The sequence below is a fragment of the Thermus brockianus genome, assembly GCF_001880325.1.
GTDB classification, from domain to species: Bacteria; Deinococcota; Deinococci; order Deinococcales; family Thermaceae; genus Thermus; species Thermus brockianus.
The window spans coordinates 1302831-1354523 of sequence record NZ_CP016312.1 but is presented as its reverse complement, the minus strand read 5'-3'; the positions used below and the strand labels follow the sequence as shown (position 1 = coordinate 1354523).

Here is a 51693-nt window from a genome sequence, read left to right as displayed (position 1 = left end):
CCGTCCAAGGCCCCTTCCAAAGCGGCCAGGACCAGGTAGTCCACGGGAAGGGCCAGGAGCTCCTTGGGGTCAAGGTTGTACTCGGGGAGCTCCCCCGTGGCCTCGTGGTGAGCCAGGAGCTCGGCCACGGGAAGCCCCTCCTCCCGGTAAAGGGCCCCCCGGCTCGTGGAAACCGCCACCACCCTCAGGCCCAAACGCTCGGCGTGGAGGGCGAAGCTCCCCCCCACCTGGCCGAAGCCCTGGACCGCCACCTTGGCCCCCTTTAGGGGTAAGCCCCGCCTCTTGGCGAGCTCCGCCAAGACCAGGGCCACCCCAAGCCCGGCGGCGTCGTCCCGCCCCTCGGTGCCCCCCAAGGCGTGGGGTTTCCCCGTCACCACCCCGGGCACGGTGGAGCCCACGGTCATGGAGTAGGTGTCCATGATCCAGGCCATCACCTGTTGGTCGGTGCCCACGTCGGGCCCCAGGATGTCCATGTCCGGGCCGATGAGGGTGACGAGCTCGGCGGTGTAGCGGCGCACCAGGCGCTCAAGCTCCCTCGGGGAGAGGAGCTTGGGGTCCACCGCCACCCCTCCCGCCGCCCCGCCAAAGGGCAGGTCGTAGACCGCCGCCTTCAGGGTCATCCAGGCGGCCAGGCCGGCGGTCTGGCCCAGGGTCACCTTGGGGTGGAGGCGCACCCCTCCTTTGGCGGGCCCCCGGGCGATGTCGTGCACCACCCGGTAGCCCTGGAACACCCGCACCTTGCCGTCATCCATTACCACAGGCAGGGAAACCGTGACGAGCCGCTTGGGGTGGGCCAGGTACTCCACCGTGGTGGGGTGGATGGCCGCCACCTTTAAGGTCTTTTCTAGCCGCTCCAAAAAAGCCTCCCAGAGGCCGGGGTCCTCGGGAGGGCGGTATGCGGGCAGGCTCATAGCATCACCTGGGGGGATTATACCCCGCCCCTTTAGGACTAAATGCCCCTTAGGAAAGCCGCTTGGCCTCCTTGAGGGCCAGGGCTTTCAGGGCCTCCTTGTAGGGGCTATCCGGCAAGGGAAGGAGGGCCCTGGCCGCCGCCTCGGCCCGCTGGCGAATCCTTTCTTCCACTTCCTTGGCCACCCCGCTCTCTTGGGCCAAGGCCCTGAGCCGCTCCAGGTCCCCCGCTTCGCGCCCCTTGCGCCTTAAGATCTCCCGCACCTCAGGGAAGCGCTCCATGAGGAGAAGGGTGATGAGGGTGGCCTTCCCCTCCCGCACGTCCCCCCCCACGGGCTTACCCAATGTCTCCGGGGTACCCATGAGGTCCAGGTAGTCGTCCCGCATCTGGAAAGCCTGGCCATAGAGGAGGCCGAAGCGGCGGAGGGCCTCCCGCACCTCCTCCGCCTCGCCCTTCAAAAGGGCCGGCCCCTCGGTGCAAAGGGCCATGAGGACGGCGGTCTTGGCGGTGATGATCCGCTCGTAGTTCTCCAGGGAGTAGTCCTCCAGGGCCGCCACCTGGAACTGGAGCACCTCCCCTTCGGACAACGTCTTGGCCACCTCGGCGAAGCGCTCCACCAGCTCCATGCGCCCCGTTTTGGCGATGACGAAGAGGAGCCTTGAAAGGAGGAAGTCCCCGGAAAGCACGGAGACGGCGTTGCCGTACTTGCGGAAGGCGGCCTCCTTGCCCCGGCGGGTCTCGGCGTCGTCAATGAGGTCGTCGTGGAGGAGGGTGGCGGAGTGGAGGAGCTCCACGGCCAGGGCGAGCTCCAGGTCATAAGGCGCCCCGCCCAAGGCCCCCGAGGCCAAAAAGACGAGCCGGGGGCGGATGCGCTTGCCCCCAGCGGTCACCAGGTCCTGGTGGATGAGGCGGATGAAGAGGACTTCGGACCGAACCAGCTCGGACAGGGCTTCCTCAAAGCGCAGGAGAGGGGCCTCGAGGGCCTCGTGGACCGTCACGCCCCCCAGTATAGCCCCAACCGCCCAACCCCTCCGTACTACCCCTTCAGTAGAGCTCTATCGGGGCCGGCAAGGGCACCACCTTGGACTGCCCGTTGGCGGAAACCGTGCGGTACTTTACCGCTTGCACCGGCAGAAGGGGAGTGGAAGCCTTTTTCTGGTAGGTGCGCACATAAGGACCGCAAGGATCCGCGCTGGAGGGCAGGCAAGCCTGGGGGATGAGGAAGGGGGCATCCAAGGGGTTATCCGAGGCGTCCAGGAGGATCACGCTCCCTACCCCGGAGCCCGGCGGCGCGTAGAGAAAGATATCGTAACGCTAGGTGTAGGTGGTCACCCCATCATCTCCTCTCGCCACTTAGGGTTTAGTATAGAGAAGGTCAGCCGGGAAAGCCCCGCTAGGAAGTCCACGTTCTCCACCGCCACCTCCTTGGGCACCTCGAGGACAGCGGGGGCAAAGTTGAGGATGCCCTTGATGCCGGCCGCCACCAGGCGGTCGGCCGCCTCCTGGGCCGCCTCCCGGGGCACGGTGAGGAGGGCGATCTCTATGCGCCCAGGCACCCGCTCGGGGAGCCGGTCTATGTGCTCCACCACCCCCTTGCCCACAGGCCGCCCCACCTTCTCGGGGTCCACGTCAAAAAAGCCCCTAAGCTCAAAGCTCTCCCCGAAGCCCGGATAGTCGGCGAGAGCGCTTCCCAAGCGGCCCATGCCCACGATGCAAAGCCCCCAGCGGCGGTTCAAGCCCAGGATGTGCCGCAGTTCCCGCTTGAGCACCGGAACCGTATACCCCACGCCCCGGGTGCCGTAGGAGCCGAAATAGGAGAGGTCCTTGCGCACCTGGAAGGCCGTCACCTGGGCGAGTTCGGCCAGTTGCTCCGAGCTCGTGCGGTGAACCCCCTTGGCCTCCAGCTCCTCCAGGATGCGCAGGTACGTGACCAAGCGGATTATGGCGGCGCTCGGAACCTTCATCGCACCTCCAAGGCCATCAGGCCCAAGGCCTCCACCTTCGCCTTCAAGGCCTCCTTCTCCCCTTCCGCCACCGGGCCCACCCGCACCCGGTACATCCCGTCCTTCACCAGGACCACCGGTAGCCCCATCTCCTTAAGCTTGCCCGCCAGGGCCAAGGCGTTTTCCTCCTTTTGGAAGGCCCCCACCTGGAGGTAAACCTGGCCTTCAGCGGGGGGAAGCGCCCCCTGGCCCCGGTAGACCCGCGCCCCGTAGGCGGCCAAGGCCTGGGCCACCCGGGAAGCCTCTCCCTCCGTGGCGTAGGGCCCCACCACCACCCGGGTAAGGCTCCCCGCGGCCTCGAGGCGGGCCGGGTACCCCCTGGCCTCCAGCTCCCGCTTGAGCCTTAGGGCGTTCTCCGGGTTGGCAAAGGCCCCCACCACCACCCGGTAAACCCCCGTGGGGCTAGGCGCCGGCGAAGCCGCCCTAGCCCTTTCTTCCCCGCTCAGTCTCTCTTCGGTAGCTCTTTCCTCTGCCGGAGCCTCGGGCGCCTTGGGGAGGGGGATCACGGTGACCACGGGCTCAGGAGAGGCAGAGGAAGGCGGGGGGGAAGAAGGCGGGGCGGGGGTAGGCGCCACCGCAGGCGCCGGGGCGGGAGGTGCGGCCACCCCTGGGGAAGCGGGGCGGGCAAAGGGGTTAATGCCCGTAAGGTAAAGGACAATCCCCGCCGCCACCAGGGCGATGAGGAGAAAGATGAAAAGGTCTAGCCAGTTTTCCCTAAGCCAGCGCATCCTACCTCCGCAGAAGGGCCTGGGCCTCCTTCGACCCAAGGCTTGCCGCCTGGCGCAAGGCCCTCTCCGCCTCGCCCTCCCGCCCCAGGCCCTTCAGGGCAAGGCCCAGGTTGTACCAGGCGGCAGCCTGCCTGGGGGCGCGTTGGAGCACCTCCCTAAGGAGGAGCTCCGCCTCCCCCAGGCGGCCCAAGGCGATGAGCCCCGCCGCCAGGTTCACCCCCACCTCCGGGTTGCGCGAGGCCTCGTAAAGGGGCCGGAGGAGGGCCACCGCCTCCTCGGCCCGGCCCGCCTCCAAAAGGAGCGCCCCCCTAAGGGTCTGGGCCTCTGGGGAGGCCAGCCCCTCCAAAAGCCCTAAGGCCTCCGCCTTCCGCCCCAAGGCCACCGCCGCCTGGGCCTTGAGGAAAGCCCCGGGAGGGCCCGCTTCCTCGGCGTAGCGGTAGGCGTTCTGCGCATTCCCCAAACGCAGGTGGGCCGCAGCCAGGGCCAGGGCCACCTCGGGCTCGGGGCTTACCCGGTAGGCCGCCTGGAGAAAGCCCAAAGCCCCCCGGGCATCCCCCGCCTCCAGGCGCCTTTGCCCAAGAAGGTACGCCGCCTGCCAGAGGCCAGGGTCCAACGCGTAGGCTTCCCGCAAAAGGGGCTCGGGGTTTGGGGAAAGAAGGGCTTGGCGCAGGAGGAGTTTGGCCCGATCCTTGCCCGAAACCGCCTTAAGGGCCCGGTCCAGCTCCCTTAGGGCCCTTTCCTTAAGCCCTTCCTCCGCCAGGATGCGGGCGAGGAGGTCCCAGGCTTCAGCCAGGCCAGGCTCCCGGTTCACGAGCCCATAGAGCACGGGCACCGCCTCCGCCCTGGCCCCGGCGGCGTAGAGGGCCTGGGCCAGGGCCAGGCGGTAAGCGGACGAGCGCTCGGGGGTGAGGCCCCGCCTGAGGGCCTCCGCCGCCTCCCTGGCCTGTCCCGCCTGGCTCAGGGCTCCGGCGAGGCCCAGATACGCCTCCTCCGTGGGGTTGAGCTCCACCGCCTTGGAAAAGGCCTCCGCCGCCTCCTTGGGCTTGCCCAGGCGCAGGTAGACCTGGCCCAGGTTGAAGTGCCCTTCGTAGCGGTCGGGGAAAACCTGGGTCATCTGGGAAAAGGCGAAGCGGGCCTCCTCCAGCCGCCCCGCCTTGGCGAGGGCCACGCCTAAGCCCAGGTGGGCCTCGAGGCGGCCATAGTCCTGGGCCAGGATCTCCTCGTAGGCCAAAACCGCCCGGGCGTAATCCCCCGCTTTCAAAAGGCTCTCCGCCTCCTCCAAGGAAGGCCCTGCCCACGCCAGGCCCAACCCCAGGAGGAGGGACAGGACTTTGGGAATGTGTCTCTTCATAGGGGCCTCCAAACCCGTCTTTGCCCTTAGCATAGCACACGCCCAAGCAAAGGGGCGCAAGGCTTTGCTATCCTTAGGGCGTGGACGCCCCCACCTCGAGGCCCTTGGACCTGGATGCCCCCAAGGTCCTGGTGCTCAACGCCGCCTACGAGGTCTTGGGCCTGGCCAGCATCAAGCGGAGCGTGCTCCTCGTCCTCTCCGGGGGAGCGGAGATGGTTTCGGAAAGCGGGCGCTACCTCCACACCCCCTCCACCCGCATCCCCGTACCCAGCGTGATCCGCCTGAAGCGCATGGTGCGCCGGGGCCATGGCCGCACCCCGCTAAACCGCCGCAACATCCTCAGGCGGGACCGCTACACCTGCCAGTACTGCGGCCGCCAGGGGAGCGACCTCACCGTGGACCACGTGGTGCCCAAAAGCCGGGGGGGGCAACGCACCTGGGAAAACCTGGTGGCCGCCTGCCGGAGCTGCAACCTCAAGAAAGGGGACCGCACCCCGGAGGAGGCGGGCATGCGCCTCCTGAAACCCCCCCGGGCGCCCAAGGCGCCCCTTTTTTTGGCCGAGATGCGCGAGATCCCCGAGGACTGGCAGCCCTACCTGGAGGCCTTCTTGAGGTAGCGGGCCCCTAACCCCGGCACCTCCGCCTGTCCCTGGAAGGTTTCCCCCGTGAGGAGGTCGCGCCAGGTCCCCTGGGGCAAGGGCAAGGAGGCGGAAGCGGCCTGGTTGTTGAAGGCGAGAAGCACCCTTTCCTCCCCCTCCCCCCGGAAGAAGGAAAGGAGGCCTCCTTCCGCCAGATAGGTGGCGAACAAGCTTCCCCTTAGGGCGGGCTCTTGCGCCTTGAGGCGGTAAAGCCCTTGGAGGTAGGCGCGAAAGCCCGCATCGCACGAGCCCCAGGGGATGGGGTGGCGCTGGAGGTCCAAAGGCTCCTTCTCCCCCAAAAGCCCGCACTCCTCCCCCTGCCACACCACCGGCACCCCGGGCAAGGCGAAGAGGAGGGCCCAGGCTAGGCGGGCCTTGGCGGCATTCCCTCCCAGGTCGGAAAGGAGGCGGGAGGTGTCGTGGGAGCTGATGAGGTTAAAGCCCATGGCGGCGGTCGCCTCCGGGTAAAGGGCGTAGGTTTCCGCCAGGAGGCTAAGCGCCCTAGGCCCGCCGAAAAGGGCCGGGTGAAGGCCTTGCGCATAGCGCAGGACGATGTCCCGGCCGATGGCGTAGTTCATCAGGCTGTCAAAGGCCTCCGCCCCTACCCAGTCCGGCGCTCGGCGCCAGATCTCCCCCACCAGGTAGGCCTCAGGGTTGATGGCCCGCAGGCGGCCTTTCAGGTCCCGGAAAAAGCCCTTGGCCTCGAGGAGGTCCTCGGGTACGTCCACCCGCACCCCGTCAAAGCCAAAGCGCACCCAGTGCTCCGCCACCCCAAGGAGGTAGGCCCGGACCTGGGGATTGCCGGTGTTCAGCTTGGGGAGGCTCCCCACACCCCACCAGGCCTCGTAGGCGGAGGCGTCCCCCGGGGCAAAGGGGTAGCGGCGCACGAAGTACCAGTTCCAGTAAGGGGAGGCGGGGCACCGCTTCACCACGTCCTGAAAGGCGAAGAACCCTAACCCCGTGTGGTTGGGCACGAAGTCAAAGAGGACCCGGATCCCCAGGGCGTGGGCCCGGTCCAAAACCTGGCGCAGCCAGGCCTCGTCCCCCAGGCGGGGGGCCACCTGGAAGTAGTCGTGGGTGTCGTACCCGTGGGCGCTCCCCGAGCGGAAAAGGGGGTTGAGGTAAAGAAGCCCCACCCCCAGGTCCGCCAGGTAGGGGAGCCGCTCCCAAAGGCCCTTTAGGTCCCCCCCGTAGTACTGGTGGCAGCAGTGCAGGGGGCTTGGTGGGTCCTGCCAGGCGGAAAGGTGGGGCAAGGGCCCACCCCTTTGGGACCAGACCTGGTTGTAGCGGTACTCGTCGTCCTCTAGGGCCAGGGCATTGTTGTTGGGGTCGCCATTTTGGAAGCGGTCGGGAAACACCTGGTAGCCTCCCCGCTCCCCCACCCAGGCCAGGGCGGCGAAGGGGCGCTGGGGCGGGCGGAAGGGGCCCAAGACCTTCTCCCCCGCCTTCCCCCGCACCCGGAGGGCATAGGGTGTGGCCTCCGGGACGAGCCCCCGCCAGACCTCCTTACCCCCATACACCAGTTGGCGCGCCATGGGGAAGGTCCGCTCCCCCTGGAGCACCCATGCCTCCCGCACCTCCTCCGCCGGGGCTTGGAAGCGGACGGAATACCCCTCGGGCAGGCGGGAAAACTGGGCGGGGTCTTGGGGATCGTGGGCCTGGGCCAGGGCCAGGCCCAGGAGGAGCGCCAAGGCTTGGAAACGCTTCATGGCGAAGAGTTTACCGCCGCACCGTGAGGAGGACCGCCCCAAGGACCAAAAGCGCCCCCAGGTAGCCCAATGGGGAAAGGACCTCACCAAAAAGGAGAAAGGCGAAAAGGTTCGCCACCACGGGCTCGAGGGTGGCCACCACGCTGGCCCGGGTGGCGGGGAGGCGCTTGAGCCCAGCGTAGTAGGCCAGGTAAGCCCCATAGGTGGAAAAGCTTCCCAAAAAGAGGAGGGCGAGAAGGGCCTTGGGGCTTAGGGAGACGAAGTCCACGAAGGGCAGAAGCCCCAAGGCCCCCACGGGCAGGGCGTACAGGAAAAGGGTGGGGGTGGCGTAGCGGGGTAGGTAGAGCTTGCCGAAGATGTAGTAAAGGGCGTAGGTGAAGCCGGAAAGGAGGCCGAAGAAAAGGGCTAAAGGCCCTGCCCGCACCTCGCTCCCCCCACCCAGGCCCATGAGCCCCACCCCGAGGAGGGTGAGGGCCACGGCGAAGCCCCCGGTCCGGTCCAGGGGCTCCCTGAGCACCCAGACGGAGAGCAGGGCTACCCAGGCGGGGGCGGTGTAGAGGAGGACGGAGGCCAGGGCCGCCCCCCCATACCCCACCGCAAGCTGGTAGGACCCATAGAAGAGGGAAACGCCCACCAGGCCAAAAAGGAGCAGAATAGGAAGGTCCCGCCTCGCCACCCCTACCTGCCCCAGAAGCCTGGCGTGGAGGGCGAAGAAGGCCCAGGCGATGACGGCGCGGTAGAAGGCCACCAGCAAAGGGGGAAGCCCCTCCTGGAAGGCCAGGCGGCTCACCGGGCCGATGAGGCCCCACAAGAAAGCGGCGAGGAGCAAAAAGAGGTAGCCCATGGCAAGGGAGTATAATCCCCCAGGTGCTTTATGGAGGTCTTATGAGCGCACGTACCCTCTTCGCCCTCCTTTTCCTCCTCCTCCTCGCCCTCTTCGCCTGGCTCAACTGGGGGGAGATCACCCGGACCGTCCCCTTGTCCTTAGGCCTCACCCGGGTGGAAGCCCCCTTGGGCCTCGTCTTGGTGGTGGCGTTGGGGGTAGTCTCCCTTCTCTACCTCCTCTTCACCATCGGCCTGGAAACCGCTGCGCTTTTGGAGGTGCGCCGCTATGCCCGGGAGCTCCTCCACTACAAGAAGCTCGCCGAAGACGCCGAGCAGAGCCGCTACACCGAGCTTCGGCGCTACCTCGAGGCGGAGTTCGCCCGCCTGGCGGAGGCGGAAAGGGAGGAAATACGGGCCCTCGAGGCCCGCATCGCCGAAACCCTGGAGAAGCACGGGAACACCCTGGCTGCTTACATAGGGGAGCTAGAGGATCAGCTTTTGCGGCTTCTCTCCGCCAAGGGGGAAGAGAAAGCTTAGGGGGCGCGGCCGCCCCCCATGGGCTCCTTCCCCTTACTCCACCAGCTCCACCAGGGCCAAGGGCGCCCCGTCCCCCCGGCGGCGCTCCGCCAGCTTCAGAACCCGGGTATACCCCCCGGGGCGGTTTTGGTACTTGGGGGCGATCTCGTCAAAGAGCTTACGCACCAGCTTCACGTCCTGCAGATCCCGAAGCACGAGCCTACGGGCGTGCAGGTCCCCCCGCTTGGCCAGGTGGATCAGGTGGTCCACGAAGCCGGTAATCTCCTTGGCCTTGGGCAGGGTGGTGGTGATGCGGCCATGGGTCAGGAGGCTTTTCGCCTGGTTGCGGTAAAGGGCCAGGCGGTGGGAAGAGTGGCGGTTTAGCTTCCTTCCAGACTTCAGGTGGCGCATGGTCTCACTCCTTCAAGGCGAAGCCCCGCTTGGCCAGGGCCTCGCGGATCTCCTCCAGGCTCCTCTCCCCAATGCCGGGGATATTGCGAAGGTCCTTGAGGTTGAGGGCCAAAAGGGCCCGCACGGACTCAATCCCCTCCTCCTTGAGGCTGTGCAAAACCCGGGTGGAAAGCCCAAGCTCCTCTAGGGGCAGGTCCAGGTCCTCCTCCCTCTCCACCCGCTCCGGGGCAGGCTCGGGGGTGGGCAAGGCGGTGGCCTGGGGGTTGGTGAAGTAGGAGAGGTGCTCTTTGAGGATCTCCACCGCCTGGTTCAAGGCCTCCAAGGGGGTCACGGAGCCGTCGGTCCAGATGCGCAGGGTGAGCTTGTCCAAATCCGTGCGCTGGCCCAAGCGGGTGTCCTCCACCTGGAAGGCCACGCGGCGCACGGGGGAAAAGATAGCGTCCACGGGAATGGCGTTGATGCGGTCCTTGATGCCGTGGCGCTCGGCGGGAACATACCCCACCCCGCGGTCCACCCGGACCTCCATGTAGAGCTTCCCGCCCGCCTCGAGGGTGGCGATGGGAAGGTCGGGGTTCAGGATCTCCACGTCGCTGGAGGGGGTGAAGTCCCGGGCGGTGACCACCTTGGGGCCCTCGGCCCTAAGGACGAGGGTGGTGGTCTGCATCTTGGGGTCCAGGAAGCGGACCACCAGCTCCTTCAGATTCAGGACAATCTCCACCACGTCCTCCTTAACCCCGGGGATGGTGGAGAACTCGTGCAGGACGTCCTCAATGTAGACGCTGGTGACCGCGGTCCCGGGAATGGAGGAAAGGAGGATGCGCCGCAAGGGGTTGCCCAAGGTGACGCCAAACCCCCGCTCCAGGGGCTCCAGGACGAACTCCCCGTACTCCCGCCCCTGGGTGCGCACCGTGAAGACCGGGGCTTTCAGCTTGCTCTCTAACATAGGCCTCCTCTAAAGGGGCAATGGGGGCCTGTACAGGACAGGCCCCGGTTTCTCACCTGGAGTAGAACTCAATCACCAGCTGCTCGTTCACGGGCAGGGCCAGGTCCTCCCGGTCGGGGAGCCTGAGGAACTTGCCCTTCATGTTCTCCACGTCCAGGGAGAGCCAGGGCCCCACCTTGCGGCCCTTCATGGCCTCGAGGTTCTCCCGGATGAAGGCCAGGTTCTTGCTCCCCTCGGCGATGGCGATCTCGTCCCCCGGCTTCACCCGGTAGGCAGGGAGGTCCACCCGGCGCCCGTTCACGGTGATGTGGCCGTGGCGCACCATCTGCCGGGCCTGGCGGCGGCTTGCGGCAAAGCCCAGACGGTAGACCACGTTGTCCAGCCGGGACTCCAGGAGCCCCAGGAAGACCGTACCCGTCACCCCCTTCTTGCGGCTCGCCTCCTCAAAGAGGTTGCGGAACTGGGTCTCGGAGATCCCGTAGATGCGGCGGAGCTTCTGCTTCTCCCTAAGGCGCACCGCGTAGTCGGAAGGGCGGCGGGCCCGCTTCTGCCCGTGCTGGCCCGGGGGGTAGGGCCGGCGCTCCATGGCGCACTTGGGGCTGTAGCACCGCTCCCCCTTGAGGTACAGCTTGACTCCTTCCCGGCGGCAAAGACGGCAAACTGGTCCAATGTAACGACCCATCTTCTCTCACTCCCTACGAGGCTTTACGGAACTTCTTCTTGGGCCGGCAGCCGTTGTGGGGCACGGGGGTGTCGTCCACGATGGACTTCACCTGAAGGCCAGAGGCCTGCAGGGCGCGGATGGCCTGCTCCCGGCCCGCCCCCGTACCCCGCACGATCACGTCCACGCTCTGCATGCCGTAAGCCATGGCCTTCTTGGCGGCGTCCATGGCCGCAAGCTGGGCCGCGTACGGGGTGCCTTTGCGGCTCCCCTTGTAGCCGATGACCCCGCCCGAGGACCAGGTGATGGGGTTGCCGTCCGGGTCGGTGATGGTGACGATGGTGTTGTTGTAGGAGGCGTGGATGTACGCCTTCCCACTGGCCACCTGCCGTTTGACCTTCTTCTTGGTGGTTTTCTTGGCCATACTCTCCCTCTATCGGAGTATCCTCTGGCCCTAGAAGCGCCTTAGGCTACTTCCTCGGAGCCTTCTTCTTGCCCGCCACGGTCTTGCGGGGACCTTTACGGGTGCGGGCGTTGGTACGGGTACGTTGGCCGCGCACGGGAAGGCCCCTACGGTGCCGAAGCCCCCGGTAGCACCCGATGTCCATGAGCCGCTTGATGTTGGCGGCCACCTCCGCCCGGAGCTCGCCTTCCAGCTTCCAGGTGTTCTCCACGTACTCGCGGAGGCGCACCACCTCGGCCTCGGTGAGGTCCTTGACCCGGGTGGCCGGGTTGATGCCCGTCTTCTCCAACGCCTCCTTGGCCCGGGCCGGCCCGATGCCGTAGATGTAGGTGAGGGCCACGTCCACCCGCTTGTTCCTGGGAATCTCTACGCCTGCAATCCTCGCCACGTTGCCTCCTTACCTAACCCTGCCGCTGCTTGTGCTTGGGGTTTTCGCAAATCACGTATACCCGCCCGTGCCGGCGCACCACCTTGCACTTTTCGCACATCCTCTTGACCGATGCCCGTACCTTCATCGCGCCTCCTACTTTCTGTAGACGATGCGGCCCCGCGTGGGGTCGTAGGGGGTAATCTCCACCACCACCCGGTCCCCCGGCAGGATGCGGATATAGTGCATGCGCATCTTGCCGGAGATATAGGCCAGGATCTCCGGTCCCGAGTCCAGCTTCACCCGAAAGGTGGCGTTGGGCAAAGCCTCGGTGATCACGCCTTCCGCCCGAATGGTGTCCTTCTCCTTCGCCATACCCCTCCTACCGCGCCCGCACCAGGGGTACCCCGGTGAGGAGCTCCGGGCCCTCCTCCGTCACCAAGACGGTGTTCTCGTAGTGGGCGGCGAGGTTGCCTTGACCGGCGCTCGCCGTCCAGCCATCTTCCAATATTACCACACGTGCCGGGCGCAAGGTGACCATGGGCTCTAGGGCCAAGGTCATGCCGGGGCGGATCTTGGGCCCCGTGCCCGGCTTGCCAAAGTTGGGAAGCTGGGGGTCCTCGTGGATCTCCCGGCCCACCCCGTGCCCCACGAACTCCCGCACCACCCCGTAGCCGCGGCTTTCCAAGAAGGTCTGCACGGCGTGGGCCACGTCCCCGATGCGGAAGCCCGGCTTGAGGTACTTCATCCCCTCCCAGAAGGCGGCCTCTGTGTCCTGGATGAGCCTTTCCGCCTCCGGGGAAACCCTGCCCACGGGGAAGGTGCGGGCCATGTCGGCGGCGAAGCCCCCGTAGATGAGGCCCACGTCCACGGAAAGGATATCCCCCTCCTTCAGGGGTTCCTCCGAGGGGATGCCGTGGACCACCACCTCGTTCACCGAGGTGCAAAGCGTGGCGGGGAAGCCGTAGAGCCCCAGGAAGGCCGGCTTGGCCTTGCGCTTAAGGATAGCCTCGTGGGCAATCCGGTCCAGCTCCTTGGTGGTGATCCCCGGCTCCACGTGGCGGGCCACCTCCTCCACCACCTCGGTGAGGAGGGCGCCCGCCTCCCGCATGCGCTCAATCTCCCAGGGGCTTTTGAGCTTAATGGCCATCAGATTCCCAAGGCGGCCCGGATGCGGGCGTAGACCTCATCGGGCGTGCCCAGGCCGTCCACCCGCTTCAGGGCACCCGTCTTCTCATAGTAGTGGATGAGGGGCTCGGTCTTCTCCCGGTAGACCTCGAGGCGGCGCCTTATGGTCTCCTCGTTGTCGTCGGAGCGGCCCTCCAGCTCGGCCCGCTTGAGCATGCGCCGGACCAGCTCCGCCTCGGGCACCTCCACCAGCACCACCCCAAGGAGCCGGGTCCCCGTCTCCTCCAGGAGGCGGCCCAGGGCCTCCGCCTGGGGCAAGGTGCGGGGAAAGCCGTCCAGGATCACCCGGTCGGCAAGCTCCTCGCGGATCAGGGCCAGGATGAGGTCATCGGGCACCAGGTCCCCCCGGTCCATGATGGGCTTCACCTGCTGGCCCAAGGGGGTGCCCCGGGCCACGTGGTCCCGCAGGATGTCCCCCGTGGAAAGCTTCTTAAAGCCCAGCTCCGCTGCAAGCCTCGCCGCCTGGGTGCCCTTCCCCGCCCCCGGCGGCCCCAAGAAGATCACCGCTTCCCCCATTCTCCCTCCTAGCGCGTGCGGCCGCGGATCCGGCCCTTGGACAAGAACCCCTCGTAGTTCCTGAGCATCAGCTGGCTTTCAATCTGCCTAAGGGTATCCAGGGCTACCCCCACCACGATCAAGAGGCCGATCCCCGAAAAGGCGATGCTCTTCACCCCGGTGAGGTTCTGGATGATCTGGGGCAAGGCCGCCACGAGGCCCAAGAAAAGCGCCCCCCAGAGGGTGAGGCGGGAGACGATGTGCTCCAGGAACTTCACCGTGGGCTCCCCGGGGCGGATGCCGGGGATGAACCCCCCGTACTCCCTGAGGCTTTCGGCGATGCGCTTGGGGTCAAACTGCACGGCGGTGTACACGTAGGTGAAGAGGACGATGAGGACCACCTCGAGGAGAAGCCCGGAAAGGTGGGTGGGGTTAAAGAAGTTGGCGATGGCCTGGAGTACGGGGTTATCCTGGAAGGGCGCGGCGAGGAAGATGGGGATTTGTAGGATGGCGGCGGCGAAGACGATGGGGATCACCCCAGCGGCGTTCAGCTTGATAGGGATGTAGGTGGCCTGGCCCCCGTAAACCCTGCGCCCCACCACCTTACGGGCGTACTGCACGGGGATGCGGCGCTCCGCCTGCTGCACCGCCACCATCCCAGCGAAGGCCAGGACGATGAAGGCCAGGAAGAAGAGGAAGGCCACCAGGTTCACCTCCCCCGTGCGGATCAGCCCGGCGGTGCGCACCAGCTGGGGCAACCATTCCACCACGATGCCGGCAAAGATGATCATGCTGGTGCCGTTCCCGATGCCGTACTCCGTGATGCGCTCCGCCATCCAGAGGAGGAGGGCGATGCCCGCCACCTGGGTGACCACCACCACCAGCCAGAAGAAGGGGCCCGGGGACCAGCCGGGAAGGAGGAACCTACCCCCCTCCGCCCCCAAAAAGGCCGTGGCCAAGAAGAAGCCCTGGAAGGCCCCCAGAGCGATGCCGCCGATGCGGGTGTACTGGTTGATGATGCGGCGGCCCTCCTCCCCCTCCTTGGAAAGCTTCTCCAGCGCCGGCACCACGTTGACGAGAAGCTGCATGATGATGGCGGCGGTGATGTAGGGCATGATGCCCAGGGCGAAGATGGAGAAACGCTCAAAGTTGCCGCCCGAGAAGAGGTTGATGATCCCGAAAACCCCTCCTTGGGTGGTGCGCAAAAACTCCTGGATCTTGTCCAGGTCCACCCCCGGGGTAGGGATGAAGGCCCCCAAGCGGTAGGCGGCCAGGACGAGGAGGGTGAAGAGAATGCGCTGGCGAAGCTCGGGAATCTGGAGGGCGCTCCGGAAGGCCTTCAGCATCTTAGGCCTCCAAGAGGACCGCTTCCCCGCCTGCGGCCCTCAGCTTTTCCAGGGCGCTTTTGGAGAAGGCGTGGGCCACTACCTTGAGGGGCTTGGCCTCCCCCTCCCCTAGCACCTTGAGCCGGTAGCCCTTCTTCAAGAGGCCCGCCTGCACCAGGAGTTCAGGGGTAACCTCCCCTTCAAAGCGGGCCAGGTCCTTGAGGTTCACCCCCTGGTACTTGGGGCGCTTGATCTCGCCCGGCACCTGGCCCTGCATGCCCCGCTTGGGCAGGCGCATCAGGGTGGTGGAGCGGCCGCCCTCAAAGCGGCGGGGGTCCTTGAGGCCGCCCGAGCGGGACTTCTGGCCCTTGTGGCCCCGGGTAGCGGTCTTGCCGTGGCCGGAGCCCGGCCCCCGCCCTACCCGCTTGCGCTTCTTGTTGGCCCCAGGATTGGGCTTTAGGTCGGTGAGCTTCATTCCAGCACCTCCACCCGGAGAAGGTGGGCCACCTTGGCCACGTTGCCCCGGATGGCCGGGATGTCCTCCAGCACCTTCTCCTTCTGCAACTTGGTGAGCCCCAAGGCCTTCAGGGCGGCCTTCTGGTCCTTGGGGTAGCCGATGGGGCTTTTCACCAGCTTAACCTTGAGCTTGCCCATCACTCCTCCCCGCCCTTCCGGAGACGCTTCACGTCCTCCCGGGTCTGGAGTTGCCGGAGGGCTTCCATGGTGGCGTAGGCAATGTTGATGGGGTTGCGGCTCCCGAGCTCCTTGGTGAGGATGTCGGTGATGCCCGCAAGTTCCAGAATGGCCCGGGGCACCGCCCCAGCGATTACCCCGGTCCCGGGAGCAGCGGGCTTCAAGAGGATCTTGGAAGCCCCGTACTCCACCTCAATCTCGTGGGGAATGGTGCCGTTTTGAATGGGCACCTCCACCATGTTGCGGCGGGCGTAGTACCCGGCCTTTTGCACCGCCAAGGGCACCTCCTTGGCCTTGCCCAGGCCCAGGCCCACCCGGCCCTGCCGGTCACCCACCACCACCAAGGCGCCGAAGCGGAAGCGGCGGCCGCCCTGGTAGGTCTTGGCGGTGCGCCGCACCAGGATCATCTTCTCCTCAAAGTCGGTCTCGGGCATGGTCCCTCCTCTAGAACTCCAAACCGCCCTCCCGGGCCCCCTCGGCCAGGGCCTTCACCCGGCCATGGTACTTGTAGGGGCCCCGGTCAAAGGCCACCTGCTTGATGCCCTTGGCCAAAGCCTTTTCCGCCAAGGCGCGCCCCACCTGCCGGGCCACCTCGGTCTTGTTGCCCTTGAGCTTCAGGGCCAGGCTGGATTCGGCCACCAGGGTTTCCCCTTTCTCGTCGTCAATGATCTGGGCGTAGATGTGGTTGAGGCTGCGGAAGACGGAAAGGCGTAGCCGGCCCGTGCGCTTGATGCGGTTGCGCACCCGGAATTTGCGGCGCTCGTATGCGGTAAGCCGTGCCATAATCCCCCCTACTTCTTGGCCCCGGCCTTGCCGGGCTTAAGGCGGACGGGCTCGCCCGCGTAGTAGATGCCCTTTTCGTGGTAGGCGCTGGGCTTCTTGATGGCCCGGATGTCGGCGGCCACCTGGCCCACCCGCTGCTTGTCAATGCCCACCACCCGGATCTTGGTTGGCTCGGGCACCTCGAGGGTGATCCCCTCCGGGGGCTCCACCACCACGGGGTGGCTGTAGCCCACGGAAAGCTCCACGGCCCGGCCCACAAGCCGTGCCCGGTAACCGATGCCCTTGATGAGGAGCTCCTTGGCGTACCCCTCGGACACCCCCTTCACCGCATTGGCGATGAGGGTGCGGGTGAGGCCGTGAAGGCTCCTGTGGCGGCGCTCGTCCGAAGGGCGCTCCACCCGGACCACACCCTCCTCCACCACCACCCGCATCTCGGGGGAGATGGCCACGGAAAGCTCGCCCTTGGGGCCCTTGACCTTGACCAGGCCCGGGGCCACCTCCACGCTGACCCCCTTGGGCAGGGGAATGGGAAGCCGGCCAATCCTAGACATCACCACACCTCGCAGATGAGCTCGCCGCCCACGCCCAGCTTGCGGGCCTCCCGGTCGGTGAGCACCCCTTTGGGCGTGGACAGGATGGCAATCCCCAGACCCCGGCGCACCCGGGGGATCTCCTTCACCCCCACGTAGACCCGCCGCCCCGGGCGGCTGATGCGCCGGATGTGCTTGATGACCTGTTCGGGACGGGGGTCAAGCCCGGGACGCCTGGGACCGTACTTCAGGTGGATGCGCAACACGGGCTTGCCGTCCACCTCCACCCGCTCGTACCCCTTGATGAAACCCTCCCGCGCCAAGATCTTGAGGATTTCCTCCTTAAAGCGGGAGGCGGGCACCTCGGTGCTCTCCTTGTAGACCCGGGTGGCGTTGCGTATCCGGGTCAGCATGTCGGCAATGGGGTCCGTCAGCATTTCCTCTCTCCTTTTACCTCACTCCCAAGCCATGCGGTCTCGAGGGAACCCCCCCGACCGGCCACGGCCTACCAGCTGGCCTTCTTCACCCCAGGAAGCTGCCCCTTGTGGGCCAGCTCCCGCAGGCAGAGCCGGCAAAGACCGAAGTAGCGGTAGACGCTCCTGGCCCTCCCGCACCGCACGCACCGGGTGTAGGCCCGCACCTTGAACTTAGGGGTCCGCTTGGCCTTCTCAATCAGCGCTTTTCTCGCCATGCTCGCCTCACTTGCGGAAGGGAAAACCCAAGAGCTCCAAAAGGGCCTTGGCCTCCTCGTCGGTCCTGGCGGTGGTGACCACCGCGATGTCCATCCCCCTAAGGGCGTCCACCATATCGTAGGTGACCTCGGGGAAGATGAGCTGCTCCTTGAGGCCCAGGTTGTAGTTGCCCCGGCCGTCAAAGCTTGCCGGGTTCACGCCCCGGAAGTCGCGGATGCGGGGCAGGGCCACGTTGAGGAGCTTTTCCAGGAAGATCCACATGCGGTCCCCCCGCAGCGTCACCCGAAGGCCGATGGGCATGCCCTTGCGGAGCTTGAAGTTGGAGATGGACTTCTTCGCCCGGGTCACCGCCGGCTTCTGGCCGGTGATAAGGGCGAGCTCCTTGGAGGCCTTCTCCAGGATGCGGGCGTCCTCCTTGGCCTCGCCCAGGCCCTGGTTAACCACCACCTTCACCAGCCTGGGAACCTCCCAGATGTTCTGGTAGCCGAAGCGGCGGATGAGCTCGGGCCGGACCTCCTCGTAGTACTTCTTCTTCAGGGCAACGTCCAGAGGCATGCTACTCCTCCACGTCCAAGGACCCGCCGCACTTGGCGCAGGCCCGGATCTTCCGCCCGTCTTCCAGGAGCTTCTTGCGCACCCGGGTGGGCTTGCCGCAGGCGGGGCAGATGGGGCGCACCTTGGAGGCGTGCAAGGGGGCCTCCTGCTCCACGAACCCGCCCTGGGGGTGCTGCGGGCTCACCCGCACCGCCTTCTTGACGATGTTCACCCCTTCCACGATCACCGCCTGGCGCTTGGGTAACACCGCCTTCACCTTGCCCACGCGGCCTTTGTACTTGCCGGAGGCCACCAGCACGGTGTCCCCCTTCTTCACGTGCACCTTGGTCTGCATCAGAGCACCTCCGGCGCCAGGGAAACGATCTTCATGAAGCCCTTCTCGCGGAGTTCCCTCGCCACGGGGCCGAAGACCCGGGTGCCGCGGGGCTCCAGCTGGTTGTTGATGATGACGGCGGCGTTGTCGTCAAAACGGATGGCCGAACCGTCGGGCCGCTTCACCTCCTTCTTGGTGCGCACCACCACCGCCTTCACCACATCCCCTTCCTTCACCGCCCCGCGGGGGATGGCCTCCTTGACGCTGGCCACGATGATGTCCCCCACGGTGGCGTACTTGGCGTTGGAGCCCTTGAGGACGCGGATGCACATGATCTTGCGGGCCCCGGTGTTGTCGGCCACCTCCAGATAGGTCTGGGGCTGGATCATGCCTTACCTCCCCGCTTGGAAAGGCTGGCGTAGTTTTGGCGGCGGACCTCGTACCTTTCCACCAGGTCAAGCCGCCCGCTTTCCAGAAGCCGCAGTACCTTAAAGCGCTTGCGCTTGGAGATGGGGCGGGCCTCCACGATCTCCACCACGTCCCCCACCTTGTACCGCTCCTCGGGGTCGTGGGCCAGGTACTTCTTGGAGCGCTTGATCACCTTGCCGTAGAGGGGGTGGGGGAACTGGCGCTCCACCAAGACCGTGACGGTCTTTTGCATCTTGTCGCTCACCACCACCCCGGTCAGCACCTTCTTAGGCATTGGCCCTCCTCTTCTCGTTCAGCACCGTGAGGAGCCGGGCAATGGACTTGCGGGTTTCCCGGATCCTATGGTTCTGGGAAAGCTGGCCGATGGAGGCTTGGAAGCGGAGCTCCATCAGCTCCTGCTTCTTCTTCCGGATGAGCTTCTCCAGCTCCGCCGGGGAGAGCTTGCGGGCCTCCTCCAGCTCCTTCTTCACCTCACTGAGCTTCATCGTAGGCGTCCCTCCGCACGATCTTGGTCTTGATGGGAAGCTTGTGGCCGGCGATGCGCAAGGCCTCCAGGGCCTGCTCCTCGTTCACCCCCGCCACCTCAAACATCACCCGGCCCGGCTTCACCACCGCCACGTACCCCTCCACGTTGCCCTTACCCTTACCCATCCGCACCTCCAAGGGCTTCTTGGTGTAGGGCTTGTCGGGGAAGATGCGGATGAAGATCTTCCCCCCGCGGCGGAAGTGGCGCACCATGGCCACACGGGCCGCCTCAATCTGCTGGGAGGTGATCCAGGCGGGCTCGAGGGCCACCAGGCCGTAGTCCCCGAAGGCCACGTAATCGCCCCCCTTCGTGGCCCCCTTCATGCGGCCCCGGTGTTGCTTCCGGTACTTCATGCGCCTGGGCATCAGCATGGCCTACTCCTCCTTTTTCACCCGCACGGCGGGGCGGCGGCGGCGGGGCTTCTCCTCGCCCTTGGGGCCTTCGGCCCGGGCCTTGGCCTTCTGGCCGCCGATCACCTCGCCCAAGAAGACGTACGCCTTGACCCCCAGCACCCCGTAGGTGGTGCGGGCCAAAGCGAAGCCGTAGTCTATGTTAGCACGCAGGGTGTGAAGGGGCACCCGGCCCTCGGCGGCCCACTCGGTGCGGGCCTGCTCCGCCCCCCCGATGCGCCCGGAGACGATGACCTTGGCCCCCTTGGCCCCGGATTCCATGACCCGCTGCACCGCCTGCTTGATGGCCCGGCGCACGGCGAAGCGGCGCTCAATCTGCTCCGCCACCCGCTGGGCCACCAGGGGAGCGGAGAGGTTGGGGTTGTGGATCTCCTGGACGTTCAAGGCCACGTTCTTCCCCGTCATCTTGGATAGGGTTTCCCGCAGGACCTTGATCTTCTCCCCGCCCCGGCCGATGACCACGCCGGGCTTGGCCACGTGCACGGTCACCGCCACGTTGTCCGCCGCCCGCTCAATGTCAATGCGGGCAAGCCCCGCCGGGTAGAGCTCCTTGGTGAGGACCTCGCGGATCTTCTGGTCCTCCCAGAGGAGGTGGCGGTACTGCTTCTTCCCCGCATACCAGCGGGACTCCCAGTCCCGGGTGATGCCGAGCCGGAACCCGATGGGGTGGATTTTATTTCCCATGCTTCTCCCCCAAGATCACCGTGATGTGGCTGGTCTTCTTCTTCATGATGTCCGCCCGGCCCCGGGCCCGGGGAAGCACCCGCTTCAAGGCGGGCCCCTCGTCCACGAAGGCCGCCTTCACGTAAAGCCGATCCTCCAGCATGTCGTGGTTGTTCACCGCGTTGGCGGCGGCGGACTCCAGCACCTTGGCCACGTGGTAGGCCCCCCGCTTGTGGGTGTAGCGCAGGATGGCGCGGGCCTCCTCGAGGCTCTTCCCCCGGATCAGGTCCACCACGAGCCGGACCTTCCTGGGGGCGATGCGCACGTAACGGGCAATGGCTTTCGCTTCCATGGCTACTTCTTCTTGGTGGCCTTGGCCTCTTTGCCGTGCCCCCGGTAGGTGCGGGTGGGTGCGAACTCACCCAGCTTGTGCCCCACCATGTTCTCGGTGATGTAGACGGGCACGTGCTGCTTGCCGTTGTAGACCGCGATGGTGTGCCCCACCATCTCGGGAACGATGGTGGAGCGGCGGCTCCAGGTTTTGATGAGCCGCTTCTCCCCCTTGGCGTTTAGCTCCAGGACCTTCTCCAGGAGGTGGTCGTCTACGAAAACGCCCTTCTTCAAGCTACGCGGCATGGCTCACCTCACTTCTTGCGCCGGGCCAGGATGAAACGGCTGGAAGGCTTGCGCCGGTTCCGGGTCTTAAGGCCCTTGGTCTGCCAACCCCAGGGGGAAGCGGGCGGACGGCCCCTGGGCGCCCGGCCCTCACCACCGCCGTGGGGGTGGTCCACGGGGTTCATGGCGGCGCCGCGCACGTGGGGCTTACGCCCAAGCCACCGGGTGCGCCCCGCCTTGCCCAGAACGATGTTCTTGTGGTCAGCGTTGCCCACGGCCCCGATGGTGGCGTAGCACTCGCCGTGCACCTTGCGCAGCTCCCCGGAAGGGAGGCGCAGGATCACGTAGTCCCCTTCCCGGCCCTGGATCTGGGTGCTGGTGCCGGCGGAGCGGGCCAGCTTGGCCCCCTTCTTGGGCTCCAGCTCCACGGCGTGGACCACGGTGCCCACGGGGATGAAGCGCAAGGGGAGGGCGTTGCCCACCTGGATGGGGGCATCGGGGCCCGCCACCACCTGCTGGCCCACCTGTAGGCCCTCGGGGGCGATGATGTAGCGCTTCTCCCCGTCGGCGTAGTGGAGGAGGGCGATGCGGGCGGAGCGGTTGGGGTCGTACTCAATGGCCGCCACCTTGGCGGGGATGCCCGCCTTGTCCCAGCGCTTGAAGTCCACGATGCGGTAAAGCCGCTTGTGGCCGCCGCCCCGGAAGCGCACGGTGATGCGCCCCTGGTTGTTGCGCCCCCCGGTCTTCTTCAGGGGCTTGACCAAGGACTTCTCCGGCTCGGTCTTGGTGATCTCGGAGAAGTCCGCCACCGTCATGAAACGGCGGCTCGGCGTGTAGGGTTTGAACTTCTTGACTGCCATTCTCTATCCTCCTTGCCGGATCGGGGCCGGGCACCCCACCCGGCCAGGTCTAGATGAGGCCCTCCAAGGCCTCAATCTTCTGCCCGGAAGCCACCTGGACGATGGCCTTTTTGCGGTCGGGGCGCTTGCCCAAATAACGGCCCAGGCGCTTCTTCTTGCCCCGCACCCGAAGGGTGTTGACCCCCACCACCTTCACCTTGAAGGCCTCCTCCACCGCGTTCTTGATCTCGGTCTTGGTGGCCTTAGGGTGAACCCAGAAGGTGTACTTGCCCTCGGCGAAGCCAGCGTAGGCCTTCTCCGAGAGGACGGGGGCGAGGATGATGTCGTAAGCGGTTTTCACGCCTCACCTCCCAAACGGGCCTGGAAGGCTTCCCAGGCCTTCAGGTCCATGACAAGCCGCTCGGTGCGCAGGATGTCGTACACGTTGAGCCCCTCAGGGGCCAGGGTGACCACCCAGGGCAGGTTGCGGGCGGCGCGGCGCACCGGTTCGCTTTCCGCCACCAAGAGCACGGTTTCCGAGCCGTCCAAGCCCGCCGCCTTAGCCCAGGCCAGGAACTCCTTGGTCTTGCCGTTGACCCCGGCGAAGTCCTCCACCAAAAGGAGCTTCCCCTCCCGGGCCCGGTCGGCCACGGCCATGGCTAGCCCCGCCTTCCTCACCTTCTTGGGCAGGGTGTAGCCGTAGTCGCGGGGCTTGGGCCCGAAGACAGTACCGCCGCCCACGAAGATGGGGGCACCGATGTCCCCGTGGCGGGCGCGGCCCGTGTGCTTCTGGGGGTAAATCTTGCGGCTGGAGTAGGCCACCTCGCCCCGGGTCTTGGTGCTGGCGGTGCCCCGGCGGCGGCTCGCCAGTTGCCAGCGCACCACCTCCCAGAGAAGGTGGGGGTTGACCTCGGCGGGGAGGTCGGCGGCAAGCTCCCGCTTGCCGGAAGAGGAGAGCACAGGGATCTGGTACACCATGTCCTCCTTACCTGCCTTCACTTGGCCACCTTCTTGGTCTCGCGCACCACCAGGAGACCGCCGTTGGGCCCTGGCACCGCGCCCTTGACCAAGAGGAGGTTCTCCTCGGGGATGACGTCCACCACCTCGAGGTTCATCACCGTGACCCGCTCGGCGCCGTAGTGGCCGGCCATGCGCTTGCCCTTGTACACCCGGCCCGGGGTCTTACGGTTACCGATGGAGCCCGGGTGGCGGTGGATCTTGTGGGCACCGTGGGAGTCCGGCCCACCGGCGAAGTTCCAGCGCTTCATCACGCCGGCGGTGCCCCGACCCTTGGAGGTGCCGGTGACGTCCACCCGCTCCCCCGGCTTGAAGATCTCCACCGTCACCACGTCGCCCTCGGGGTTAAAGCCCCGGATCTCCTTGAGGATCCGCACCGGGGCCACCCCTGCCTTGGCGAAGTGGCCCTTCATGGGCCGGTTCACCCGCTTGGGCTTCTGGGGCAGGAACCCCAGCTGCACCGCCAGGTACCCGTCCTTCTCCGGGGTACGCCGCTGCACCACGGGGCAGGGCCCGGCCAGGATCACGGTGACGGGAACGGCCCGGTCGTCCTTGTAGATCCGGGTCATGCCCACCTTCGTGCCCAGGATGCCCTTCACTTGCCACCTCCCACGGTCTTGATCTCAATCTCCACGCCGGTGGGCAGGTCCAGGTTCATGAGGCTCTCAATGGTCTTGCGGTTGGGGTTCAGGATGTCCACCAGGCGGTTGTGGGTGCGGAGCTCAAAGTGCTCCCGGGAGTCCTTGTGCTTGAAAGGACCCCGGATCACGGTGAAGCGCCGCACCCGGGTAGGCAAAGGTACGGGGCCCGAGACCTGCGCCCCCGAGCGCCGCGCGGCCTCCACGATCTTCTGGGCCGAGGCGTCCAGGGTCTTGTGGTCAAAGCCCCGAAGCTTGATGCGGATCTTGGGCATGCCTCACCTCACTCCAGGATTTTGGTGACCACGCCGGCGCCCACGGTCCGCCCACCCTCACGGATGGCAAACCGCAAACCCTCCTCCAACGCCACCGGCTTGATCAGCTCCACCGTAAACGTCACATTGTCCCCAGGCATCACCATCTCCACACCCGGGGGCAACTCCACCACTCCCGTCACATCCGTCGTCCGAAAGTAAAACTGCGGACGGTACCCCGTGAAAAAACCCGTGTGCCGCCCACCCTCCTCCTTCTTCAACACGTACACGGAGGCCTCAAACTTCGTGTGCGGCGTAATGCTCCCAGGCTTCGCCAACACCTGCCCCCGCTCCACCTCCTCCCGGCTTACACCCCGCAACAACAACCCCACATTGTCCCCAGCTATCCCCTCCTGCAGCGTCTTCCGGTGCATCTCCACCCCAGTCACCACCGTCCGACGCGTCTCCGGAGACAACCCCACAATCTCCACCTCGTCCCCAACCTTCACCTTACCCCGCTCAATTCGTCCCGTCGCTACCGTACCACGCCCAGTAATCGTAAACACATCCTCCACCGGCATCAAGAACGGCTTGTCCACGTCCCGCTCCGGCGTCGGAATGTACTCGTCAATCGCATCCAACAACGCCCAAATCCGATCCACCCACTCGTTCTCCCCTCGCTTCGTCTGAGGATTCCGGTGCATCTGCTCCAACGCCAACAACGCGCTCCCGCGAATCACCGGCACCTCATCCCCAGGAAACTCGTACTGGTTCAGCAGATCCCGAACCTCCATCTCCACCAAGTCCAACAGCTCGGGATCGTCCACCATGTCCACCTTGTTCATGAACACCACAATGTACGGAACCCCCACCTGACGCGCCAGCAAAATGTGCTCCCGCGTCTGCGGCATCGGCCCGTCCGCCGCCGATACCACCAAAATCGCCCCGTCCATCTGCGCCGCACCCGTGATCATGTTCTTGATGTAGTCCGCATGACCCGGGCAGTCCACGTGCGAATAGTGCCGCTTCGCCGTCTCGTACTCCACATGCGCCGTGTTGATCGTAATCCCCCGCGCACGCTCCTCCGGCGCCTTGTCAATCTCCCCGTAGTCCTTCACCTCTACATTCGGGTTCTCCGCCGCCGCCACATACGTCAACGCCGCCGTCAACGTCGTCTTCCCGTGGTCCACGTGCCCAATCGTCCCCACGTTCACGTGAGGCTTCGTCCGTACAAACTCGCCCTTGGCCATCTTCGTTCTCCTTTCGGCAAACACGGGTGGGCCCTAAGGCCCACCCCTAAAGCGTCCTTACTGCCCCTTGATGAGCTTCTCCTGCACCTGCTTGGGGACCTCCTGGTAGTGATCGAAGAACATGACGAAGGAGCCCCTGCCTTGGGTCTTGGACCTTAGATCGGTGGCGTAGCCGAACATCTCCGCCAGGGGCACGTAGGCCCGGATCACCTGGGCGTTGCCCCGGGGCTCCATCCCCAGGATCTGGCCCCGGCGGGAGTTCAGGTCGCCGATGACGTCCCCCATGTACTCCTCGGGCGTGGTGACCTCCACCCGCATGATGGGCTCGAGGATCACCGGGTCCCCCTTCTGCACCGCCTCCTTGATGGCCATGGAGCCGGCGATCTTGAAGGCCATTTCCGAGGAGTCCACCTCGTGGTAGGAGCCGTCGTAGAGGGTTACCTTGACGTCCACCACGGGGAAGCCGATGAGGGGACCCGACTGCATGGCCTCCTCAATGCCCTTCTGCACGGCGGGGATGTACTCCTTGGGGATCACGCCGCCCACGATGGCGTTGACGAACTCAAAGCCGGAACCCCGGGGCAGGGGCTCGGCCTTGATCTTCACGTGGCCGTACTGGCCACGGCCACCGGTCTGGCGGATGAACTTGCCCTCCACGTCCACGGGGCGGGTGATGGTCTCCCGGTAGGCCACCTGGGGCTTGCCCACGTTGGCGTCCACCTTAAACTCCCGCTTGAGCCGGTCCACGATGATCTCCAGGTGGAGCTCTCCCATCCCGGAGATGATGGTCTGGCCGGTCTCGGGGTGGGTGGACACGCGGAAGGTGGGGTCTTCCTCCGCCAGGCGGGCCAGGGCCTGGGAAAGCTTGTCCTGGTCCGCCTTGGTCTTGGGCTCAATGGCCACGTCTATGACCGGCTCCGGGACCTCAATGGACTCCAGGACCACCCGGGGGGCATCCTCGCCCACCAGGGTATCCCCGGTGATGGTTTCCTTCAGGCCCACCACCGCCCCCAGGTCCCCGGCCTTGAGCTCCTCCACCTCTTCCCGGTGGTTGGCGTGCATCCTAAGGAGCCGGGCCACCCGCTCCTTGCGCCCCTTGGTGGTGTTGTACACGTAGGAGCCCGAGGTGATGGTGCCGGAGTAGACGCGGATGAAGGTGAGGCGGCCCACGTAGGGGTCGGCCATGATCTTGAAGGCCAGGGCCGCCAGGGGGCCATCGGGGTCGGGGTGGATCTCCACCTCCTCCCCCTCCGGCGTGGTGCCCCGGATGGGGGGGATGTCCAAGGGGGAGGGCAGGTAATCCACCACGGCATCCAGGAGGAGCTGGACACCCTTGTTCTTCAGGGCCGAGCCCAGGAACACCGGGGTGATCTTGATGTCAATGGTGCCCTTGCGGATGGCCGCCACCAGCTCTTCCTCCGTGGGCTCTTCGCCCTCGAGGTACTTGAGCATGATGTTCTCGTCAAAGTCGGCGGCGACCTCAATGAGCTTCTCGTGGTACTCCCGGGCCTGGTCCTGGTACTCCTCGGGGATGGGGATCTCCCGGATGTCCGTGCCCAGGTCGTTGCCGTAGGTGTAGGCCTTCATCCGGAGCACGTCAATAATCCCCGAGAAGGTGTCCTCCCGGCCGATGGGAAGTTGCATCACCACCGGGCGCGCCCCCAGGCGCTCCTCCATGGTGCGGATCACCAGCCACAGGTCCGCCCCCGTCTTGTCCATCTTGTTGGCAAAGGCGATGCGGGGCACCTTGTACTTCTCCGCCTGGCGCCAGACGGTCTCCGACTGGGGCTCCACCCCTTGGCTGGAGTCAAAGACCACGATGGCCCCGTCCAGCACCCGCATGGAGCGCTCCACCTCAATGGTGAAGTCCACGTGCCCGGGGGTATCAATGATGTTGATGCGGTGGTCCTTCCAGAAGCAGGTAGTCACGGCGGCGGTGATGGTGATGCCCCGCTCCCGCTCCTGCTCCATGAAGTCCATGGTGGCCGCGCCCTCGTGCACCTCGCCGATCTTGTGGATCTTGCCGGTGTAGTAGAGGATGCGCTCGGTGGTGGTGGTCTTGCCGGCGTCAATGTGCGCGGCGATGCCGATGTTGCGGAGCCTTTTTAGGTCGTACGCTACCTTAACCGCCATGGCTTACCACCGGTAATGGGCGTAGGCGCGGTTGGCCTCGGCCATGCGCTCCACGTCCTCCTTTTTCTTGACCGCCCCGCCCTTGCCCTCGGCGGCGTCCATGAGCTCGTGGGCGATGCGCACCGCAGCGCCGCGCTCGGGGCGCTGGTTGGCCGCCTGCACCAGCCAGCGCAGGGCCAAGGACTGCTGCCTGCGGGGGGACACCTCCATGGGCACCTGGTAGTTGGCCCCACCCACACGGCGGGAACGCACCTCCATGCGGGGCTTTACGTTCTCCACCGCCTGCTTAAAGATCTTCAAAGGCTCCTGCCCGGTCTTTTCCTGGATGATGCGGCAAGCCTCGTAGAAGATGCGGGCGGCCAGGTTCTTCTTCCCGTCCCGCATGATCTTGTTGATGAAGGCCGACACCACCACATCCCCGTAGACCAGGTCGGGCTGGAGTTGGCGTACCTCTGCTCTTCTTCTCCGCGCCATAGCTCACCTACTTCTTCTTGGCCGGGGCCGCGCCCTTCGTCTCCTTGGGCCTCTTGGTCCCGTACTTGGAGCGGCTCTTCTTCCGGTCCTTCACGCCCTGGGTATCGTAGACCCCACGGACGATGTGGTAGCGCACACCCGGAAGGTCCTTCACACGGCCGCCCCGGATAAGGACCACGGAGTGCTCCTGGAGGTTGTGCCCCTCGCCGGGGATGTAGGCAGTGACCTCGTACCCCGAGGTGAGGCGCACCTTGGCCACCTTCCGCAAGGCGGAGTTGGGCTTCTTGGGGGTGACCGTGCGCACCACCGTGCACACCCCCCGGCGGAAGGGCGAGCCCTTCAAGGCCGGAACCTTGCTCTTCTTTTGGACCTTCTCGCGGCCCTTTCTGACCAGCTGGTTGATCGTCGGCAGTGCCACCACTCCCTTCTTCTTGGACTTGCCCCCATGTTCTCAAGATCCACCCGGGAAGATTCCCGGTTTAGCCCGCACAGGGCACCACCCTCAGGACCAGGGGCTGGCCCTGAGGGCCCTCAACTTGCCTAGTGTACACGGCTCTAGCCCTTTTGGCAAGCGCAAAAAACAGGGCTTTACCCAAAACTCCTTCCTCGCCCTCCCTTAGCCTGCTTCAAGAGTTCTTGGGTGACTTCATAGTTGAGCAGGCGAACCAGGCCCCTCAGGAGCAGGTACGGACCATCCCTCTCGCTGGGCAGCCCCAGCTTGCCCCCGAGCTGCAAAAGAAACCCCTTGAACGGATCCCCCAACCGCTCAACTTCCCAAAGGAACACCGCCAGCCCCAGCAAAACCGCCACCACCTTCCGGATCCGGGCAAGCCCCCGCACCTGGAAGGTCTCAAGCCCCAGCCCCGTCTTCAAAAGCCGGAAGAACCGCTCCACCTCCCACCGCCTGCGGTACGCCTCCACCACCTGCGCCGCCTCCTCCCTCCCCCTCACCGGCAAGCTGGTCAGTAGCCACCACTCCCCACGCCGCCCCAGGGCTGGCACCCGGCAGACCACCAGGTGGAGCCGCCTCCCCTCCACCTCCACCTCCCTCCATCCGAAGTGGAGCCGCACCCGCTGGTACCTGCCCCCTACCCTCAGCTCCACCTCCTCCCCACAGGGAAGGGCCAGGGAAGAAGCCACCTTCGCCAGAGAACCCCCCTCCCCAAGCTTCCGGTCCCGGTAGACCCGCACCACGAACTCCTCCCCCAGGGCCAGCACCTGCCCAAACACCTTCCGGTCGTCAAACCCCCGGTCCGCCACATACACCAGCCTCCTGCCCACGCCCCCCAATCGCTCCCGGGCCGCCTCAATGGCTCCCTCCACCTCCTTGGGCAGGCTGGCAAACCCCCTCTCCCCGTAGGCCACCAGGTGGGCGTACCCCAGGGCCAGCCGCCCCGCGGGGTCCAACCCCAGGGCGGTGAGGAGCTCGTACCCGGGCCGCCTATCCTTCCCCACCCGGGCTATCCCCTCCAGGGCCCGGGCATAGGGCTTGGCCACCGGGCTCAGGTCCAGGAGGACCAGAACCTCCTCACCCTCCAGGGCAGTCGCGCTCTCCTGATAGACCCGGTCAAGGAGGGCTTCTGCCTCCACCCGTGGGTTGGACAGGAAGCGGTAAAGGGCTTTGGCCTGGTGGAAGCGGTTCTGGAGGGGAGAAGGGAGCGAGGCCACCATCTCGCTCACCCGGGCTGAGCCTGCGGCCAAGGCGCCCCGCACCACCTCTTCAAACCGTCGGTGGAGGCGCTTATCGGGGGAAAACGCTCGCAAAACGGCCCGTGAACTCCTGGAGCCTGGCCTCGGCCACCTTGAGCATGTCCATGGATCACCCCCGGTACCAGATACGGGCTGCGCCCGCAAGGGGAGATTTACCACGAAACGGAGATGTGGGTAAAGTCCTCCAAAAAAGACCCCCGCCCGCAGGCGGGGGCTTTTGGAGCCGGTGGCCGGATTTGAACCGGCGGCCTACCGCTTACGAGGCGGTTGCTCTACCGCTGAGCTACACCGGCCCGCCCAGAAGAGTTTAGGATACAAGCCCCGCTTGCGCAACTACCGCAGGACCACCCCGGGTTGGACCCGGAGGGCACGGAAAAGGGGAAGGAGGGAGGAGAGGAAGGTGGCGAGAAGGCTTGCCCCACTCACCACCAAGAAGTCCGAAAGGCGCATCTCCACCGGCAAATGGGTGAGGAAGTAGAGCTCCCCCGGGAGGTCCAAAGGCCGAAGGGCCAGGTAGAGGCAAAGGAGGTAGCCGAGAAGGTTGCCCAGGAGAACGCCCCCCGCCCCCAAAAAGACCCCCTCGAGGGCGAACACCAAGCCCACGGTGGTCCTGGAGGCGCCCATGGCCCGGAGGAGGGCGATCTCTGGGGTCTTCTCCACCACCTTGAGCACCAGGAGGTTCGCCACCCCCAGGGCAGCCACGGCCACGATGAGGAAGACCAGGATGCCCAAGACCCGCTTTTGGAGGGAGAGTTGCTCCAAGAGGGTGCGCTGGGTGTCCTGCCAGGCCTGGGGGAAGAAGCGGGTACCCGCCAGGGCGAGCCCCACCTCCTTGGCCCGCCAGGGGTCCTTCAGCCGCACCTGGTAGCCCTGGGCTTTTAGGCCCGAAAGCTTTTCCACAGCCTTCAGGTCCACGAAGGCGTAACCGGCGTCCAGAAGGTAGTTCCCCGTGCGAAAGGACCCCAAGACCCGAAGCGCCACCCGCTCCTGGGTAGCGGAGAGGGCATAGATCCGGTCCCCCACCACCGCCCCCAAGGACTGCATCAGGGCCGAGCCCAGGTAGATGCCCCCGGGCTCCAGGCTCAGGCCGAGCTCGGGGTAGAGGGCCTCTCCCCCTTCCCCCAGGCCCACCAGGGTGGCAAAGTCCACCCCGGGCCCCCGGGCCCCTTCCGCCGGGCGGGTGAGGAGGGCCTTGGTGGCGGCGAAGGGCGCAGCGTGCTCCACCTCGGGGTGGAGGGGGAGGGGTGGAAGCTCCGCCCCAAGGCTAAAGAGGACCAGGTGGGGATAGGCCTTGAGCGTGGCCCGGACCAGGCCGCTCACGAAACCGTTGGTGAGGGAAAGGGCGGCGAGGAGCACCGCCACCCCCACCCCCACCCCTAAAAGGGCCAAGGCGGTCTGAAGCGGTCTTCGCTTTAGGTGGGCCCAGGCGAGGAAGAGGGCGAAGCGCACGACGCCAGGATACCTAGCGCCTAGGGTACTCCACCACCACCAGCTCCACCAAGCGGCGGCCAAAGCGCACCGCCGTGGCCCGGTCGGGGAGCCAGACGTCCACCTTTTCCCGCATCCTAGGGTGCATCACGTCCGCCACCACGAAGATGCGGCCTTGGAAGAGGTAGTCAAACTGGCCCTTTCCCCTCCCGTACACGCTCCCTAGGTCGCGAAGGCGCACCTTGGTCCCGTAGGGAAGCACCTTGAGGAGGTCCCGGCTCACCGCCAAAACCCCAAGCCGGGTGCGCATCCCCGTGGCGGTCACAAAAGGTGTGGCGTCGGTTTCCCGGACGCTGGAAGTGTAGGCCGTGGCCTGGAGAACCAGGACCCTTTTCGCCTCCTGGGCGAAGCCCCCCGCAATGGCGAGGGCCAAGAGGAGCGCCGTGGCTAAACCCCGCATAGCGCCCCCAAGTATGCGGACAAAGCCAGGAGGTCTCTGAGAACCATGAGGGCTTTCCCTCATGGAGTAGGGCGCTGAGCCTTTTAGATTCGTTTTAATATTTTAAAAATCCCGCCAGATAGGGACAACTTCTGGCGGGGGTTGATTAGAAAACACTAAGGACTCTTTAGCTTAGCCTCATCCTCCTCAAAGGGGCTACGGGCAGGGGGTGCCGGAGAGGGTGAGGGTGTACCGCCCGCTTCCCTCCTCGTTAAACCCCGCCCGCACCAAGCCCCGGTCCCGCACCTCCAAAAGCGTGGCCGGGGACACGGGGGCGCAGTTCGCCACCGGGTCCAGGACCCGGGGGTAGAGGTCCTCCCGGCTGTTATAGAGCAGGGCCACCAGGTCCAGGGGGCCCGTATAGGTGAAGCGCAAGTAGTCCGTGGCCGAGGCCGAGGCTACGTTGTAAAGGTCAAACTCGCCCACAAACTCTATGGCCCCCGTTTTCGTCCCCGAAAGGAAGGCCTCTCCTTGCCCTTCGGGGTTGGGGGTGAAGGCCTCGGCGTAGAGGGTCACCCGGTCCTCGCTTAGGGCGTAGTTCTCCACCCGGAGGTAGTAGACCTGCCCCCCCTCGCCCTTAAAGTTCAGGCGGTAGCCGGGGTCCAGGGTGATCTGGGGTCGGAGGGCCAGGGGGGTAAGCTCGGGGTAGGCGGCGAACCAGTTCCGGGCCACGCTCACCGCTTGGACCACGCCCCGGGCGTCCAAGAGGACGAGGCGGAGCCGGCCGCTCAGTTGCAAGGTGGCGGAAACCGCCGCTATCTGCACGGCCTGGGTGGCGGAAGGGGCGATGCGGTACACCTTCACCCCGGGCCTCAGCTGGCCCCCGCTTTCCTGGGCGGGGGGGAGGTCGGCGATGGCGAAGCCTCCCACCGGGAGGTCCCCGCTCACCGGGGGTGCGGCCTCGAGGCCACACCCGGCCAAAGCCAGCAACAAGAGAAGTCAAGTCCCAAACCTAGGCGCCCCATAAAACCCCCTTTCCCCTCAGGATAACCCTAGGGAAAGGGGGATGGCTTAGGGATTCCTTTAGCTACTCCAAGACCCCCAGGTAGGCGTAGAGGTCCGGCCCCCCCGGCAGGATCTCCACGGCAAGCTCGGGGAAGCGGCCCGCCACCTCCTCCGCCTTCTCCATGGGGGTGTTGGGGCCGAGGAAGAGGGTGAGGACCTCCTTCCCCTCCTTGGCCAGGCGCACAAGGCCCTCTAAAACCTCCTCCGGCGTTTCCCCCACCAGGACGAGCTTCCCGTCCAAAAGGCCGATGGGCTTGTCCTTCAGGACCTTAAGCCCATCCACCTCCGCATCCCGGCTGGCCCAGGTGACATCGAGGGTCACCGCCCCCTTGGCCGCCTCCTCCATCTCGGGAAGGAGCTCCTCCGGCTCCGCCTCGGGGAGGTAGCGCACCGCCGCCGCCAGGCCCTGGCCCAGGGTGCGGGTTTTTAGGACGTAGACCTCCTTGCCCGCCTCCCGGGCCAGCCTGGCCGCCTCCTCCGCCGCCAGGAAGACGTTGGGGTTGTTGGGCAGGAGGATGACCTTGGGGCTAGGCACGCTTCGGATGGCGGAAAGGAGGTCCTCCACGCTGGGGTTTTGCGTCTGCCCCCCCGCCACCACCCGCGCCCCCAGGCTGCGGAATACCCGGGCCACCCCGTGCCCCAGGGCCACGGCCACCAGGCCCGTGGGGGGCGGGGGTACCTCGGAAGCCCCGGCCATGGCCAGGATCTCCGTGTGCTGCTCGCGCATGTCCTCCACCTTGGTCCGCACCATGCGGCCAAAGCGGGCCACGGCGGCGAGAAGGCCATCGGGGTCGTCGGTGTGGATGTGCCCCTTCACGTAGCCTTCCGCCCCCACCACCAGGAGGGAATCCCCAAAGGGCGCCACCGCCTCCCGGATCCTCTCAATGGGCACCTCCACCCCTTCCATGAGGAACTCCGTGCAATAGCCGAACTCCTCGGTGGCGAAGGCGGTCTGGGCGTAGCGCTCCACCTTGGGGGGCTCGGGAAGGGGAAGCTTCAGGGCATAGCCTTGAATGCCCTCCAAAAAGCGCACGTACCCCGCCCCCCCGGCGTCCACCACCCCCGCCTGCTTGAGCACGGGAAGGAGCTCCGGGGTGCGGGCCAAGGCCTCCCGGGCCGCCTCCAGGGCGGAGGTGAGGACGGCCTCGAGGGTATCCCCCTTCGCCCCCTCCCCCGCCGCCCGGGCCACGGTGAGGATGGTGCCCTCCACGGGCTTCATCACCGCCTTGTAGCCCGTTTCCGCCCCCAGGCGCAGGGCTTCCACCAGGGTGGGGGGGTCCAGGGCCTCCTTTTTGCGAAGGGCCTCGGCGAAGCCCTTCAGGATCTGGGAAAGGATAACCCCGCTATTCCCCCGGGCCCCCAAGAGGCTCCCGTAGGCGATGGCCCGGGCCACCTCGGCCATCTTGGAGGTGTCGGCCAGGTCCAACTCCCGCCGGGCGGACTGCAGGGTGAGGTGCATGTTGGTGCCCGTATCCCCATCCGGCACCGGGTAAACGTTGAGGGCGTTGAGCTCTTCCACGTACACCCGGAACCAGTCCGTGGCGTAGCGGAAGGCCTCGGCCAGCTCGCCTGGGGCCCAGTTACGCACGCCCCACCCCCACCACGTGCACCCGCACCTGGGAAAGCTCCACCCCTGCCAGGTGCTTGGCGGCGAAGGCCACCCGCTCCGCCAAGGACTCCACCACCGTGGGGATGCGGGCCCCCAAGGCGACCACCACGTAGAAGTCGGCGGCGTACTTGCCCGGGTTCGTGGGGTCCGGGCGGACCACCACCCCCTCGCTCGCCTCCTGCCGCCCCAGGATGCGCACCACCTGTTCCTTAAGGCCCGCCGGGGCCATGCCCACCACCCCCGGCACCTCGTGGGCCGCCAAGGCCAACAAGGAAGCCAAGGCGGTTTCCGTCACCGTCACACGCCCTTGCACGCTACCTCCTTAAGGCCTCCTCGGGAGGCGTGTAGGGAAGGCCAAAGGCCTCCGCCACCCCTGGGTGGGTGAGGAGGCCCTTATGGGTGTTGAGCCCCTTCAAGAGGGCCCCGTCTTCCAAGAGGGCCTCCAAGCCCTTCTCCGCCAACTTGAGCACATAGGGCAGGGTTTGGTTGGTGAGGGCGAAGGTGGAGGTACGGGGCACCGCCCCCGGCATGTTGGCCACCCCGTAGTGCACCACCCCGTCCACCACATAGGTGGGCTCGGCGTGGGTGGTGGGGTGGATGGTCTCCACGCACCCCCCCTGGTCCACGGCCACGTCCACGATGACCGAGCCCTCCTTCATGAGGGGGAGCATGTCCCGGGTCACCAGCTTGGGCGCCTTGGCCCCCGGCACCAGGACGGCCCCGATGAGGAGGTCGGCGTGCTGGATGCTCTTCTTGATGTTGGCCTCGGTGGCGGTGAGGGTCACCACCCGGCCGCCAAACACGTCGTCCAGGTACTGGAGGCGCTTGTGGTTCACGTCCAGGATGGTCACCTGGGCCCCCATCCCCAAGGCGATCTTGGCGGCGTTGGTGCCCACGGTACCGCCCCCCAGGATGACCACGCTGGCCGGGGCCACCCCGGGCACCCCGCCCAAAAGCACCCCCCGCCCCCCGTGGGGCTTCTCCAGGAACTGCGCCCCCACCTGGGGCGCCATGCGCCCCGCCACCTCGCTCATGGGAACGAGAAGGGGCAAGGAGCCATCGGGAAGCTGCACCGTTTCATAGGCGATGCCCGTGACCCCGCTTCGGAGCATGGCCTCGGTGAGGGTGCGGTCCGCCGCCAGGTGCAGGTAGGTGAAGAGGATGAGCCCATCCCGCAAAAAGGGGTACTCCTCGGGCAGGGGTTCTTTCACCTTCACCACCATCTCCGCCTTCCAGGCTTCCTCCCGGCTTACCAGCTGGGCCCCGGCCCGCTCGTACTCGGCGTCGGATAGGCCCGAGCCTACCCCCGCCCCCCGCTCCACCCAAACGGTATGCCCCCGCTTCACCAAGCTCTCCACCCCGCCCGGGGTCAGGGCCACGCGGTTCTCCAGGGTCTTGATCTCCTTGGGTACGCCGATGATCATCTCACGCCTCCTTTACGAACACCCGTCGGATCTTCAGCTTGAAGCCGTCGCCCTCTGCGATGGCCAAAAGCCGCCTGCGGGAGTCTACCAGGGTCACGTAGCCCAGGGCGGGAATGGGAAGGGGCACCCCTTCCAAGACCCGCCTGGCCTCGGTGTGGGAAAGCTCCACCACGGGAAAGGGCAGGACATCCACCTCGGGGATGGCCTTTTCCGGGGAAAGCTCCGAAAGCCGCACCGCCCGCTCCAGGCCCACCTTGCCGATGCGGGTGCGCACGAGCCCCGAAAGGAAGGCCTTGGTCCTGAGCTTTTCCCCTAGGTCCCGGGCGAAGGCCCGCACGTAGGTGCCCGGGCCCACCACCAGGCGGATGACCGCGGTGGGGTAGTCCCCGAGGGGCTTGGGGAGCTCCACCTTGCGCCCGCCCTTTTCCGCAAGCCGCCACCCCTTGGCCGAAGGGGCGATGGGGTGGGGAATGGGCTTTGGGTCAAAGGCGAGGAGCTCCAGCTCCACGTAGCGCACCGGCCTTGGGCCGAGCTCCAGGGGTTTCCCCTCCCGGGCCGCCTCGTAGGCCCGCTTGCCCCCCACCTTGATGGCGGAGTAGAGGGGCGGCACCTGCTCCCTCAGGGCCAAGAAGGAGGGGAGGACGCTTTCCAGGTCCTTGCGGTCAAACCGCACCGGGGCCTCCTCGCTCACGGGGCCTTCCGCATCCAAGGTGGGCGTGGTGGCCCCAAAGGACACCCAGGCGATGTACTCCTTGTCCTCCCCGGAGAGGAAGGGCACCAGTTTGGTGCTCTCCTCGGAAACGAGGAGCAAAAGCCCCGTGGCCAAGGGGTCCAGGGTGCCGGTGTGCCCCACCCGGCGGGTGCCGAGGCGCTTTCTCGCCTCCTCCACCGCATCGTGCGAGGTGAGGTGGAGGGGCTTGTCCACCGCGTAGAGGGCCATGCCTAGGGGATTGTATCACCGGAAGGGGGCGGGAAGAATGGACGTATGGATCTAGCCGAGCGCTACCCCTCCTTGCGCTTCGCCTGGCCCAGGCCGGGGGTCCTGGAGATCTCCTTCCAGGGGGAGAAGCTCAACGCCATGGACCCCCCCCTCCACCGGGCCCTCTCCCAGGTGTGGCGGGACCTCGAGGCCCTCCCCCACCTCCGCGCCGTCCTCCTCAGGGGGGAAGGGGGCGTCTTCTCCGCCGGGGGCTCCTTTGCCCTCATAGAGGAGATGCGCGCTTCCCGCAAGGCCCTGATGCGGGTCTTGGAGGAGGCGAGGGACCTGGTCCTGGGGCCCCTCAACTTCCCCAGGCCCGTGGTGGCGGCGGTGGAGAAGGTGGCGGTGGGGGCGGGGCTCGCCCTGGCCCTTTCGGCGGACATCGCCGTGGTGGGCAAGAAGGCCCGCCTGCTGGACGGCCACCTCCGCCTTGGGGTGGCGGCGGGGGACCATGCGGTGCTCCTCTGGCCCCTTTTGGTGGGCCTGGCCAAGGCCAAGTACCACCTCTTCCTCCACGAGCCCCTCACCGGGGAGGAGGCGGAAAGGCTTGGCCTCGTGGCCCTGGCGGTGGAGGACGAGGCGGTCTACGGGCGGGCCCTGGAGGTGGCGGAGCGCCTGGCCAAGGGGCCCAAGGAAGCCTTGGGCCACACCAAGCGCGCTCTCAACCACTGGCTTCGCACCTTCCTCCCCCACTTTGAGCTCTCCCTGGCCTTGGAGTTTTTGGGCTTTTCCGGCGAGGAGCTGGAGGAGGGTCTCAGGGCCCTTAAGGAGAAGCGGGAACCCCAGTTCCCATGATGCGGTTACAGGTCTTTCTCGCCCGGGCCGGGGTGGCGAGCCGCCGGAAGGCGGAGGCCCTGATCCAGCAAGGCCTCGTCCGGGTGAACGGGGAGGTGGCCCGGCTGGGGCAGAAGGTGGGGCCCCAGGACCTCGTGGAGGTGGCGGGCCAGCGGGTGGCCCTGCCCGAGCGGGTGGTCCTCGCCCTCCACAAGCCCAAGGGCTACACCACCACCCGCTTTGATCCCCATGCGGCAAAGACCGTGTACGAGCTCCTGCCGGACATCCCCGGCCTCCACCCCGTGGGCCGCCTGGACCGGGACTCCGAGGGGCTTCTCCTCTTGACCAACGACGGCGAACTCACCTTCCGCCTCACCCATCCCCGCTACAGGGTGGTGAAGGTTTACCGGGTCTGGACCGAAAGGGGCACCTTGCCGGAGGCCGTCTGCCGGAGGCTCCTAAAGGGGGTCCTTTTGGAGGACGGCCCCGCCCAGGCCCTCGCCTGCCGCCCCGCTCCCGGCGGCGCCCTCCTCACCCTAGGGGAAGGGCGGAAACGGGAGGTGCGCAGGATGCTCAAGGCCGTGGGGTACCCGGTGCGGCGGCTTTTAAGGGTGCAGGTGGGGCCCATCCGGCTCGGGGACCTGCCCCCGGGAAGGTGGCGGAGGCTTTCCCCGGAGGAGGAGAAGGCCCTGTTGCGCCAGGTGGGGCTAGAATAAGGGGCATGTTTGCGCCGGGGAACGGACCCGTGCAGATCAGCGCCGAGGCCATAGAGCGGCGGGTCAAGGAGCTAGGGGCCCAGATCGCCCAGGACTACCAGGGGAAGACCCCCCACCTCATCTGCGTGCTCAACGGGGCCTTCATCTTCATGGCCGACCTGGTGCGGGCCATTCCCCTCCCCCTCACCCTGGACTTCATCTCCATCAGCTCCTACGGCAACGCCTACCGCTCTAGCGGGGAGGTGGAGCTCATCAAGGACCTGAGGCTGCCCATTCACGGCCGGGATGTCATCGTGGTGGAGGACATCGTGGACACGGGGCTTACCCTTTCCTATCTCCTGGACTACCTCGAGGCCCGCAAGCCCAACTCCGTCCGCGTGGCCGCCCTCCTCTCCAAGCCCTCCCGCCGCCAGGTGGAGGTCCCCATCCACTACCTGGGCTTTGAGATTGAGGACGCCTACGTCTACGGCTACGGCCTGGATAGGGCCCAGTTTGACCGGAACCTGCCCTTCATCACGTCCATCCGCCCGGAGGAGGAATGAGGTACCTGGACCTCATCACCGCCCTTTTCGCCACGGTGCTCCTCGTCTCCAACGTGGCCTCCACCAAGCTCGTGGTCCTGGGTCCCTTCACCTTTGACGGGGGGACACTGCTCTTCCCCTTGGCCTACATCTTCGGGGACGTCCTCACGGAGGTCTACGGCTACCGCAAAAGCCGGCGGGTTATCTGGATCGGGTTCTTCGCCCTGGTCCTCGCCACCCTCACCTTCCAAGGGGTGGCCGCCCTCCCCACCCCAGAGGATGGGGAAAGCCGCCGGTATGGCGAGGCCTTTGGCCTCCTCCTCGGCCTCACCCCCAGGATCGTCCTGGGAAGCCTCCTCGCCTATTTCGCCGGGGAGTTCGCCAACGCCTACGTCCTGGCCAGGCTCAAGGTGCGCACGGAGGGGCGCTTCTTTTGGCTAAGGGCCCTGAGCTCCACCCTGGTGGGCCAAGGGCTGGACACGGGGCTCTTCCTCCTCGTGGCCTTCTACGGCGTCCTCCCCAACGAGGTGCTCCTCACCGTCTTCCTCTCCAACTACGCCTTCAAGGTGGGGGTGGAGGCCCTGATGCTTCCGGTCACCTACGGCGTGGTGGGCTTCCTCAAGCGGGCCGAGGGGCTGGACGCTTACGATAGGGACACGGACTTCAACCCCTTCCGTCTGGCATGAACCCGCTTTGGCAACACCCCATGGGCGTGGGCACCTGGGCCTGGGGGGACCGGCTTTTCTGGGGCTACGGCAAGGCCTATGGGGAGGCCGAGCTTAGGGAGGCCTTCCGGGAAAGCCTCCGGGCGGGCCTTCGCCTTTTTGACACCGCCGAGTTCTACGGGTTCGGCCTTTCGGAAAGGCTCTTGGGCCGCTTCATGGCCGAGACGGGGGAAAGGCCCTTTCTCGTCACCAAGTTCTTCCCCTACCCCTGGCGCCTTTCAAGGAAAAGCCTCCTCAAGGCGCTTAAGGGGAGCTTGGAGCGGCTTGGGGTGGAAGCGGTGGACCTCTACCTCCTCCACTGGCCCTGGCCCCCCGTGCCCCTCAGGGTTTGGGCCGAGGCCCTGGCGGAGGCCCACGAGCGGGGCCTCGCCCGGGGGGTAGGGGTGGCCAACTGCTCCGTAGCCCAGCTGGAGGCGGTGAAGGGGGTCTTGGAGCGCCACCGGGTGCCCCTTTGGGCCAACCAGGTGGAGCTAAACCTCCTCCAACGGGACTGGGAGGCCCACCTGCCCGCCCTCCGGCGGGAGGGCATCGCCCTCATGGCCTATAGCCCCCTGGCCATGGGCTGGCTTACGGGCAAGCTGGACCCCGACCATCCCCCAAAGGGCTACCGGGGGAGCAAGTACCGCCCCTTCCTGGACTGGGTGCGCCGCCTTCTTCCCGTGCTCCAGGGGCTTGCCGAGGCCAAGGGCACAAGCCCCGCCGCCATCGCCCTCCGCTACCTGATGGAGAAAGGGGCCCTCCCCATCCCCGGGGCCAAAAACGCCCACCAGGCCCAGCAAAACGCCATGGCCTTAAGGATCTCCCTCACCCCGGAAGAGATGGCCCTTTTGGAGGGGGCATCGTAAGCTTAAGGGGATGCCGGGGATCGCCATCATCGGGGCGCAGTGGGGGGACGAGGGCAAGGGCAAGGTGGTGGACGCCTTGGCCCAGGAGGCGGACTACGTGGTCCGCTACCAGGGCGGGGCCAACGCCGGGCACACCGTGGTGGCGGAGGGCCGGGTCTTCAAGCTCAACCTCCTGCCCTCGGGGGTCATCCACCCCCATGCGGTGAACGTCCTGGGGGACGGGATGGTCATAGACCCCTTCCGCTTCCAGGAAGAGCTGGAAGGCCTGCGGAAAGAGGGGTTTGACCCCAAGGTCCTGGTCTCGGAAAGGGCCCACCTGGTCCTACCCCACCACAAGTACGTGGAAAGCCGCCACAACTTCGTGGGCACCACGGGCCGGGGCATCGGCCCCGCCTACTCCGACCGGGCCAGGCGGGTGGGGATCCGGGCGGGAGACCTTCTGGACGAGGAGGTCCTGAGGGAAAGGGTGCGCCGCCTCCTCTACGAGAAGCCCAACTCCACGAGGGAGGCAGGCTGGGACACGGAGGAGAAGGCCCTGGCCGACCTGCGCCGCATGCGGGAGATCCTCAAGCCCTACATCGCCGACACCGGGGCCCTTCTCCGGGAGGCTTGGCGCAAGGGCAAGCGCCTCCTCTTTGAAGGGGCCCAGGCCACCCTCTTGGACCTGAACTACGGCACCTACCCCTACGTGACGAGCTCCCACCCCACGGTGGGGGGTATCCTGGTGGGCACCGGGCTTCCCCACAAGGCCATCACCAAGGTCTACGGGGTGGCCAAGGCCTACGCCACCCGGGTGGGGGAAGGCCCCTTTCCCACCGAGATCCACGGGGCGCTGGCCCACCACCTGCGGGAGAAGGGCGGGGAGTACGGCACCACCACGGGCAGGCCCCGCCGGGTGGGCTGGCTGGACCTGGTGGCCCTGAGGTACGCCTGCGAGGTGAACGGCTTTGACGGCCTGGCCCTCACCAAGCTGGACGTGCTCTCCGGCTTGGAGCGGGTGAAGGTGGCGGTGGAGTACCTGGATGGGGCCCGCCCCGGGGAGGCGAGGCCCGAGGCGGTGCGCTACCTGGAGCTTCCGGGCTGGGGGGAGCTTTCGGGGGTAAAGGGCCGGGAGGACCTCCCGGGAAGCCTCCTCCGCTACCTGGAGCTCATTGAGGAGCACACGGGGGTGCCCGTGGTCCTCTTCTCCACGAGCCCCCGCCGGGAGGACACCTTCGGGGCGGTGAGCTGGGTCTAGGCCTTGAGGAAGGCCACGTACCGCTCCAGGAGGAGGTAGGCCTCGCCGCTCGCCAGGACCTCCTGGGCCCGGCGCACGCCCGCCTCGAGGCTAGCCACCGCCCCCGCCGCATAGAGCCCCGCCCCCGCCGCCAGGGCCACCGCCTGGGCGGCGGGGCCTTTCTCCTCCCCTTTCAGGAGGCGCCGGGCCCGCTCGGCGTTCTCCTGGGGGGTGCCCCCCTTGAGGGCCTCGAGGGGGGCCCGCTCCAGGCCCACCGCCTCCGGGGTGAGGGTGTAAACCCCCTTCCCCACCTCCGCCACCCGGTTCTCCCCGAGGACGAGCTCGTCCGCCCCCTCCCCGTGGACCACAAGCCCCCTGGCCCCAAGCCGCTCCAGGGCCTCGGCCATGGGGGAAAGCCACCTTTCGCTATAGACCCCGAGGACGTAGGCGTCCGCCCCGGCGGGGTTGGTGAGGGGGCCCAAAAGGTTGAAGACGGTGCGGATGCCAAGCTCCGCCCGCACCGGGGCCACGTGGCGCATGGCGGGGTGGAAGACCCGGGCGAAGAGGAAGCCGAAGCCCAAGGCCTCTATGGCCTCCCCCACCCTTTCGGGCGGGGCCTCCAGGTCCACCCCCAAGGCTTCCAGGAGGTCGGCGCTGCCCGCTTGGGAGCTCGCCGCCCGGTTCCCGTGCTTGGCCACCGCCACCCCCCCCGCCGCCGCCACCAGGGCGGCCAGGGTGGAGAGGTTTAGGAGCCCCTTATGGTCCCCCCCGGTGCCCACGATGTCCAAAAGGGGGCGCCTGTCCACCTGCAAGGGCCTCGCCGCCTCCCGCATGGCCCGGGCCATGGCGGCGATCTCGTGGGGCCTTTCCCCCCTTAGGGCCATGGCGGTGAGCACCCCCGCCGCCCGCACCGGGGAAACCTCCCCCCGCATCAGGGCCTGCATGAGGCGGTAAGCCTCCTCCTCCGCCAAAACCTCGCCCAAAAGCGCCTTCCGCACTACCTCCATGGGTCCTCCAAAAAGTTCTTGAGGATGAGTTTACCCGCCTCGGTGAGGTAGCTTTCCGGGTGGAACTGCACCCCGTGGGTGGGGTAGGCCCGGTGCCGGAAGCCCATCACCGTGCGCCCCCCCGCCTCCTCCACCCAGGCGTTCACCCTGAGCTCCTCCGGCACCTCCACCACCACCAGGGAGTGGTAGCGGGTGGCGGGGAAGGGGCTTGGGAGCCCCCGGAAGACCCCGGTGCCGTCGTGGTGGATCTCGCTCACCTTCCCGTGCATGAGCACGGGGGCCGGCACCACCTTCCCCCCGAAGGCCATGCCGATGGCCTGGTGGCCCAGGCAGACCCCGAGGATGGGGTAGCGGGGGGCGTAGCGGGCGATGAGGGGTAGGGAAAGCCCCGCCTCCAAGGGGGTACAGGGCCCGGGGCTAATCAGGATGCGGTCGGGGTCCAGGGCCTCCACGTCCTCGAGGGCGAACTGGTCGTTCCGCCAGACCACGGGGCTCGCCCCAAGCTCCCCCAGGTACTGCACCAGGTTGTAGGTGAAGCTATCGTAGTTGTCCACCACCAAGACCCGCATCTAAAGTCCCTCCTCCGCCATCTCCACCGCCTTGAGGAGCGCCTTGGCCTTGTTCAGGCACTCCTGGTACTCCCTTTCCGGCACGGAATCCGCCACGATCCCCGCCCCCGCCTGCACGTGCATCTGCCCGTGGGCGATGACGAAGGTGCGCAAGGTGAGGGCCACGTCCAGGGCCCCATCGTAGGCCAGATAGCCGAAGCTCCCCCCATAGGGCCCCCGGCGGTGGGGCTCCAGCTCCTCAATGATCTCCATGGCCCTGATCTTGGGGGCCCCGGAAACCGTGCCCATGGGGAGGACGCTGGCCAAGGCGTCCAAGGGGGTCTTCCCCTCCGCCAAGACCCCTTCCACCGTGGACACCAGGTGCATCACGTGGGAGTAGTACTCCACGTGCAAAGGCTCCACCACCCGCACGCTGCCGAAGGCCGCCACCCGGCCGATGTCGTTCCGGGAAAGGTCCAAGAGCATCACGTGCTCCGCCCGCTCCTTCTCGTCCCTTAGAAGCTCCTCCGCAAGCCTCCGGTCCTCCTCCTCGTCCTTCCCCCGGGGCCGGGTGCCGGCGATGGGCCGGGTCACCACCTTGCGCCCATCGGAGCGCAGGAGGCTTTCGGGGCTGGCGGAGACCAAAATGACCTCCCCCAGGTCCAGATAGCCCATGTAGGGGCTCGGGTTCACGCTCCTCAAGGCCCGGTAGAGGGCGAAGGGGTGGACGGTGAGGGGGGAGGAAAGCCTTAGGGAGAGGACCACCTGGAAGATATCCCCGGCCCGGATGTACTCCAGGGCCCGCCCCACCGCCTTGAGGTACGCCGCCTCCGCCATGTCCGCCTGGAACCGGGCCCGCCCCCCGGGCCTCTCCCCCGGCACCCCGGGCAAGGGCCCCTTGAGCCGCCGCTCGGCCCAGGCCAGGCGGGCCTCCGCCTCCTCGGGGTCCACCCCCGGGGCCACCAGGTGCAGGAGGTTTTTCAGGTGGTCAAAGACCGCCACCACCTCGGGCTCCACGAAGAGGAGGTCGGGTAGGCCCAAATCGTCGGGCTTCAGGGCGGGGAGGCGCTCGTAGTAGCGGATGAGGTCGTAAGCGGCGTACCCCACCACCCCCCGAAGAAGGGGGGAAGGTCCGGGTGGCGCTCCAGGGGGGCGTGCACCGCCTCGTAGAGGGTGCGCAAGGGGTCTTGGGTGGGCAGGGGGTTTCCGTTCACGGTAAAGACCCCTTCCTTCAGGCGGAAGGTGCGCCTCGCCCCTACCCCCACGATGGAGAAGCGGCTTTGCCGCCCCCGCTCCACGGACTCCAGGAGGAAGCTCACCGGGGCCTTCTCGGCAAGCTTGAGGTAGGCGGTCACGGGGGTCTCCAGGTCGGCGAGCAGGGTTTTGCGAAAGGGCCTTATGGTCTCCATCCCACCTCCTACAAAAAGCCCCCCGGGTATACCCCGGGGGAAAGACCGCCTCCGCCCCGGGGCCTAGCCGGGCCACCAGAGGGCGGAGGAAAGGGCCATGCCCCAAGGATAGCCCAAAGGCCCCCTTGGGGTCTAGGGGGCTAGAAGCGCTCGGCCACCGTCTTCATCTGGAGGAAGTGGAGGAGGTAGTCGGGCCCCCCGGCCTTGGTGTCCGTGCCCGAGAGGTTGAAGCCGCCAAAGGGCTGCACCCCCACCAGGGCCCCCGTGATCTTGCGGTTGAAGTAGAGGTTGCCCACGTGGAACTCCCGCCTGGCCCATTCCAGGTGCTCGCGCTTGCGGGAATAGACCCCGCCCGTGAGGCCGTAGACGGTATCGTTCGCCACCTCCAGGGCCTCGGCGAAGTCCTTTACCCGGATCACGGAGAGCACCGGGCCGAAGATCTCCTCCTGGGCGATCCTCGCCTTGGGAGGCACCTCGGTGAAGACCGTGGGGGCGATGAAGTAGCCCTCCCCCTCCAGGCGCTTGCCCCCAAGGACGAGCCTGCCTTCCCCCTTGCCGATTTCAATGTAGGAGAGGATTTTCTCCTCCTGGGCCTTGGAGGCCACGGGGCCGAGGTCGGGGTTCTCCTCCGCCGGGCCCACCACCAACCGGCTCGCCCGCGCCAGAACCCGCTCCATGAGGGGCTCAAAGGCCTTCTCCGTGACGATGAGGCGGCTTGCCGCCGAGCACTTCTGCCCCTGGAAGCCGTAGGCGGAAACCAAGATGCCCTCCGTGGCCGCCTCCAGGTCGGCGGTCTCGTCCACGAGGATGGCGTCCTTGCCGCCGAGCTCCAGGAAGACCCGCTTGATCCACCGCTGCCCAGGGGCCAGCTTGGCCGCCGCCTCGTGGATCCAAAGCCCCACCTCGAGGCTCCCCGTAAAGTTGATGAACCGGGTCCTGGGGTGCTCCACCAGGTAGGCCCCCACCTCCTTCCCCTCCCCGGGCAGGAAGTTCACCACCCCGGGGGGGAAGCCCGCCTCGTGGAAGATTTCAAAGACCTTGGCGGCGATGACCACGGTGTCCTCGGCGGGCTTGGCCACCACGGTGTTCCCCACCACCACGGGCCCGGCGATCATCCCGGTGAAGATGGCGATGGGAAAGTTCCAGGGGGCGATGACCACCCCGGCCCCCAAGGGGATGTAGAAGCTCTCGTTGTCCTCCCCAGGGTAGGGCACCACCTCCACCGAGGGGTACTTGTACTTGAGGGCCTGGCGGGCGTAGTACTCCAGGAAGTCAATGGCCTCCGCCACCTCGGCGCTGGCCTCCACCCAGTTCTTGCCGATCTCGTAGACCAAGGTGGCCTCTAGCTCCCGCCTGCGCCTTTTCATGAGGGCGGCAGCCTTGAGGAGGAGGCGGCTCCGGTCCTCCTGGGGCCAGTCCTTCCAGGTGCGGAAGGCCCGCCAGGCGGCCTCGAGGGCGGCCTCCGCCTCCGCCCGCCCCGCCTTGGCCGTGCTCCCCACCACCTCCCTCGGGGCCGAGGGGTTTAGGGAGAGGATCTTCGCCGGGGTGTCCACCCAGGCCCCGTCTATGTAGAGGCCCCAGTGGCGGCCGAACTCGGCCCGGACCCGCCTTAGGGCCTCCTTCATCTCCCGCCTCGCTTCCTCGGACTGGAAGGTCTCTATGGGCTGGTTGCGAAAAGGTTCCACCGTCATGGCTTCCTCCCTTAGCCTCCCAAGAGGCTCCTTAGCACCAACAAGAGGTTCTCCGGCCTTTCGGCGATGCGCCGGCTTAGGTAGGGGTACCAGTCCTTCCCGTAGGGCACATAAGCCCGCACGGTGTAGCCCTCCTGGGCCAGGCGCCGCTGGGCTTCCGGACGCACCCCGTAGAGGAGCTGGAACTCAAAGGCGGTCTTGGGGATGCCGAAGGCCTCGGTGTAGCGCTTCACCTCGGCGATGAGCCGGGGGTCGTGGGTGGCGAAGGCCACGTAAAGCCCTTCCCTTAGGGCGAGCTTCCCCAGGTGCAGGTACTCGGCGTCAATGAGGCGCTTGTCCTGGAAGGCCACCTCCTTAGGCTCCCGGTAGGCCCCCTTGACGAGGCGCAGGTTGGGCCGGTAGGGGAGGAGGTCCAGGAGGTCCTTCTCCGTGCGGAAAAGGTAGCTTTGGAGCACAACCCCCACCCCGCTAAACCCCTCCTCCCTCAAGGCCTTGTAGAGGCGCAAGGTGGCCTCCACCCGGGGGGAGTCCTCCATGTCCAAGCGGACGAAGACCCCTTTGGGCTCCGCTTCCCGCAGGATGCCCCTCAAAAGCTCCAGGGCGAGGCCCTCCGAAAGGTCCAGGCCGAGCTGCGTGGGCTTGACGGAGACGTACTTGGGCCAGGGCTTTTCGGCAAGGGCCCGGACCAGGACCAGAATCCCCTCCTGGAAGGCCCGGGCCTCCTCCTCCGAGCGCACCATCTCGCCCAAGAGGTCCAGGATGGCGTGGACCCCTTGGGCCTCGAGGGCCTCCGCCGCCCTCAGCGCCTCCTCCAGGGTCTCCCCCGCCACATACCGGCGCACCAGGCTCCTCGCCCGCCCCTTGATGAGGGCCTCCACCCGGGGGTTTCCCGCCACGGAGAGCACCGCCTGCCGATAGACGAGGTCCAGGTTCATACCCCTCCTTTCCGAAGCTTCGCCACCACCAGGTCGCGGAAGCGGTACACGTGGGCCTCCACCGCCCGCTTGGCCCTTTCCGGATCCCGGGCGCGGAGGGCTTCCACGATGGCCCAGTGTTCCCGCCTTGTGGCCTCGTCCTGGGAAAGGGTGGGGAGGGCGCTCCGGGCCAGGGCTAGCGTGGCCAGGAGGTCCTCGTAAAGGCGGTAAAGGGTACGGTTTCCGGAAAGGCGCACCAAGGCCCGGTGGAACTCCAAATCCCGGCGCATCTGCCCGGGGTAGTCCTCTTGGGGCGCCTCGTCAATGGCCCTAAGGCGGACCTCCAGTTCGGCAACCTCCCAAGGCGTGGCCCGTAGCGCCGCCTCCCGCGCCGCCTCCCCTTCCAAAAGGGCCCGCACCCCATAGACCTCCTCCACCTCCTCCGGGGTGAAGGCCTTGACCCTCGCCCCCTTACCCGGAACGAGCTCCACAAGCCCTTCCTCGGCCAGGCGCATCAGGGCCTCCCGCACCGGGGTGCGGGACACCCCGAGCTCCTGGGCCAAAAGGGGCTCGGAAAGCCTTTCCCCAGGGGCAAAGCGCCCGGAGAGGAGGAGGTCTTTGAGGTGGCCGTAGACCGCCTCGCGCACCTGGTTGGGTCGGCGGAAGCCCACAGTGTGCATCCTGTATACAGGGTAACGGTAAACCCCAACCAAAGCAAGGGCAGGGAAACCCCTGCCCTTGCCCAAAACCCGAAGGGTCAGCGCACCCGGGCCTCTATGGCGAACCCACTTACCTCGGTTACCTCCAAGGGGAGGAGGCGTAGCCCCTCCAAGAGGGCAGCGAGCTCATCCACGGGTCCTTGGAAGACCACCTCGGCCTCGAGGACACCGTTGGCGAAGCTCTTCCGCTCCGCCGAGATCACACCCTTCTGGGAAGAAAGCTCCCTTAAAAGCACGGAAGCATCCGTGAAGCTCTTCAGGCCGGTTACGGTAAGCCGCACCACAGGATTAGTCCCCGCAGCAGCAAAATCCTGCTTGCGGAGCGCTTGTCCCACTTCCTTACCCAAGTTGCGCAAGGCGGCAAAGGCCGCTTCCCGCTCCGAGGTGCCCGTCCCCGTTTGGGAGGGACTCCAGCTACCCACCACTTGGCCTGTGCTGGCCATCACCAGCCGAACATCCCCCGTAGCCTTGTAAGTGTAGAAAGTGGCCACGTTGGTGCGGGAAGCCAGGACCCGGGAAGTGAAGACACGACTCACCACCAAGGCATCAGCCTTGAAGTTCGTGGCCAGGGTAATAGCCGCCAAAGCATCTCCTTGCACCAGGCGGGTGAGGAGCTGCCGGTCCGCCACCTTTTGCACCTGCGCAGCATCCAACACCCGAAACCCCGCCCGGAGAAGCTCCTCCCGCAAGGCCGCCTCGTAAAGGCCTGCCTCCTCGTCCCACCAATACTCCCCTTGGCTCACGAGAATAAGGGTCTTAGGCCCCTGGCCTAGAGCCACCTCCAGAACCGCAAAAAACAAGAGTAAGAGCAAGCCCTTAAGGCTGCTGGTAAGGCTTACCATCCGGAGCATATTTGAAGTAACTCCTGGGAGTGCGGTTAATAATCTCCTTGACAGCGTTGGAGACCATCACCGCTAACGCTTTGCCCATGGGGGTCTTCTCGTACTGCTTAAGCCCACCCCCAAAGGCAGCGCCTGGGACCAAGACACCTAGCACCCCCCCATAATCCACATCCGTAGCCTCACCCTCCACACGGAAAGCGGAAACTATAGCCCCGCTTTGAGCGTCCACAATGCGCATATCCACGGCTACGTAGGAACGCTTTTGACCTGCACCGAAGGCCCCCAGGAGACCCCCCAAAATCCCTCCGCCACCCCCACGGGTACCGCCCGCATCCGGCTCAAAAGCGGTAATAGAGCCCACTACCAACAGCTCAGCGCCTTGAAGGTTCAGGGGTTTGCCTCCTAGGTACGCCTCTTGCTGGATTTGGGCCAGAACGGAACGGTCATAGACGATGAAGTGGTTGGTGTTGATCAGGGCGGTCATCAAGAGCTCCGAGATACCTGCCCCTGCGCCTGAAGGGCACTGGGCAGAGGCGCAGATAAAGTTGGCCACCACCGCCTTAGCCCGAGGCCCCGTGTAGTTGGCGTAGGGATTTTCCCCCTCCAAGCCCGAGGAGGCCCTGGTGGTCACACTAGGAGCACACGCCGTCAGGGCTGCCAAGAGAACCGTACCAAGCAGGGCAAAACCTCTTCTCATAGGGTTCACCTCGCTTCCTAGGCACCTAGACGATCTCCAAGTGCCCTTCTCAAGGTTAAGTGTCCAAAATAGGCAGAGTCAAGTGCAAATGCACTTCGTTTACAGAGAAAGAGGAGAAACCTAGCGCCTGCTCCCCCAAGACCTAAACCAAGCCTTTAACCCGCTTCCCCTCCGCTTCCACCATGGCCCAAAGCGGGCCTCGTAACTCCGCGCCGCCTCCTCGGGGGAAAGCTCCGCCCCGAGCTCCTGGGCCAGGAAGTAGCGGTGGTCCATGATCCAGAGGTAAAGGTCCGCCTCGGTACGCCCGGGGAACTCCGCCAGAAGCCCAAGCTTCCGGATAGCCTCTAGGGTGGGCTTATAGAGGTTCTGGTACCAGTCCACCACCGCTTCTTCCCAGGAGACCTCCCGACCCTCCTCGAGGCCCTTGAAGTACCGCCGGGTGGCGATGTGGTCCAGGAGGATATCGTAGCGGCCCAGGGTAGAAAAGAGAATGTCTTCCGCCTCAGGCACCAGCTCCTTGAGCCGGGTCTTCTCCAGGAAGTGGGCGTACTCCGCCTTGAGGATCAGGTCCTTCAGGGTGTCCTTGGCCTCCACGGGCACGGGGACGTCTAGGGCGATCACGTAGGCGTCTATGTACTTCTGCCCCGTGGCCTTGGCCAGGGCCACCCGGTGGTTGCCATCCTTGACGAAGTAGGCCTCCCCCACCTGGTAGACCTCTATGGGGGGAAACTCGTGCCCCTCCAGCTGCAAGGCCCTAAGCCGCTTCCACCGCTCCAGGGTATGGGGGGTCCTGGGCAGGAAGCGGCGGTCAAAGTCCTCGTAGCGGTCCACCGAGCCCACCACCTTGTCCACCTCAATGGCCTTTAGGCCCAGGTGGTGCTCCCCCTTGGGCCTCAGGGCCAGGGCCTGGTGGAAGGGCAATAGCTCCGAAGGCTCCCCCCTAAAGCGGTCCAGGAGCTCCAGAAGCCTAGCCCGGCGCTCTAAGCGCTCCGCCTCGGTTTCCGCCTGCAGGTAGCCCCGCATGGAACCGCTACCACCCCCTCCCTCAGGGTAGCCCCTTTGGGTCAGAAGAAGGTGAAAAAAAGCCCAAGGCCTGGACAAAGGCGAAACCCAAGGGGTTAGATAGGGGCATGAGCCTTTCCTTGCGTGCCAGGGTGCAAAGCGAGCTGGAGCGGCTAAAGCGCGAGGGGCTTTACATCCGCCCCAAGGTCCTCGAGGCCCCCCAGGAGCCCGTGACCCGGGTGGAGGGGAAAGAGGTGGTCAACCTGGCCTCCAACAACTACCTGGGCTTCGCCAACCACCCCTACCTCAAGGAAAAGGCCAAGCAGTACCTGGAGCGATGGGGAGCGGGAAGCGGGGCGGTGCGCACCATCGCCGGCACCTTCACCTACCACGTGGAACTGGAAGAGGCCCTCGCCCGCTTCAAGGGGACGGAAAGCGCCTTGGTCCTCCAGTCCGGCTTCACCGCCAACCAGGGGGTCCTAGGGGCTTTGCTCCAGGAAGGGGACCTGGTCTTCTCCGACGAGCTCAACCACGCCTCCATCATTGATGGCCTACGCCTCACCAAGGCCACCCGCCTCGTCTACCGCCACGCCAACGTGGACCACCTGGAGGAACTCCTAAAGACCCACGACACCGAGGGCCTCAAGCTCATCGTCACCGACGGGGTCTTCTCCATGGACGGGGACATCGCTCCCCTAGACCGCATCGTGCCCCTGGCCAAGAAGTACGGGGCGGTGGTCTACGTGGACGACGCCCACGGCTCCGGGGTCCTGGGGGAGAAGGGCAAGGGCACCGTGCACCACTTCGGCTTCCACCAGGACCCCGACGTGGTCCAGGTGGCCACCCTCTCCAAGGCCTGGGCCGTGGTGGGGGGGTACGCCGCCGGTGCCTTGGAACTCAAGGAACTCCTCATCAACAAGGCCAGGCCCTTCCTCTTCTCCACGAGCCACCCCCCGGCGGTGGTGGGGGCCCTCCTCGGGGCCTTGGAGCTCATTGAGAAGGAGCCCGAGCGGGTGGAAAGGCTTTGGGCGAACACCCATTACTTCAAAGCGGAGCTCGCCCGGCTGGGCTACGACACCCTGGGAAGCCAGACCCCCATCACCCCCGTGCTCTTCGGGGAGGCTCCCCTGGCCTTTGAGGCAAGCCGCCTCCTCCTGGAGGAAGGGGTCTTCGCCGTGGGCATCGGCTTCCCCACGGTGCCCCGGGGAAAGGCCAGGATCCGCAACATCGTCACCGCCGCCCACACCCGGGAGATGCTGGACAAGGCCCTCGAGGCCTACGCCAAGGTGGGGCGGAAGCTCGGGGTCATTCGCTAGGCCATGGCCTCTCCCCGCACCCTGGGCCAGGTGCCCACCCCGAAGGCCCTGGTGGACTTCATGGTGGGCCTGGCCGAAGCCCCCCTAGGGGGGAAGGTTTTGGAGCCCGCCTGCGCCCATGCTCCCTTTCTCAGGGCCTTCCGGGAGGCCCACGGCACGGGCTACCGCTTCTATGGGGTGGAGATTGACCCAAGTGCCCTGGACCTTCCCCCTTGGGCGGAAGGTTTCGTGGCTGATTTCCTCCTTTGGGAAGCCGAGGGGGGCTTTGACCTTATCCTGGGAAACCCCCCTTACGGCGCCCTGGGGGCAGGCGCGCGCCTTGCCCCAGAACTCCGTCGCCTCTACCGGAAGCGCTTCGCCACGTGGCGGGGGCGGTACAACCTCTATGGGGCTTTCCTCGAACAGGGCGTGCGCCTCCTCAAGGAGGGTGGAAGCCTGGTTTACGTGGTGCCGGCAGGGTGGCTGGTCCTGGAAGAGTTTCAAAAGCTTCGCCGCTTCCTAGCCGAGGAGGGCGCCTTGGAGGTCTTCTACCTGGGACGGGCCTTCCCCGGACTCAAGGTGCGGGCCACGGTCCTCCGCTTCCGCAAGGGGGGAAGGGGCTTTGCGCTTTACGACGCCGAAGGCCTCACCGCGGGGAAACCGCCTGCCCTTCTCCTCGAAGACCCCTTCTGGCACGGGGAGATGGTGCGCTTCCCCCACCCCGAGGCCCTGGCCCTGGAAAAGGAAGGCCTGCCTTTGGGAAGGCTCTTC

At 66.5% G+C, this 51693-nt stretch carries 70 protein-coding genes, 1 tRNA gene and 1 pseudogene (2 of these 72 running past the window's edge); 10 read left to right on the top strand and 62 right to left on the bottom strand.

The genetic code is table 11. The features are described from left to right. The 6 genes from A0O31_RS07270 to A0O31_RS07245 form a co-directional block, all read right to left on the bottom strand. Nucleotides 1–911: the 5' portion of a Glu/Leu/Phe/Val family dehydrogenase gene (locus A0O31_RS07270; protein WP_071677277.1), read on the bottom strand. Its footprint begins 349 nt before the window's first position; only the first 911 of its 1260 coding nucleotides appear in the window; its start codon is at nt 909–911; its stop codon lies off the left edge, out of view. Nucleotides 912–960: 49 nt separating this feature from the next. Next, entirely contained in the window at nt 961–1908 is a 948-nt protein-coding gene (locus A0O31_RS07265; RefSeq protein WP_071677276.1) for a polyprenyl synthetase family protein, read from the bottom strand. Between the two features lie 46 nt (nt 1909–1954). Further along, nucleotides 1955–2176 (bottom strand): hypothetical protein, encoded by a 222-nt coding sequence (locus A0O31_RS07260; RefSeq protein WP_237258979.1) that lies wholly within the window; start codon nt 2174–2176, stop codon nt 1955–1957. 62 nt (nt 2177–2238) lie between these two features. Further along, nucleotides 2239–2874, bottom strand: a complete 636-nt coding sequence (locus tag A0O31_RS07255; RefSeq protein ID WP_071677275.1) for a redox-sensing transcriptional repressor Rex — start codon at nt 2872–2874, stop codon at nt 2239–2241. After that, nucleotides 2871–3641: an SPOR domain-containing protein gene (locus A0O31_RS07250; protein ID WP_071677274.1), complete on the bottom strand. Its 771-nt coding sequence runs from the start codon at nt 3639–3641 to the stop codon at nt 2871–2873. The genes A0O31_RS07255 and A0O31_RS07250 overlap by 4 nt, the downstream gene beginning before the upstream one ends. A gap of 1 nt (nt 3642) precedes the next feature. Continuing rightward, nucleotides 3643–4992: a tetratricopeptide repeat protein gene (locus A0O31_RS07245; RefSeq protein ID WP_071677273.1), complete on the bottom strand. Its 1350-nt coding sequence runs from the start codon at nt 4990–4992 to the stop codon at nt 3643–3645. A 104-nt stretch (nt 4993–5096) separates the two neighbouring features. Here A0O31_RS07245 and A0O31_RS07240 point away from each other — a divergent pair, with 104 nt between their 5' ends. Next, on the top strand, nt 5097–5609 hold the full coding sequence (locus A0O31_RS07240) for an HNH endonuclease (protein WP_071677944.1): 513 nt from the start codon (nt 5097–5099) through the stop codon (nt 5607–5609). On the opposite strand, the gene A0O31_RS07235 is transcribed toward A0O31_RS07240, so the two are convergent. Then, nucleotides 5585–7339: a glycoside hydrolase family 13 protein gene (locus A0O31_RS07235; protein ID WP_071677272.1), complete on the bottom strand. Its 1755-nt coding sequence runs from the start codon at nt 7337–7339 to the stop codon at nt 5585–5587. The genes A0O31_RS07240 and A0O31_RS07235 overlap by 25 nt on opposite strands. A 10-nt stretch (nt 7340–7349) precedes the next feature. Then, nucleotides 7350–8183: a DMT family transporter gene (locus A0O31_RS07230; protein ID WP_071677271.1), complete on the bottom strand. Its 834-nt coding sequence runs from the start codon at nt 8181–8183 to the stop codon at nt 7350–7352. Between the two features lie 41 nt (nt 8184–8224). Between A0O31_RS07230 and A0O31_RS07225 the strand changes: the two genes are divergently transcribed. Then, nucleotides 8225–8701: a DNA cytosine methyltransferase gene (locus A0O31_RS07225; protein WP_071677270.1), complete on the top strand. Its 477-nt coding sequence runs from the start codon at nt 8225–8227 to the stop codon at nt 8699–8701. Nucleotides 8702–8734: 33 nt separating this feature from the next. Here the strand turns inward: A0O31_RS07225 and rplQ are convergent, their stop codons facing one another. The 44 genes from rplQ to truB all read right to left on the bottom strand — a co-directional run bounded on the left by rplQ (nt 8735) and on the right by truB (nt 35962). After that, nucleotides 8735–9091: a 50S ribosomal protein L17 gene (gene rplQ / locus A0O31_RS07220; RefSeq protein ID WP_071677269.1), complete on the bottom strand. Its 357-nt coding sequence runs from the start codon at nt 9089–9091 to the stop codon at nt 8735–8737. A gap of 4 nt (nt 9092–9095) precedes the next feature. Next, nucleotides 9096–10034, bottom strand: coding sequence for a DNA-directed RNA polymerase subunit alpha (locus tag A0O31_RS07215; RefSeq protein WP_071677268.1), 939 nt, complete (start codon nt 10032–10034; stop codon nt 9096–9098). A 52-nt stretch (nt 10035–10086) separates the two neighbouring features. Next, entirely contained in the window at nt 10087–10716 is a 630-nt protein-coding gene (gene rpsD / locus A0O31_RS07210; RefSeq protein WP_071677267.1) for a 30S ribosomal protein S4, read from the bottom strand. A gap of 13 nt (nt 10717–10729) precedes the next feature. After that, nucleotides 10730–11119, bottom strand: coding sequence for a 30S ribosomal protein S11 (gene rpsK / locus A0O31_RS07205; protein ID WP_039458156.1), 390 nt, complete (start codon nt 11117–11119; stop codon nt 10730–10732). 46 nt (nt 11120–11165) lie between these two features. Then, a complete protein-coding gene (gene rpsM / locus A0O31_RS07200; RefSeq protein WP_039458154.1) occupies nt 11166–11546 on the bottom strand; it encodes a 30S ribosomal protein S13 in 381 nt (126 codons plus the stop codon). A gap of 13 nt (nt 11547–11559) precedes the next feature. Then, entirely contained in the window at nt 11560–11673 is a 114-nt protein-coding gene (rpmJ, locus tag A0O31_RS07195; protein ID WP_003043944.1) for a 50S ribosomal protein L36, read from the bottom strand. Nucleotides 11674–11681: 8 nt separating this feature from the next. Next, entirely contained in the window at nt 11682–11900 is a 219-nt protein-coding gene (gene infA, locus A0O31_RS07190; RefSeq protein WP_016328575.1) for a translation initiation factor IF-1, read from the bottom strand. 7 nt (nt 11901–11907) lie between these two features. Continuing rightward, nucleotides 11908–12675: a type I methionyl aminopeptidase gene (gene map / locus A0O31_RS07185; RefSeq protein WP_071677266.1), complete on the bottom strand. Its 768-nt coding sequence runs from the start codon at nt 12673–12675 to the stop codon at nt 11908–11910. After that, nucleotides 12675–13229 (bottom strand): adenylate kinase, encoded by a 555-nt coding sequence (locus tag A0O31_RS07180; RefSeq protein ID WP_071677265.1) that lies wholly within the window; start codon nt 13227–13229, stop codon nt 12675–12677. Before A0O31_RS07180 ends, map begins: the two co-directional genes overlap by 1 nt. Before the next feature lie 8 nt (nt 13230–13237). Next, entirely contained in the window at nt 13238–14554 is a 1317-nt protein-coding gene (gene secY / locus A0O31_RS07175) for a preprotein translocase subunit SecY (RefSeq protein ID WP_071677264.1), read from the bottom strand. Nucleotide 14555: 1 nt separating this feature from the next. Then, nucleotides 14556–15008 (bottom strand): 50S ribosomal protein L15, encoded by a 453-nt coding sequence (gene rplO / locus A0O31_RS07170; protein ID WP_071677263.1) that lies wholly within the window; start codon nt 15006–15008, stop codon nt 14556–14558. After that, complete coding sequence (rpmD, locus tag A0O31_RS07165; RefSeq protein WP_071677262.1) at nt 15005–15187, bottom strand: 50S ribosomal protein L30; 183 nt, start codon at nt 15185–15187, stop codon at nt 15005–15007. Before rpmD ends, rplO begins: the two co-directional genes overlap by 4 nt. Beyond that, a complete protein-coding gene (rpsE, locus tag A0O31_RS07160) occupies nt 15187–15660 on the bottom strand; it encodes a 30S ribosomal protein S5 (protein WP_071677261.1) in 474 nt (157 codons plus the stop codon). Before rpsE ends, rpmD begins: the two co-directional genes overlap by 1 nt. Nucleotides 15661–15670: 10 nt before the next feature. After that, on the bottom strand, nt 15671–16009 hold the full coding sequence (gene rplR / locus A0O31_RS07155; protein ID WP_071677260.1) for a 50S ribosomal protein L18: 339 nt from the start codon (nt 16007–16009) through the stop codon (nt 15671–15673). An 8-nt stretch (nt 16010–16017) separates the two neighbouring features. Continuing rightward, entirely contained in the window at nt 16018–16560 is a 543-nt protein-coding gene (gene rplF / locus A0O31_RS07150) for a 50S ribosomal protein L6 (RefSeq protein ID WP_071677259.1), read from the bottom strand. Further along, on the bottom strand, nt 16560–16976 hold the full coding sequence (gene rpsH, locus A0O31_RS07145) for a 30S ribosomal protein S8 (RefSeq protein ID WP_039458124.1): 417 nt from the start codon (nt 16974–16976) through the stop codon (nt 16560–16562). The genes rplF and rpsH overlap by 1 nt, the downstream gene beginning before the upstream one ends. Before the next feature lie 68 nt (nt 16977–17044). Next, nucleotides 17045–17230 carry a type Z 30S ribosomal protein S14 gene (locus A0O31_RS07140; protein ID WP_018111303.1) on the bottom strand — a complete coding sequence of 62 codons (186 nt, stop codon included), beginning with the start codon at nt 17228–17230 and terminating at the stop codon, nt 17045–17047. A 7-nt stretch (nt 17231–17237) separates the two neighbouring features. After that, nucleotides 17238–17786: a 50S ribosomal protein L5 gene (rplE, locus tag A0O31_RS07135; protein WP_039458117.1), complete on the bottom strand. Its 549-nt coding sequence runs from the start codon at nt 17784–17786 to the stop codon at nt 17238–17240. A 1-nt stretch (nt 17787) separates the two neighbouring features. Continuing rightward, entirely contained in the window at nt 17788–18120 is a 333-nt protein-coding gene (gene rplX, locus A0O31_RS07130; protein WP_039458114.1) for a 50S ribosomal protein L24, read from the bottom strand. Beyond that, nucleotides 18120–18488, bottom strand: coding sequence for a 50S ribosomal protein L14 (rplN, locus tag A0O31_RS07125; RefSeq protein WP_015718099.1), 369 nt, complete (start codon nt 18486–18488; stop codon nt 18120–18122). Before rplN ends, rplX begins: the two co-directional genes overlap by 1 nt. Continuing rightward, nucleotides 18485–18802, bottom strand: a complete 318-nt coding sequence (rpsQ, locus tag A0O31_RS07120; protein WP_039458107.1) for a 30S ribosomal protein S17 — start codon at nt 18800–18802, stop codon at nt 18485–18487. The genes rplN and rpsQ overlap by 4 nt, the downstream gene beginning before the upstream one ends. After that, nucleotides 18795–19013, bottom strand: a complete 219-nt coding sequence (gene rpmC, locus A0O31_RS07115) for a 50S ribosomal protein L29 (RefSeq protein ID WP_039458104.1) — start codon at nt 19011–19013, stop codon at nt 18795–18797. Before rpmC ends, rpsQ begins: the two co-directional genes overlap by 8 nt. After that, entirely contained in the window at nt 19000–19425 is a 426-nt protein-coding gene (gene rplP / locus A0O31_RS07110) for a 50S ribosomal protein L16 (protein ID WP_039458101.1), read from the bottom strand. Before rplP ends, rpmC begins: the two co-directional genes overlap by 14 nt. Before the next feature lie 3 nt (nt 19426–19428). Then, nucleotides 19429–20148, bottom strand: a complete 720-nt coding sequence (gene rpsC / locus A0O31_RS07105; protein WP_039458098.1) for a 30S ribosomal protein S3 — start codon at nt 20146–20148, stop codon at nt 19429–19431. After that, the gene (gene rplV / locus A0O31_RS07100; protein ID WP_039458095.1) at nt 20138–20479 is read right to left on the bottom strand and encodes a 50S ribosomal protein L22; all 342 of its coding nucleotides are present in this window, start codon (nt 20477–20479) and stop codon (nt 20138–20140) included. Before rplV ends, rpsC begins: the two co-directional genes overlap by 11 nt. Before the next feature lie 2 nt (nt 20480–20481). Beyond that, nucleotides 20482–20763, bottom strand: a complete 282-nt coding sequence (gene rpsS, locus A0O31_RS07095; RefSeq protein ID WP_011173711.1) for a 30S ribosomal protein S19 — start codon at nt 20761–20763, stop codon at nt 20482–20484. A gap of 8 nt (nt 20764–20771) precedes the next feature. Next, entirely contained in the window at nt 20772–21602 is an 831-nt protein-coding gene (gene rplB / locus A0O31_RS07090; protein WP_039458091.1) for a 50S ribosomal protein L2, read from the bottom strand. Between the two features lie 49 nt (nt 21603–21651). Then, nucleotides 21652–21942: a 50S ribosomal protein L23 gene (locus A0O31_RS07085; protein ID WP_039458090.1), complete on the bottom strand. Its 291-nt coding sequence runs from the start codon at nt 21940–21942 to the stop codon at nt 21652–21654. Then, on the bottom strand, nt 21939–22559 hold the full coding sequence (rplD, locus tag A0O31_RS07080; RefSeq protein WP_071677943.1) for a 50S ribosomal protein L4: 621 nt from the start codon (nt 22557–22559) through the stop codon (nt 21939–21941). The genes A0O31_RS07085 and rplD overlap by 4 nt, the downstream gene beginning before the upstream one ends. A gap of 17 nt (nt 22560–22576) precedes the next feature. Continuing rightward, on the bottom strand, nt 22577–23197 hold the full coding sequence (rplC, locus tag A0O31_RS07075) for a 50S ribosomal protein L3 (protein ID WP_071677258.1): 621 nt from the start codon (nt 23195–23197) through the stop codon (nt 22577–22579). Next, complete coding sequence (gene rpsJ / locus A0O31_RS07070) at nt 23194–23511, bottom strand: 30S ribosomal protein S10 (RefSeq protein WP_039458086.1); 318 nt, start codon at nt 23509–23511, stop codon at nt 23194–23196. The genes rplC and rpsJ overlap by 4 nt, the downstream gene beginning before the upstream one ends. An 8-nt stretch (nt 23512–23519) precedes the next feature. Further along, nucleotides 23520–24740 carry an elongation factor Tu gene (gene tuf / locus A0O31_RS07065; RefSeq protein ID WP_071677189.1) on the bottom strand — a complete coding sequence of 407 codons (1221 nt, stop codon included), beginning with the start codon at nt 24738–24740 and terminating at the stop codon, nt 23520–23522. Between the two features lie 57 nt (nt 24741–24797). Next, nucleotides 24798–26873: an elongation factor G gene (fusA, locus tag A0O31_RS07060; RefSeq protein ID WP_071677257.1), complete on the bottom strand. Its 2076-nt coding sequence runs from the start codon at nt 26871–26873 to the stop codon at nt 24798–24800. 3 nt (nt 26874–26876) lie between these two features. Then, nucleotides 26877–27347 (bottom strand): 30S ribosomal protein S7, encoded by a 471-nt coding sequence (gene rpsG, locus A0O31_RS07055; RefSeq protein WP_071677256.1) that lies wholly within the window; start codon nt 27345–27347, stop codon nt 26877–26879. Between the two features lie 7 nt (nt 27348–27354). Continuing rightward, entirely contained in the window at nt 27355–27768 is a 414-nt protein-coding gene (rpsL, locus tag A0O31_RS07050; protein WP_016328548.1) for a 30S ribosomal protein S12, read from the bottom strand. 167 nt (nt 27769–27935) lie between these two features. Continuing rightward, nucleotides 27936–29060, bottom strand: a complete 1125-nt coding sequence (locus A0O31_RS07045) for a transposase (RefSeq protein WP_008632315.1) — start codon at nt 29058–29060, stop codon at nt 27936–27938. A 215-nt stretch (nt 29061–29275) separates the two neighbouring features. Continuing rightward, nucleotides 29276–29350 (bottom strand) — tRNA-Thr (locus A0O31_RS07040). Between the two features lie 40 nt (nt 29351–29390). Next, a complete protein-coding gene (locus A0O31_RS07035; protein ID WP_071677255.1) occupies nt 29391–30506 on the bottom strand; it encodes an ABC transporter permease in 1116 nt (371 codons plus the stop codon). 13 nt (nt 30507–30519) lie between these two features. Beyond that, the gene (locus A0O31_RS07030) at nt 30520–30945 is read right to left on the bottom strand and encodes a 3D domain-containing protein (protein ID WP_071677254.1); all 426 of its coding nucleotides are present in this window, start codon (nt 30943–30945) and stop codon (nt 30520–30522) included. A 195-nt stretch (nt 30946–31140) separates the two neighbouring features. Next, on the bottom strand, nt 31141–31914 hold the full coding sequence (locus A0O31_RS07025; RefSeq protein WP_237258978.1) for a hypothetical protein: 774 nt from the start codon (nt 31912–31914) through the stop codon (nt 31141–31143). 97 nt (nt 31915–32011) lie between these two features. Next, complete coding sequence (locus A0O31_RS07020) at nt 32012–33577, bottom strand: DAK2 domain-containing protein (protein WP_071677252.1); 1566 nt, start codon at nt 33575–33577, stop codon at nt 32012–32014. Continuing rightward, entirely contained in the window at nt 33570–33911 is a 342-nt protein-coding gene (locus A0O31_RS07015; protein WP_071677251.1) for an Asp23/Gls24 family envelope stress response protein, read from the bottom strand. Before A0O31_RS07015 ends, A0O31_RS07020 begins: the two co-directional genes overlap by 8 nt. A gap of 1 nt (nt 33912) precedes the next feature. After that, nucleotides 33913–35022, bottom strand: a complete 1110-nt coding sequence (ald, locus tag A0O31_RS07010) for an alanine dehydrogenase (RefSeq protein WP_071677250.1) — start codon at nt 35020–35022, stop codon at nt 33913–33915. A gap of 1 nt (nt 35023) precedes the next feature. Next, complete coding sequence (truB, locus tag A0O31_RS07005) at nt 35024–35962, bottom strand: tRNA pseudouridine(55) synthase TruB (protein ID WP_071677249.1); 939 nt, start codon at nt 35960–35962, stop codon at nt 35024–35026. 45 nt (nt 35963–36007) lie between these two features. On the opposite strand from truB, the gene A0O31_RS07000 reads away from it, so the two are divergent. The 6 genes from A0O31_RS07000 to A0O31_RS06975 are packed head-to-tail and all read left to right on the top strand — an operon-like array spanning nt 36008 to nt 40819. Beyond that, nucleotides 36008–36796, top strand: a complete 789-nt coding sequence (locus A0O31_RS07000; RefSeq protein WP_071677248.1) for an enoyl-CoA hydratase/isomerase family protein — start codon at nt 36008–36010, stop codon at nt 36794–36796. Continuing rightward, the gene (locus tag A0O31_RS06995; RefSeq protein ID WP_071677247.1) at nt 36796–37491 is read left to right on the top strand and encodes a pseudouridine synthase; all 696 of its coding nucleotides are present in this window, start codon (nt 36796–36798) and stop codon (nt 37489–37491) included. Before A0O31_RS07000 ends, A0O31_RS06995 begins: the two co-directional genes overlap by 1 nt. Before the next feature lie 5 nt (nt 37492–37496). After that, nucleotides 37497–38033, top strand: coding sequence for a hypoxanthine phosphoribosyltransferase (gene hpt, locus A0O31_RS06990; protein WP_071677246.1), 537 nt, complete (start codon nt 37497–37499; stop codon nt 38031–38033). After that, nucleotides 38030–38698 carry a queuosine precursor transporter gene (locus A0O31_RS06985; RefSeq protein WP_071677245.1) on the top strand — a complete coding sequence of 223 codons (669 nt, stop codon included), beginning with the start codon at nt 38030–38032 and terminating at the stop codon, nt 38696–38698. Before hpt ends, A0O31_RS06985 begins: the two co-directional genes overlap by 4 nt. Beyond that, nucleotides 38695–39582 carry an aldo/keto reductase gene (locus A0O31_RS06980; RefSeq protein WP_071677244.1) on the top strand — a complete coding sequence of 296 codons (888 nt, stop codon included), beginning with the start codon at nt 38695–38697 and terminating at the stop codon, nt 39580–39582. Before A0O31_RS06985 ends, A0O31_RS06980 begins: the two co-directional genes overlap by 4 nt. Nucleotides 39583–39592: 10 nt before the next feature. Then, nucleotides 39593–40819 carry an adenylosuccinate synthase gene (locus A0O31_RS06975; RefSeq protein ID WP_071677243.1) on the top strand — a complete coding sequence of 409 codons (1227 nt, stop codon included), beginning with the start codon at nt 39593–39595 and terminating at the stop codon, nt 40817–40819. Here the strand turns inward: A0O31_RS06975 and trpD are convergent. The 10 genes and pseudogenes from trpD to A0O31_RS06930 all read right to left on the bottom strand — a co-directional run bounded on the left by trpD (nt 40816) and on the right by A0O31_RS06930 (nt 49648). Continuing rightward, entirely contained in the window at nt 40816–41805 is a 990-nt protein-coding gene (gene trpD, locus A0O31_RS06970) for an anthranilate phosphoribosyltransferase (RefSeq protein WP_071677242.1), read from the bottom strand. The two genes, A0O31_RS06975 and trpD, sit on opposite strands and share 4 nt — an antisense overlap. Next, nucleotides 41796–42374, bottom strand: coding sequence for an anthranilate synthase component II (locus A0O31_RS06965; RefSeq protein ID WP_071677241.1), 579 nt, complete (start codon nt 42372–42374; stop codon nt 41796–41798). Before A0O31_RS06965 ends, trpD begins: the two co-directional genes overlap by 10 nt. Beyond that, nucleotides 42375–43190 carry an anthranilate synthase component I family protein gene (locus A0O31_RS13115; RefSeq protein WP_237259040.1) on the bottom strand — a complete coding sequence of 272 codons (816 nt, stop codon included), beginning with the start codon at nt 43188–43190 and terminating at the stop codon, nt 42375–42377. It abuts the gene before it with no gap. 186 nt (nt 43191–43376) lie between these two features. Then, a pseudogene (locus tag A0O31_RS13110) lies at nt 43377–43762 on the bottom strand (anthranilate synthase component I); the annotation flags it as partial. A 140-nt stretch (nt 43763–43902) separates the two neighbouring features. Then, nucleotides 43903–45453 carry an L-glutamate gamma-semialdehyde dehydrogenase gene (gene pruA, locus A0O31_RS06955; RefSeq protein ID WP_071677240.1) on the bottom strand — a complete coding sequence of 517 codons (1551 nt, stop codon included), beginning with the start codon at nt 45451–45453 and terminating at the stop codon, nt 43903–43905. Between the two features lie 11 nt (nt 45454–45464). Next, complete coding sequence (locus A0O31_RS06950; RefSeq protein ID WP_071677239.1) at nt 45465–46388, bottom strand: proline dehydrogenase; 924 nt, start codon at nt 46386–46388, stop codon at nt 45465–45467. Next, nucleotides 46385–47047: a GntR family transcriptional regulator gene (locus A0O31_RS06945; protein WP_071677238.1), complete on the bottom strand. Its 663-nt coding sequence runs from the start codon at nt 47045–47047 to the stop codon at nt 46385–46387. Before A0O31_RS06945 ends, A0O31_RS06950 begins: the two co-directional genes overlap by 4 nt. A gap of 77 nt (nt 47048–47124) precedes the next feature. Further along, the gene (locus tag A0O31_RS06940; protein ID WP_237258977.1) at nt 47125–47898 is read right to left on the bottom strand and encodes a hypothetical protein; all 774 of its coding nucleotides are present in this window, start codon (nt 47896–47898) and stop codon (nt 47125–47127) included. 4 nt (nt 47899–47902) lie between these two features. Further along, entirely contained in the window at nt 47903–48625 is a 723-nt protein-coding gene (locus A0O31_RS06935; RefSeq protein ID WP_071677236.1) for a CsgG/HfaB family protein, read from the bottom strand. Between the two features lie 120 nt (nt 48626–48745). Then, on the bottom strand, nt 48746–49648 hold the full coding sequence (locus tag A0O31_RS06930) for a DUF4032 domain-containing protein (protein WP_071677941.1): 903 nt from the start codon (nt 49646–49648) through the stop codon (nt 48746–48748). 107 nt (nt 49649–49755) lie between these two features. On the opposite strand from A0O31_RS06930, the gene A0O31_RS06925 reads away from it, so the two are divergent. Next, the gene (locus A0O31_RS06925; protein ID WP_071677235.1) at nt 49756–50943 is read left to right on the top strand and encodes a glycine C-acetyltransferase; all 1188 of its coding nucleotides are present in this window, start codon (nt 49756–49758) and stop codon (nt 50941–50943) included. A gap of 3 nt (nt 50944–50946) precedes the next feature. Further along, nucleotides 50947–51693: the 5' portion of an N-6 DNA methylase family protein gene (locus A0O31_RS06920; protein ID WP_071677234.1), read on the top strand. The gene runs 441 nt beyond the window's last position; 747 of the gene's 1188 nt are visible here — the first part of the coding sequence; the start codon lies at nt 50947–50949; the stop codon falls past the right edge of the window.

Excerpts from the sequence above, each read along its gene's own strand:
- A0O31_RS07255 (WP_071677275.1), bottom strand. The coding sequence starts at position 2,874 with ATGAAGGTTCCGAGCGCCGCCATAATCCGCTTGGTCACGTACCTGCGC.
- A0O31_RS07250 (WP_071677274.1), bottom strand. The coding sequence starts at position 3,641 with ATGCGCTGGCTTAGGGAAAACTGGCTAGACCTTTTCATCTTTCTCCTC.
- A0O31_RS07245 (WP_071677273.1), bottom strand. The coding sequence starts at position 4,992 with ATGAAGAGACACATTCCCAAAGTCCTGTCCCTCCTCCTGGGGTTGGGC.
- A0O31_RS07235 (WP_071677272.1), bottom strand. The coding sequence starts at position 7,339 with ATGAAGCGTTTCCAAGCCTTGGCGCTCCTCCTGGGCCTGGCCCTGGCC.
- A0O31_RS07230 (WP_071677271.1), bottom strand. The coding sequence starts at position 8,183 with ATGGGCTACCTCTTTTTGCTCCTCGCCGCTTTCTTGTGGGGCCTCATC.
- A0O31_RS07225 (WP_071677270.1), top strand. The coding sequence starts at position 8,225 with ATGAGCGCACGTACCCTCTTCGCCCTCCTTTTCCTCCTCCTCCTCGCC.
- rplQ (WP_071677269.1), bottom strand. The coding sequence starts at position 9,091 with ATGCGCCACCTGAAGTCTGGAAGGAAGCTAAACCGCCACTCTTCCCAC.
- A0O31_RS07215 (WP_071677268.1), bottom strand. The coding sequence starts at position 10,034 with ATGTTAGAGAGCAAGCTGAAAGCCCCGGTCTTCACGGTGCGCACCCAG.
- rpsD (WP_071677267.1), bottom strand. The coding sequence starts at position 10,716 with ATGGGTCGTTACATTGGACCAGTTTGCCGTCTTTGCCGCCGGGAAGGA.
- rpsK (WP_039458156.1), bottom strand. The coding sequence starts at position 11,119 with ATGGCCAAGAAAACCACCAAGAAGAAGGTCAAACGGCAGGTGGCCAGT.
- rpmJ (WP_003043944.1), bottom strand. The coding sequence starts at position 11,673 with ATGAAGGTACGGGCATCGGTCAAGAGGATGTGCGAAAAGTGCAAGGTG.
- infA (WP_016328575.1), bottom strand. The coding sequence starts at position 11,900 with ATGGCGAAGGAGAAGGACACCATTCGGGCGGAAGGCGTGATCACCGAG.
- map (WP_071677266.1), bottom strand. The coding sequence starts at position 12,675 with ATGGCCATTAAGCTCAAAAGCCCCTGGGAGATTGAGCGCATGCGGGAG.
- A0O31_RS07180 (WP_071677265.1), bottom strand. The coding sequence starts at position 13,229 with ATGGGGGAAGCGGTGATCTTCTTGGGGCCGCCGGGGGCGGGGAAGGGC.
- secY (WP_071677264.1), bottom strand. The coding sequence starts at position 14,554 with ATGCTGAAGGCCTTCCGGAGCGCCCTCCAGATTCCCGAGCTTCGCCAG.
- rplO (WP_071677263.1), bottom strand. The coding sequence starts at position 15,008 with ATGAAGCTCACCGACCTAAAGCCCAATCCTGGGGCCAACAAGAAGCGC.
- rpmD (WP_071677262.1), bottom strand. The coding sequence starts at position 15,187 with ATGGGCAAGCTCAAGGTTAAGCTGGTGAAAAGCCCCATCGGCTACCCC.
- rpsE (WP_071677261.1), bottom strand. The coding sequence starts at position 15,660 with ATGCCCGAGACCGACTTTGAGGAGAAGATGATCCTGGTGCGGCGCACC.
- rplR (WP_071677260.1), bottom strand. The coding sequence starts at position 16,009 with ATGGCACGGCTTACCGCATACGAGCGCCGCAAATTCCGGGTGCGCAAC.
- rplF (WP_071677259.1), bottom strand. The coding sequence starts at position 16,560 with ATGTCTAGGATTGGCCGGCTTCCCATTCCCCTGCCCAAGGGGGTCAGC.
- rpsH (WP_039458124.1), bottom strand. The coding sequence starts at position 16,976 with ATGCTGACGGACCCCATTGCCGACATGCTGACCCGGATACGCAACGCC.
- A0O31_RS07140 (WP_018111303.1), bottom strand. The coding sequence starts at position 17,230 with ATGGCGAGAAAAGCGCTGATTGAGAAGGCCAAGCGGACCCCTAAGTTC.
- rplE (WP_039458117.1), bottom strand. The coding sequence starts at position 17,786 with ATGCCTCTGGACGTTGCCCTGAAGAAGAAGTACTACGAGGAGGTCCGG.
- rplX (WP_039458114.1), bottom strand. The coding sequence starts at position 18,120 with ATGCAGACCAAGGTGCACGTGAAGAAGGGGGACACCGTGCTGGTGGCC.
- rplN (WP_015718099.1), bottom strand. The coding sequence starts at position 18,488 with ATGATCCAGCCCCAGACCTATCTGGAGGTGGCCGACAACACCGGGGCC.
- rpsQ (WP_039458107.1), bottom strand. The coding sequence starts at position 18,802 with ATGCCTAAGAAGGTGCTGACCGGGGTGGTGGTGAGCGACAAGATGCAA.
- rpmC (WP_039458104.1), bottom strand. The coding sequence starts at position 19,013 with ATGAAGCTCAGTGAGGTGAAGAAGGAGCTGGAGGAGGCCCGCAAGCTC.
- rplP (WP_039458101.1), bottom strand. The coding sequence starts at position 19,425 with ATGCTGATGCCCAGGCGCATGAAGTACCGGAAGCAACACCGGGGCCGC.
- rpsC (WP_039458098.1), bottom strand. The coding sequence starts at position 20,148 with ATGGGAAATAAAATCCACCCCATCGGGTTCCGGCTCGGCATCACCCGG.
- rplV (WP_039458095.1), bottom strand. The coding sequence starts at position 20,479 with ATGGAAGCGAAAGCCATTGCCCGTTACGTGCGCATCGCCCCCAGGAAG.
- rpsS (WP_011173711.1), bottom strand. The coding sequence starts at position 20,763 with ATGCCGCGTAGCTTGAAGAAGGGCGTTTTCGTAGACGACCACCTCCTG.
- rplB (WP_039458091.1), bottom strand. The coding sequence starts at position 21,602 with ATGGCAGTCAAGAAGTTCAAACCCTACACGCCGAGCCGCCGTTTCATG.
- rplD (WP_071677943.1), bottom strand. The coding sequence starts at position 22,559 with ATGGTGTACCAGATCCCTGTGCTCTCCTCTTCCGGCAAGCGGGAGCTT.
- rpsJ (WP_039458086.1), bottom strand. The coding sequence starts at position 23,511 with ATGCCCAAGATCCGCATCAAGCTTCGGGGCTTTGACCACAAGACCCTG.
- tuf (WP_071677189.1), bottom strand. The coding sequence starts at position 24,740 with ATGGCCAAGGGCGAGTTTGTACGGACGAAGCCTCACGTGAACGTGGGG.
- fusA (WP_071677257.1), bottom strand. The coding sequence starts at position 26,873 with ATGGCGGTTAAGGTAGCGTACGACCTAAAAAGGCTCCGCAACATCGGC.
- rpsG (WP_071677256.1), bottom strand. The coding sequence starts at position 27,347 with ATGGCGCGGAGAAGAAGAGCAGAGGTACGCCAACTCCAGCCCGACCTG.
- A0O31_RS07030 (WP_071677254.1), bottom strand. The coding sequence starts at position 30,945 with ATGCGGGGTTTAGCCACGGCGCTCCTCTTGGCCCTCGCCATTGCGGGG.
- ald (WP_071677250.1), bottom strand. The coding sequence starts at position 35,022 with ATGATCATCGGCGTACCCAAGGAGATCAAGACCCTGGAGAACCGCGTG.
- truB (WP_071677249.1), bottom strand. The coding sequence starts at position 35,962 with ATGGCCCTCTACGCGGTGGACAAGCCCCTCCACCTCACCTCGCACGAT.
- A0O31_RS07000 (WP_071677248.1), top strand. The coding sequence starts at position 36,008 with ATGGATCTAGCCGAGCGCTACCCCTCCTTGCGCTTCGCCTGGCCCAGG.
- A0O31_RS06995 (WP_071677247.1), top strand. The coding sequence starts at position 36,796 with ATGCGGTTACAGGTCTTTCTCGCCCGGGCCGGGGTGGCGAGCCGCCGG.
- hpt (WP_071677246.1), top strand. The coding sequence starts at position 37,497 with ATGTTTGCGCCGGGGAACGGACCCGTGCAGATCAGCGCCGAGGCCATA.
- A0O31_RS06985 (WP_071677245.1), top strand. The coding sequence starts at position 38,030 with ATGAGGTACCTGGACCTCATCACCGCCCTTTTCGCCACGGTGCTCCTC.
- A0O31_RS06980 (WP_071677244.1), top strand. The coding sequence starts at position 38,695 with ATGAACCCGCTTTGGCAACACCCCATGGGCGTGGGCACCTGGGCCTGG.
- A0O31_RS06975 (WP_071677243.1), top strand. The coding sequence starts at position 39,593 with ATGCCGGGGATCGCCATCATCGGGGCGCAGTGGGGGGACGAGGGCAAG.
- trpD (WP_071677242.1), bottom strand. The coding sequence starts at position 41,805 with ATGGAGGTAGTGCGGAAGGCGCTTTTGGGCGAGGTTTTGGCGGAGGAG.
- A0O31_RS06965 (WP_071677241.1), bottom strand. The coding sequence starts at position 42,374 with ATGCGGGTCTTGGTGGTGGACAACTACGATAGCTTCACCTACAACCTG.
- A0O31_RS13115 (WP_237259040.1), bottom strand. The coding sequence starts at position 43,190 with ATGGCGGAGGCGGCGTACCTCAAGGCGGTGGGGCGGGCCCTGGAGTAC.
- pruA (WP_071677240.1), bottom strand. The coding sequence starts at position 45,453 with ATGACGGTGGAACCTTTTCGCAACCAGCCCATAGAGACCTTCCAGTCC.
- A0O31_RS06950 (WP_071677239.1), bottom strand. The coding sequence starts at position 46,388 with ATGAACCTGGACCTCGTCTATCGGCAGGCGGTGCTCTCCGTGGCGGGA.
- A0O31_RS06945 (WP_071677238.1), bottom strand. The coding sequence starts at position 47,047 with ATGCACACTGTGGGCTTCCGCCGACCCAACCAGGTGCGCGAGGCGGTC.
- A0O31_RS06935 (WP_071677236.1), bottom strand. The coding sequence starts at position 48,625 with ATGAGAAGAGGTTTTGCCCTGCTTGGTACGGTTCTCTTGGCAGCCCTG.
- A0O31_RS06930 (WP_071677941.1), bottom strand. The coding sequence starts at position 49,648 with ATGCGGGGCTACCTGCAGGCGGAAACCGAGGCGGAGCGCTTAGAGCGC.
- A0O31_RS06925 (WP_071677235.1), top strand. The coding sequence starts at position 49,756 with ATGAGCCTTTCCTTGCGTGCCAGGGTGCAAAGCGAGCTGGAGCGGCTA.